This window comes from Streptomyces sp. PsTaAH-124 (assembly GCF_000373685.1).
GTDB classification, from domain to species: domain Bacteria; phylum Actinomycetota; class Actinomycetes; order Streptomycetales; family Streptomycetaceae; genus Streptomyces; species Streptomyces andamanensis.
Genome location: NZ_KB892183.1, coordinates 1 through 57,671, shown reverse-complemented (window position 1 = coordinate 57,671; position 57,671 = coordinate 1). Strand labels below are relative to the sequence as shown.

At 72.9% G+C, this 57,671-nt stretch carries 45 protein-coding genes (1 of these 45 running past the window's edge); 23 read left to right on the top strand and 22 right to left on the bottom strand.

The annotated features are described in order from the left end of the window. The 4 genes from B086_RS0126140 to B086_RS0126125 form a co-directional block, all read right to left on the bottom strand. A protein-coding gene (locus B086_RS0126140) for a chloride channel protein (protein ID WP_018569395.1) crosses the window boundary here: on the bottom strand, positions 1-434 show its 5' end (the start). It extends 904 nt beyond the left edge of the window; the window shows 434 of its 1,338 coding nt (coding positions 1-434); the start codon lies at positions 432-434; its stop codon lies off the left edge, out of view. Between the two features lie 149 nt (positions 435-583). After that, positions 584-1,498: an aminoglycoside phosphotransferase family protein gene (locus B086_RS0126135; RefSeq protein WP_018569394.1), complete on the bottom strand. Its 915-nt coding sequence runs from the start codon at positions 1,496-1,498 to the stop codon at positions 584-586. 133 nt (positions 1,499-1,631) lie between these two features. Next, positions 1,632-2,108 carry a DUF4439 domain-containing protein gene (locus tag B086_RS0126130; protein WP_018569393.1) on the bottom strand — a complete coding sequence of 159 codons (477 nt, stop codon included), beginning with the start codon at positions 2,106-2,108 and terminating at the stop codon, positions 1,632-1,634. After that, a complete protein-coding gene (locus B086_RS0126125) occupies positions 2,105-2,752 on the bottom strand; it encodes a hypothetical protein (protein ID WP_018569392.1) in 648 nt (215 codons plus the stop codon). Before B086_RS0126125 ends, B086_RS0126130 begins: the two co-directional genes overlap by 4 nt. A gap of 239 nt (positions 2,753-2,991) precedes the next feature. On the opposite strand from B086_RS0126125, the gene rimP reads away from it, so the two are divergent. From rimP to B086_RS0126085, 9 genes are all read left to right on the top strand, one after another. Then, on the top strand, positions 2,992-3,546 hold the full coding sequence (gene rimP, locus B086_RS0126120; RefSeq protein ID WP_018569391.1) for a ribosome maturation factor RimP: 555 nt from the start codon (positions 2,992-2,994) through the stop codon (positions 3,544-3,546). A gap of 2 nt (positions 3,547-3,548) precedes the next feature. Next, on the top strand, positions 3,549-4,535 hold the full coding sequence (nusA, locus tag B086_RS0126115; RefSeq protein WP_018569390.1) for a transcription termination factor NusA: 987 nt from the start codon (positions 3,549-3,551) through the stop codon (positions 4,533-4,535). Positions 4,536-4,667: 132 nt separating this feature from the next. After that, on the top strand, positions 4,668-4,964 hold the full coding sequence (locus B086_RS43190) for a YlxR family protein (protein WP_078531201.1): 297 nt from the start codon (positions 4,668-4,670) through the stop codon (positions 4,962-4,964). A gap of 150 nt (positions 4,965-5,114) precedes the next feature. Continuing rightward, positions 5,115-8,207: a translation initiation factor IF-2 gene (infB, locus tag B086_RS43185; protein WP_078531200.1), complete on the top strand. Its 3,093-nt coding sequence runs from the start codon at positions 5,115-5,117 to the stop codon at positions 8,205-8,207. Between the two features lie 247 nt (positions 8,208-8,454). After that, the gene (locus B086_RS0126105; protein WP_018569388.1) at positions 8,455-8,751 is read left to right on the top strand and encodes a DUF503 domain-containing protein; all 297 of its coding nucleotides are present in this window, start codon (positions 8,455-8,457) and stop codon (positions 8,749-8,751) included. A gap of 117 nt (positions 8,752-8,868) precedes the next feature. Next, positions 8,869-9,330: a 30S ribosome-binding factor RbfA gene (rbfA, locus tag B086_RS0126100; protein ID WP_018569387.1), complete on the top strand. Its 462-nt coding sequence runs from the start codon at positions 8,869-8,871 to the stop codon at positions 9,328-9,330. Next, complete coding sequence (gene truB / locus B086_RS0126095) at positions 9,327-10,232, top strand: tRNA pseudouridine(55) synthase TruB (protein WP_018569386.1); 906 nt, start codon at positions 9,327-9,329, stop codon at positions 10,230-10,232. Before rbfA ends, truB begins: the two co-directional genes overlap by 4 nt. A 310-nt stretch (positions 10,233-10,542) precedes the next feature. Continuing rightward, positions 10,543-14,535, top strand: coding sequence for a trypsin-like peptidase domain-containing protein (locus B086_RS0126090; RefSeq protein ID WP_018569385.1), 3,993 nt, complete (start codon positions 10,543-10,545; stop codon positions 14,533-14,535). Positions 14,536-14,716: 181 nt separating this feature from the next. Further along, a complete protein-coding gene (locus B086_RS0126085; RefSeq protein WP_026252778.1) occupies positions 14,717-15,673 on the top strand; it encodes a bifunctional riboflavin kinase/FAD synthetase in 957 nt (318 codons plus the stop codon). 71 nt (positions 15,674-15,744) lie between these two features. On the opposite strand, the gene B086_RS0126080 is transcribed toward B086_RS0126085, so the two are convergent. The 8 genes from B086_RS0126080 to eccE form a co-directional block, all read right to left on the bottom strand. After that, positions 15,745-16,782 (bottom strand): ABC transporter ATP-binding protein, encoded by a 1,038-nt coding sequence (locus B086_RS0126080; RefSeq protein ID WP_018569383.1) that lies wholly within the window; start codon positions 16,780-16,782, stop codon positions 15,745-15,747. Further along, positions 16,779-17,798, bottom strand: a complete 1,020-nt coding sequence (locus tag B086_RS0126075; protein WP_018569382.1) for an ABC transporter ATP-binding protein — start codon at positions 17,796-17,798, stop codon at positions 16,779-16,781. Before B086_RS0126075 ends, B086_RS0126080 begins: the two co-directional genes overlap by 4 nt. Next, on the bottom strand, positions 17,795-18,781 hold the full coding sequence (locus B086_RS0126070; RefSeq protein WP_018569381.1) for an ABC transporter permease: 987 nt from the start codon (positions 18,779-18,781) through the stop codon (positions 17,795-17,797). The genes B086_RS0126075 and B086_RS0126070 overlap by 4 nt, the downstream gene beginning before the upstream one ends. Continuing rightward, positions 18,778-19,866, bottom strand: a complete 1,089-nt coding sequence (locus B086_RS0126065; protein WP_026252777.1) for an ABC transporter permease — start codon at positions 19,864-19,866, stop codon at positions 18,778-18,780. Before B086_RS0126065 ends, B086_RS0126070 begins: the two co-directional genes overlap by 4 nt. Before the next feature lie 165 nt (positions 19,867-20,031). Next, positions 20,032-21,966 carry an ABC transporter substrate-binding protein gene (locus B086_RS0126060; protein WP_018569379.1) on the bottom strand — a complete coding sequence of 645 codons (1,935 nt, stop codon included), beginning with the start codon at positions 21,964-21,966 and terminating at the stop codon, positions 20,032-20,034. A gap of 400 nt (positions 21,967-22,366) precedes the next feature. Continuing rightward, positions 22,367-25,744 (bottom strand): SCO5717 family growth-regulating ATPase, encoded by a 3,378-nt coding sequence (locus B086_RS0126055; protein ID WP_026252776.1) that lies wholly within the window; start codon positions 25,742-25,744, stop codon positions 22,367-22,369. A 300-nt stretch (positions 25,745-26,044) separates the two neighbouring features. Next, positions 26,045-26,794, bottom strand: a complete 750-nt coding sequence (locus B086_RS0126050; protein ID WP_018569377.1) for a hypothetical protein — start codon at positions 26,792-26,794, stop codon at positions 26,045-26,047. A 176-nt stretch (positions 26,795-26,970) separates the two neighbouring features. Then, a complete protein-coding gene (gene eccE / locus B086_RS0126045) occupies positions 26,971-28,311 on the bottom strand; it encodes a type VII secretion protein EccE (protein WP_018569376.1) in 1,341 nt (446 codons plus the stop codon). Between the two features lie 204 nt (positions 28,312-28,515). On the opposite strand from eccE, the gene eccB reads away from it, so the two are divergent. The 4 genes from eccB (at position 28,516) to B086_RS0126025 (ending at position 32,252) form a co-directional block, all read left to right on the top strand. After that, complete coding sequence (eccB, locus tag B086_RS0126040) at positions 28,516-30,039, top strand: type VII secretion protein EccB (RefSeq protein ID WP_018569375.1); 1,524 nt, start codon at positions 28,516-28,518, stop codon at positions 30,037-30,039. A 71-nt stretch (positions 30,040-30,110) separates the two neighbouring features. Next, positions 30,111-31,343 (top strand): type VII secretion-associated serine protease mycosin, encoded by a 1,233-nt coding sequence (mycP, locus tag B086_RS0126035; protein ID WP_018569374.1) that lies wholly within the window; start codon positions 30,111-30,113, stop codon positions 31,341-31,343. Between the two features lie 227 nt (positions 31,344-31,570). Then, positions 31,571-31,903 (top strand): WXG100 family type VII secretion target, encoded by a 333-nt coding sequence (locus B086_RS0126030; RefSeq protein ID WP_018569373.1) that lies wholly within the window; start codon positions 31,571-31,573, stop codon positions 31,901-31,903. A gap of 34 nt (positions 31,904-31,937) precedes the next feature. Continuing rightward, positions 31,938-32,252, top strand: coding sequence for a WXG100 family type VII secretion target (locus B086_RS0126025; RefSeq protein WP_018569372.1), 315 nt, complete (start codon positions 31,938-31,940; stop codon positions 32,250-32,252). Positions 32,253-32,344: 92 nt separating this feature from the next. Here B086_RS0126025 and B086_RS43180 read toward each other — a convergent pair whose 3' ends face one another. The 7 genes from B086_RS43180 to B086_RS0125995 all read right to left on the bottom strand — a co-directional run bounded on the left by B086_RS43180 (position 32,345) and on the right by B086_RS0125995 (position 42,733). After that, positions 32,345-32,914, bottom strand: a complete 570-nt coding sequence (locus B086_RS43180; protein ID WP_078509706.1) for a hypothetical protein — start codon at positions 32,912-32,914, stop codon at positions 32,345-32,347. Further along, positions 32,911-34,692, bottom strand: coding sequence for an alpha/beta hydrolase (locus B086_RS0126020; RefSeq protein ID WP_018569371.1), 1,782 nt, complete (start codon positions 34,690-34,692; stop codon positions 32,911-32,913). The genes B086_RS43180 and B086_RS0126020 overlap by 4 nt, the downstream gene beginning before the upstream one ends. Next, a complete protein-coding gene (locus B086_RS40810; protein ID WP_158679203.1) occupies positions 34,689-35,060 on the bottom strand; it encodes a hypothetical protein in 372 nt (123 codons plus the stop codon). The genes B086_RS0126020 and B086_RS40810 overlap by 4 nt, the downstream gene beginning before the upstream one ends. Positions 35,061-35,196: 136 nt before the next feature. Then, on the bottom strand, positions 35,197-36,570 hold the full coding sequence (gene mycP / locus B086_RS0126010; protein WP_018569369.1) for a type VII secretion-associated serine protease mycosin: 1,374 nt from the start codon (positions 36,568-36,570) through the stop codon (positions 35,197-35,199). Between the two features lie 30 nt (positions 36,571-36,600). Next, complete coding sequence (locus B086_RS0126005) at positions 36,601-38,169, bottom strand: hypothetical protein (protein ID WP_018569368.1); 1,569 nt, start codon at positions 38,167-38,169, stop codon at positions 36,601-36,603. Further along, positions 38,169-38,600 carry a hypothetical protein gene (locus B086_RS0126000; protein ID WP_018569367.1) on the bottom strand — a complete coding sequence of 144 codons (432 nt, stop codon included), beginning with the start codon at positions 38,598-38,600 and terminating at the stop codon, positions 38,169-38,171. Before B086_RS0126000 ends, B086_RS0126005 begins: the two co-directional genes overlap by 1 nt. A 173-nt stretch (positions 38,601-38,773) precedes the next feature. Continuing rightward, positions 38,774-42,733, bottom strand: coding sequence for a type VII secretion protein EccC (locus B086_RS0125995; protein WP_026252773.1), 3,960 nt, complete (start codon positions 42,731-42,733; stop codon positions 38,774-38,776). A 162-nt stretch (positions 42,734-42,895) separates the two neighbouring features. Here B086_RS0125995 and eccD point away from each other — a divergent pair, with 162 nt between their 5' ends. Both eccD and B086_RS0125985 read left to right on the top strand, forming a co-directional pair. After that, complete coding sequence (gene eccD, locus B086_RS0125990) at positions 42,896-44,374, top strand: type VII secretion integral membrane protein EccD (RefSeq protein WP_026252772.1); 1,479 nt, start codon at positions 42,896-42,898, stop codon at positions 44,372-44,374. A 163-nt stretch (positions 44,375-44,537) separates the two neighbouring features. Then, the gene (locus B086_RS0125985) at positions 44,538-46,040 is read left to right on the top strand and encodes a PQQ-binding-like beta-propeller repeat protein (protein WP_018569364.1); all 1,503 of its coding nucleotides are present in this window, start codon (positions 44,538-44,540) and stop codon (positions 46,038-46,040) included. An 83-nt stretch (positions 46,041-46,123) separates the two neighbouring features. Here the strand turns inward: B086_RS0125985 and B086_RS0125980 are convergent, their stop codons facing one another. Then, entirely contained in the window at positions 46,124-46,417 is a 294-nt protein-coding gene (locus tag B086_RS0125980; protein WP_018569363.1) for a DUF397 domain-containing protein, read from the bottom strand. A 284-nt stretch (positions 46,418-46,701) separates the two neighbouring features. Here B086_RS0125980 and rpsO point away from each other — a divergent pair, with 284 nt between their 5' ends. From rpsO to B086_RS0125955, 5 genes are all read left to right on the top strand, one after another. Next, positions 46,702-46,989 (top strand): 30S ribosomal protein S15, encoded by a 288-nt coding sequence (gene rpsO, locus B086_RS0125975; protein WP_018569362.1) that lies wholly within the window; start codon positions 46,702-46,704, stop codon positions 46,987-46,989. Positions 46,990-47,364: 375 nt separating this feature from the next. Then, positions 47,365-49,584 carry a polyribonucleotide nucleotidyltransferase gene (locus tag B086_RS0125970; protein ID WP_018569361.1) on the top strand — a complete coding sequence of 740 codons (2,220 nt, stop codon included), beginning with the start codon at positions 47,365-47,367 and terminating at the stop codon, positions 49,582-49,584. After that, a complete protein-coding gene (locus B086_RS0125965) occupies positions 49,581-50,960 on the top strand; it encodes a M16 family metallopeptidase (RefSeq protein WP_018569360.1) in 1,380 nt (459 codons plus the stop codon). Before B086_RS0125970 ends, B086_RS0125965 begins: the two co-directional genes overlap by 4 nt. Before the next feature lie 61 nt (positions 50,961-51,021). Next, the gene (gene dapB / locus B086_RS0125960) at positions 51,022-51,774 is read left to right on the top strand and encodes a 4-hydroxy-tetrahydrodipicolinate reductase (RefSeq protein ID WP_018569359.1); all 753 of its coding nucleotides are present in this window, start codon (positions 51,022-51,024) and stop codon (positions 51,772-51,774) included. An 11-nt stretch (positions 51,775-51,785) separates the two neighbouring features. Further along, positions 51,786-52,241, top strand: coding sequence for a hypothetical protein (locus B086_RS0125955; RefSeq protein ID WP_018569358.1), 456 nt, complete (start codon positions 51,786-51,788; stop codon positions 52,239-52,241). A 37-nt stretch (positions 52,242-52,278) separates the two neighbouring features. Here the strand turns inward: B086_RS0125955 and B086_RS0125950 are convergent, their stop codons facing one another. Both B086_RS0125950 and B086_RS0125945 read right to left on the bottom strand, forming a co-directional pair. Next, the gene (locus B086_RS0125950; protein ID WP_018569357.1) at positions 52,279-52,833 is read right to left on the bottom strand and encodes a hypothetical protein; all 555 of its coding nucleotides are present in this window, start codon (positions 52,831-52,833) and stop codon (positions 52,279-52,281) included. Between the two features lie 147 nt (positions 52,834-52,980). Then, entirely contained in the window at positions 52,981-53,214 is a 234-nt protein-coding gene (locus tag B086_RS0125945) for a hypothetical protein (protein WP_018569356.1), read from the bottom strand. Between the two features lie 202 nt (positions 53,215-53,416). Here B086_RS0125945 and thyX point away from each other — a divergent pair, with 202 nt between their 5' ends. The 3 genes from thyX (at position 53,417) to B086_RS0125930 (ending at position 57,177) form a co-directional block, all read left to right on the top strand. Next, a complete protein-coding gene (gene thyX, locus B086_RS0125940) occupies positions 53,417-54,157 on the top strand; it encodes an FAD-dependent thymidylate synthase (protein ID WP_018569355.1) in 741 nt (246 codons plus the stop codon). Between the two features lie 235 nt (positions 54,158-54,392). After that, complete coding sequence (gene dapA / locus B086_RS0125935; RefSeq protein WP_018569354.1) at positions 54,393-55,292, top strand: 4-hydroxy-tetrahydrodipicolinate synthase; 900 nt, start codon at positions 54,393-54,395, stop codon at positions 55,290-55,292. Between the two features lie 199 nt (positions 55,293-55,491). Further along, on the top strand, positions 55,492-57,177 hold the full coding sequence (locus B086_RS0125930; protein WP_018569353.1) for a ribonuclease J: 1,686 nt from the start codon (positions 55,492-55,494) through the stop codon (positions 57,175-57,177). Positions 57,178-57,671: the final 494 nt, after the last annotated feature.

The window sequence follows — 57,671 nt, the reverse complement described above, 5'->3', positions numbered from 1 at the left end:
ATGCCGACGGTCACCACGGACAGGACCGCGGTGCCCAGACTCCGCCGCAGCGGCAGCCGCCCTTCGTCCCGCCACAGCGCCGTACTCACCTCCGAGCCGCCGGGGCCCGTCCACCACCGCAGGAGCCACCAGCCGAGCCCGGCCACCGCCCCCGCGGCGGCCAGCGCCACCACCCGACGGAGCGCGCCGGCCTCCTCGACCGCGGTCAGGAAACTCCCCGAACGGTAGGAGTACGTGAGATGGGCCGCCGCATGCAGCACCACCATCAGCGCGGCACCCGCGAAGCCCGCGAGCACACCCGTGGCCACCACCAGGACCCAGAACCGCGCGGACAGCGCGGGAACGTCCGAGGGCGCGACAAGGTTCGGCTGCCCCGCCGCCCCTGCGCCGCCGGACCTGCTCTGTCCTGGGCCGTCGTCCCGTCCGCCGTCCATCGCCCGCCCTTCCCGGGAGGCCGGCCGCCGCCGGACCCTCGCCGGGCATCGTCTCCCGTCCCGGCCGGCCGAAGGGGCTGCCTGGCACGTGTGTCGCGCCGCCCGCGCGAACCGGCCGCCGGTACTCGGGCCGCGACCCGTGCCGGGGATCAGAGCCAGCCGGCGAATTCCAGCAGGAGTTCGGCGTCCCGGGGGCGGCCGACGCGGCGGGCGCGGACGCCGGACTCCACGGCGCGGAACAAGGTCCAGCCGGTGAGCCGTTCGCGGTCCACCTCCAGGGACTCCGCCAGCCGTTTGATCCGGCGCCGGGTGATGGCCGGTCCGGACGGGGAGGCGATCAGGTCCTCCACCCGGTCGCGGACGAGGCGCGCGAGGTCGAAGGCGGGCTCGCCGACCACCGGGTCGGGCCCCACGGCCAGCCACGGCACCCGGTCCCCGGCGAGCACCTTGCTCTGCCGGAACGTGCCGTGCAGCAGCCGCGGTCCGGGCGGCGCGGCCAGCAGCTCCGTACGGGCCGCGAGCGCGCTCTCGACCAGCGGCGCCACGTCCGGGTCGCGCTCCGCGCTCGCCCGCATCGCGTCCGCCTGCCGCCCGGTCCGCTCGGCGACCGTCTCGAAGGGATGCTCCCGCGGCGGCTCCACCCACAGCCGCCGCAGTGTGCCCGCCGCCTCCAGCAGCGCCCGCGCCTCCGGCAGCGACCGCACCGACACCTCCGGGTGCAGCCGCTCCAGCAGCAGCACACCGGCCTCCTCGTCCGCCCCGGCCGACTCCGGCTCCAGCAGCCGTACCGCGCCCCGGCCGTCCCAGTGCGCGAGCGCGGCCCGCTCGGCGCCGGGCCGGGCCCGGGGCGGGGCCAGCTTCAGCACGGCGGGCGTCCCGTCCGCCAGCCGCACCAGCACGACCAGGCTGCTGCGCCCGCCGGGCACCTGCACCCGCTCGACGGTCGACCCGCGTAGAGCGGCGGCCCGCTCGGCCAGCACGGGCAGCCGCTCCAGCCAGTCGTCACCGTCCGGCGACGTCTCGCCGAGCGCCCGGACCAGACGCCGAGGCGGTTCGAAAGCCATGCGCGAGTGTTCCCTTCCTGGAGACCTGGACGCCCGGGTGCCGGGGCCGGACGGGGTCGCCCCGCTCATGCAACCGCGTGCACCTCGTGCACCGCGTACCCCGGGCGGACGCCGCCGTCCGCCGCTCGCCGCGCTACGGCGTCGCTGCCGGTGCCGGTGTCGCCGACGTACCGTCGGCACCGGCGCGTTCGGCGAGACCAGGGAAGGCTACGCTGCCCCCGCGCCAGCCCACCGCCCGGACCGCCGCCTCGCGCAGCGCCCCGGCGGCCTCCCGCCGCCGCTGCCCGGTAACGGCCCGCACGGCATCGGCGTAGATCCCGGCCACCCGGTCCTCCAGCTCGGCCGCGAACCGCAGCGCGGTGGCCGCGTCGGGCACCGGGAACGGCAGCGCGTAGGCGGCCGCCGCGGCCACCGGCTGCCCGCCCAGGCCGCGGACCTCGCGCACCAGCGCGTCCCGGCGCGCCCGATGGGCGTCGTACGCGGCCCGCGCCGCCGCCCGCCGCTCCTTGCCGACCCGGCCGCCGACCACGCCGTACCCGTACACGGCGGCGTGCTCCGCGGCCAGCGCCGCCTGGAGCGCCCGCAGTTCCTGCTCGGTCGCCTCGCTCACTTGCCCCCCTCGGTCAGCAGATACGCGTGCGCGGCCCCGGCCGCCGCCACCGAGGCCAGCAGCCGGGCCAGCTCGCCGGGCACCTGGAGCAGCGCGTCCGTCCGGCGGTCGGCGAGCGAGCGCTCCGCCGCGGCGAGCGAGGCGAGCGCGTCCCCGGGCCGGGCCGGAACCCCCGCCGACGCGGAGGCCGCCGCACCGCCGGAACCGGAAGGCCCCGCCGTACCCGCCGCGCCGCCCCCGCCCACCGCCGCCCGGACCGCGTCCGTCGCGGCCGGTGAGGCGGGCGGTGTCGCGCCGTCGCCGGAACCCGCCGTCGCCGTCGCGGAGGGGGAGGGAACCGCCGCGGACGCTCCCGCGCCGCCGAACGCGGCGGCGTGGCGTGCCACTTCGGCCCGCAGCGGCGCCAGTCGCCCGGCCAGCGCCGGATGCGCGGCGAGCACGGCGTCGTAGCGCCGCGCCAGGTTCTCGCTGTCCCGGGCCGCGCCCGCGCGCACCCGGTCGGCGAGCGACGGACCGCCGCCGCTGTCACCGGAGGAGTCGCCTCCGGCGGAGCAGCCCGCGAGCAGGGCGGCCCCCGCCGCCGAGGCGAGCAGGCTCCTTCTGCGCGGGCCCGAGGGGGCCTGCGAGGGTGAGGGGAACGGCACGGCAGACGTCCTCGGGTGCGTACGTACGAAGCGGGAAGGGCGGACAGCGGGAAGGGCGGACAGGCGGACAGACCGCAGACAGGCCATGCCCGTGATCACCGTACCCGCGCGCGTCCCGGGCGCGGCTCAGCGCCACCACCCTCGCCCAGGTGGACGGCAACACCCCTTGGGACCGGATACCCTTTGACCAGACACGCGAACCGTCCCACAACAGCACACGCGGCCGAGGAGTCACCCGGATGAGCACCACCCAGAGCGAGAGGCTGCGGGAGCTGCTGGAACCGCTCGTCACCTCCCAGGGGCTGGACCTCGAAGAGATCGCCGTGGACTCCGTGGGACGCAAGCGGGTGCTGCGCGTCGTCGTCGACTCCGAGACCGGTGCCGATCTGGATGCGATCGCCGATGTGAGCCGCGCGCTCTCGGCGAAGCTCGACGAGAGCGACGCGATGGGCGAGGGGGAGTACACCCTCGAGGTCGGCACCCCCGGCGCGGAGCGCCTCCTCACCCAGCCCCGGCACTATGTGCGCGCCACGGGCCGGCTGGTGAAGTTCCAGCTGGCCGAGGGCGCCGAGCTGGTGGCCCGGATCGTCGCCGTCGACGACGAAGGACTCGACCTCGAAGTGCCCGGAGTCAAGGGCCGCAGGCCCACGGCCCGCCGGGTCGCCCTGGCGGACGTGGCCAGGGCCCGTGTGCAGGTCGAGTTCAACCGCAAGGACAGCACCGGCAGCAGCGACAGCACGGGCAGTACCGACAGCAGGACCGAGAAGGACATGAAGGAAGAGGAGGAGGCGTAGCCGTGGACATCGACATGAGCGCCCTGCGGGGCTTGGTGCGGGAGAAGGAGATCTCCTTCGACCTGCTGGTCGAGGCGATCGAGTCGGCCCTCCTCATCGCCTACCACCGCACCGAGGGAAGCCGCCGCCACGCGCGCGTGGAGCTCAACCGGGAGACCGGGCATGTGACCGTGTGGGCGAAGGAGGACCCGGAGGACCTCGAAGAGGGCCAGCGGGCCCGCGAGTTCGACGACACCCCGTCCGGCTTCGGCCGGATCGCCGCCACCACCGCGAAGCAGGTCATCCTCCAGCGGCTGCGCGACGCCGAGGACGACGCGACGCTCGGCGAGTACGCCGGACGCGAGGGCGACATCGTCACCGGCGTCGTCCAGCAGGGCCGCGACCCGAAGAACGTGCTCGTGGACATCGGCAAGCTGGAGGCCATCCTGCCGGTGCAGGAGCAGGTCCCCGGCGAGACGTACCCGCACGGCATGCGGCTGCGCTCGTACGTCGTCCGGGTGGCCAAGGGGGTGCGCGGCCCGTCCGTCACCCTCTCGCGCACGCATCCCAATCTGGTGAAGAAGCTCTTCGCCCTGGAGGTGCCGGAGATCGCGGACGGCTCGGTCGAGATCTCGGCGATCGCCCGCGAGGCCGGCCACCGTACGAAGATCGCGGTGCGGTCCACCCGTTCGGGCCTGAACGCCAAGGGTGCCTGCATCGGCCCCATGGGCGGCCGGGTGCGCAATGTGATGGGCGAGCTGAACGGCGAGAAGATCGACATCGTCGACTGGTCGGACGACCCGGCCGAGATGGTGGCGAACGCGCTCTCCCCGGCCCGGGTCTCCAAGGTGGAGGTCGTCGACCTGGCGGCCCGCTCCGCCCGGGTGACCGTGCCGGACTACCAGCTGTCCCTGGCGATCGGCAAAGAGGGGCAGAACGCCCGGCTGGCCGCCCGCCTCACCGGCTGGCGCATCGACATCCGCCCGGACACCGAGCAGGCCGGGGAATAGACCGGGCAGCAGATCACCGGGGAGCAGATCGCCGGGGAATGGATCCAGGCCGCACAGCGCTGGGATCACGACAACAACCGTTCGAATCCTCCCCCCGAGGGGTGAGGTGTGTGCGGGGAGGTAGACTGAGCGGTGTCTGGCCGGACGCAGGCCCGAGCATGCCCTGAACGCACCTGTGTGGGGTGCCGGGAGCGAGCGGCCAAGACGGATCTGCTGCGCATCGTGGCGATCGAGGACGAGTGCGTCCCCGATCCTCGCGGTACGCTGCCCGGCCGGGGTGCGTACGTACACCCCGCCCTGGTCTGTCTCGACCAGGCGGTACGCCGCCGGGCGTTCACGCGGGCGTTGCGTGCCCCGGGAGCGCTCGACACAAAGGCGTTGCGCCACCACGTCGAGCGGACGACAGTTGCCGAGCAGGCAACACGGTAGGAAGACGAGTCGCACGGAACCCACCGTGCGGCCTGGTACCTCGCGAGTCGAAAGCAGGTCGAGATTGCGATGAGCACTCGATGAGTACGCGATGAGTACGCCCATGAACTAGCGACGGTCCGGCCGCAACCCGGACCTCAAAGGAGCGAAGTGGCTAAGGTCCGGGTATACGAACTCGCCAAGGAGTTCGGTGTGGAGAGCAAGGTCGTCATGGCCAAGCTCCAGGAACTCGGTGAATTCGTCCGATCGGCATCCTCGACGATCGAGGCGCCCGTAGTACGCAAACTGACCGACGCCTTCCAGCAGGGCAGCGGCGGCGGCAGGTCCGCCAAGCCGGGTGCCCCGAAGAAGGCCGCCCCCAGGCCCGCAGCGCCCTCGCCGGCGCCGGCAGGGGGCACCTCCCAGGGCGCCAGGCCCGCGGGAGAGCGCCCGGCCGCCCCCAGGCCGCCGGCCGCGCCCAAGCCCGCCGCGGCGCAGACGCCCGCGGCCCCCTCGGCTCCCGCGCAGGCCCCCGGCCCGCGTCCGGTGCCGGGTCCCAAGCCCGCCCCGCGTCCGGCCCCGGCCGCGCCCGCCGCTCCGGAGTTCACCGCTCCGCCGTCGGCTCCGGCGCCGTCCCCGGCCGCCGCGCAGGGCCCGCGCCCCGGTGGCGCGCGTCCCGGTGCTCCCAAGCCCGGTGGCGGCCGTCCCGGCGGTGCCGGCCAGGGCCAGGGCCAGGCTCGTCCGGGCCAGGGCGCCCCGCGCCCCGGTGGCCAGGGCGCACGCCCCGGTGCCCGTCCGGCCGGTCCGCGTCCGGGCAACAACCCCTTCACCTCCGGTGGCTCCACCGGCATGGCGCGCCCGCAGGCGCCCCGGCCGCAGGGCCAGCGTCCCGGCGGCCCCGGTGCTCCCGGCGGCGGTCCTCGTCCGCAGGCGCCCGGCGCCCAGGGCGGCGGTCCGCGTCCGCAGTCCCCGGGCGGTCCGCGTCCGACCCCGGGCGCGATGCCGCGTCCGCAGGGCGGTCCCGGCGGTCCCCGTCCCGGCGGCCCCCGTCCCAACCCCGGCATGATGCCGCAGCGTCCCGCTGCCGGCCCGCGTCCCGGCGGTGGCCCCGGCGGCCGCGGTCCGGGCGGTGCGGGTCGTCCCGGCGGCGCCGGTCGTCCCGGTGGCGGCGGCTTCGCCGGCCGTCCCGGCGGTGGCGGCGGCGGTCGTCCCGGTGGCGGCGGCGGCTTCGCCGGCCGTCCCGGTGGCGGTGGCCCCGGTGGTGGCGGCGGCTTCGGCGGCGGCGGTGGCCGTCCCGGCTTCGGCGGCCGTCCCGGCGGCCCCGGCGGCCGTGGTGGCACACAGGGCGCCTTCGGCCGTCCCGGCGGTCCGGCGCGTCGCGGTCGCAAGTCGAAGCGGCAGCGGCGCCAGGAGTACGAGGCCATGCAGGCCCCGTCGGTCGGCGGCGTGATGCTGCCTCGCGGCAACGGCGAGTCCATTCGCCTGTCGCGCGGTGCGTCGCTCACCGACTTCGCCGAGAAGATCAACGCCAACCCGGCGTCGCTCGTCGCGGTCATGATGAACCTGGGCGAGATGGTCACGGCCACGCAGTCCGTCTCGGACGAGACGCTGCAACTCCTCGCCGGCGAGATGAACTACACGGTTCAGATCGTCAGCCCCGAGGAGGAGGACCGCGAGCTGCTCGAGTCCTTCGACCTGGAGTTCGGCGAGGACGAGGGAACCGAGGAGGACCTGGTCGTCCGTCCGCCGGTCGTGACCGTCATGGGTCACGTCGACCACGGAAAGACCCGGCTGCTCGACGCCATCCGCAAGACGAACGTCATCGCGGGCGAGGCCGGCGGCATCACCCAGCACATCGGTGCCTACCAGGTCGCGACCGAGGTCAACGGCGAGGACCGCGCGATCACCTTCATCGACACCCCGGGTCACGAGGCGTTCACCGCCATGCGTGCCCGTGGTGCGAAGTCGACCGACATCGCGATCCTGGTCGTCGCGGCCAACGACGGCGTCATGCCGCAGACGGTCGAGGCGCTCAACCACGCCAAGGCGGCCGACGTCCCGATCGTCGTCGCGGTCAACAAGATCGACGTCGAGGGCGCGGACCCGACCAAGGTGCGCGGTCAGCTGACCGAGTACGGTCTGGTGGCCGAGGAGTACGGCGGCGACACCATGTTCGTCGACATCTCCGCCAAGCAGGGTCTGCACATCGACTCCCTGCTGGAAGCGGTCATCCTGACCGCCGACGCCTCGCTCGACCTGCGGGCCAACCCCGACCAGGACGCGCAGGGCATCTCGATCGAGTCCCGTCTCGACCGCGGCCGCGGTGCCGTGGCGACGGTCCTCGTCCAGCGAGGCACCCTGCGGGTCGGCGACACGATGGTGGTGGGCGACGCCTACGGCCGCGTGCGCGCCATGCTCGACGACAACGGCAACAACGTCGCCGAGGCCGGTCCCTCGACGCCGGTCCAGGTCCTCGGCCTGACCAACGTCCCGGGTGCGGGCGACAACTTCATCGTGGTCGAGGAGGACCGTACGGCCCGCCAGATCGCGGAGAAGCGTGCCGCCCGCGAGCGCAACGCCGCGTTCGCCAAGCGCACGCGCCGCGTGTCCCTGGAGGACCTGGACAAGGTGCTCAAGGCCGGCGAGGTCCAGCAGCTGAACCTGATCATCAAGGGCGACGCGTCCGGATCGGTCGAGGCTCTGGAGTCCTCCCTGCTCCAGCTGGACGTCGGCGAAGAGGTCGACATCCGCGTCCTGCACCGCGGCGTCGGTGCGGTCACGGAGTCCGACATCGACCTGGCGATGGGCTCCGACGCCATCGTGATCGGCTTCAACGTGCGCGCGGTCGGCCGTGCGCAGCAGATGGCCGAGCGCGAAGGCGTGGACGTCCGGTACTACTCGGTCATCTACCAGGCGATCGAGGAGATCGAGGCGGCCCTCAAGGGCATGCTCAAGCCGGAGTACGAAGAGGTCCAGCTGGGCACGGCGGAGATCCGCGAGGTCTTCCGCTCCTCCAAGCTGGGCAACATCGCGGGTGTCCTCATCCGCTCCGGCGAGGTCAAGCGCAACACCAAGGCCCGGCTCCTGCGCGACGGCAAGGTCATCGCGGAGAACCTCAACATCGAGGGCCTGCGCCGCTTCAAGGACGACGTCACCGAGATCCGCGAAGGCTTCGAGGGCGGTATCAACCTCGGAAACTTCAACGACATCAAGATCGACGACGTCATCGCGACGTACGAGATGCGCGAGAAGCCGCGGGTGTAACACCCCACGGCATTCCCGCACCGGCCGACGGGACCTGGTTCCCGCCGGCCGGTGCGGCGCGCCAGGGGCGTACCGCCGTCATGGTGGTGCGCCCCTGCTCCGTGCGGTCCCCGGACCGCGGCCCGGCGCGGGGGCGGACGGGAAACCCCGTCGAGCCACCGGCCGGATCGCGGTACCGTTCTTGATGTCCCTGCCCGTATCGACGGCAGGACCATCGATCCCGTACCGGCGGGCAACCCGGACACACATGTACGTGGGGACTCTGTCCTTCGACCTCCTCCTCGGCGACGTCCACTCGCTGAAGGAGAAGCGCTCCGTCGTCCGCCCGATCGTCGCCGAGCTCCAGCGGAAGTTCGCGGTGAGCGCGGCCGAGGTGGACCACCTGAACCTCCACCGGCGGGCCGTCATCGGCCTCGCCGTGGTCTCGGGGGACGCGGCGCACCTGACCGACGTACTCGACCGGTGCGAGCGGCTGGTCGCCGGGCACCCCGAAGTGGAGCTGCTGTCCGCCAGACGGCGCTTCCACGGCGAGGACGACGACTAGAAGACCGGTCCGGTCCGGTCCGGACCTGATCGGCGGGCGGCGGCCCCGACCGCACCCACCGCACCACACCACGAAACGCAGCAGCAAGAAGCGACAAGAAGAACGGGAGACGGACCAGTGGCCGACAACGCGCGGGCGAAAAGGCTGGCGGACCTCATCCGAGAGGTGGTGGCCCAGAAGCTCCAGCGCGGGATCAAGGACCCGCGGCTCGGCTCGCACGTCACCATCACGGACACCAGGGTCACGGGCGACCTGCGGGAGGCGACGGTCTTCTACACGGTCTACGGGGACGACGAGGAGCGCAAGGCCGCGGCGGCCGGACTGGAGAGCGCCAAGGGCATCCTGCGCTCCGAGGTCGGCCGTGCCGCCGGGGTGAAGTTCACCCCGACCCTGGCCTTCGTCGCCGACGCCCTCCCGGACAACGCCCGGACCATCGAGGGCCTCCTCGACCGGGCCCGCCAGTCCGACGAGAAGGTGCGCGAGGCCTCCGCGGGCGCCGCCTACGCCGGTGAGGCGGACCCGTACCGCAAGCCCGGGTCCGAGGACGCGACCGACGAGACGGACGACAGCACCGAATGACCAGCAAGCCCACCCCGCCCGACGGCCTTGTCATCGTCGACAAGCCGTCGGGCTTCACGTCGCACGACGTCGTGGCCAAGATGCGCGGCATCGCCAGGACCCGCCGCGTCGGCCACGCCGGCACCCTCGACCCCATGGCGACCGGGGTCCTCGTCCTCGGGGTGGAGCGGGCCACCAAGCTCCTCGGCCACCTCGCGCTGACCGAGAAGGAGTACCTGGGTACGGTCCGGCTCGGCCAGAACACGGTCACCGACGACGCCGAGGGCGAGATCACCTCCTGCGCGGACGCCTCCCATGTCACCCGGGAGGCCGTCGACACCGCCGTCGCCAAGCTCACCGGCGACATCATGCAGGTGCCGTCGAAGGTCAGCGCCATCAAGATCAACGGCGTGCGGTCCTACAAGCGGGCCCGCGACGGCGAGGAGTTCGAGATCCCCGCCCGGCCGGTGACCGTGTCCTCCTTCACGGTGTACGACGTCCGCGAGGCCGTCGCCGAGGACGGCACCCCGGTGCTCGACCTGGTGGTCTCGGTGGTCTGCTCCTCGGGCACCTACATCCGCGCCCTCGCCCGCGACCTGGGCGCCGACCTCGGGGTCGGCGGCCATCTCACCGCGCTGCGGCGCACCCGCGTCGGGCCGTACAAGCTGGACAGCGCCCGGACGCTCGACCAGCTCCAGCAGGAGCTGACCGTGATGCCGGTCGCCGACGCGGCCACCGCCGCCTTCCGGCGCTGGGACATCGACGCCCGGCGCGCCCGGCTGCTCGGCAACGGCGTGCGCCTGGAGATGCCCGAGGAGTACACGGGCGGCGGGCCCGTCGCCGTCTTCGACCCCGAGGGGCGCTTCCTCGCGCTGGTCGAGGAGGAGCGCGGCAAGGCCAAGAGCCTGGCCGTCTTCGCCTGACCGGCCGCCCGCCTCCGCCCCCGTGGAGCGGTGGACACGGGGTGTCCCCCCGGCCGCCGCTCCACGGGGGCGCTCGCTTCCCCCGCTCCGGGCCGGTATCCGGGGACCCCCGGATATTCACCCGACCGTGCAGGCGCTCGGAGTGAACCGCGGGGGCGCAGGGGGCGCGTTCGCCTCACGATCTTTCCCGCTGATCGTTTCGCGCCTACCGTCGGGGACAGGGCGGAACCGGGACGAGATCGACATGTCGACGGGGACGCGACAGGCACTGGGCGCGGCTGCACCGCGGCACGGGCGGGGAGGTCGGACCATGGCGGCAGCACGGGAGCCGCGGCCGGAGGCCGTGTCCGGCGTGTCCGGCGGCGCGCCCGGCGGACGGCGCGGCGGCAGGCACGCCCTGCGGCCCGCGCCGCCGCGCGGGCCGGTGGCGGGGGCCGCTGCCGGGGTCGCTTCCGCCCTGACCGCCGCTCCGAAGCCCCCTCCCGGACCCTCGGCCGCCGCCGGGGCGCGCGACCGCGTCCTGGACGCCTCCCTGGTGTACGTCAGGGACCTGGCGGGACGCCCGCGCGGCACCGGCTTCGCCGCCGACCACCACGGCACCGTGATCACCAGCCACGAGACGGTGGCCGGTCTCAGCGCCCTCGTGCTGCACCCGCACGGCGCGGACGGCCGCTCCCGCGTCGTGGGGGCCGACGCGGTGACCGAGCTGCCCGGCCTGGACCTCGCGCTCGTGCGGACCGAGGGCCTGGACCTCGCGCCGCTGCCGGTGGCGGCGCCCGGCCGGGTGCGGGCCGGCGGCTATGTGCGGATCGCGGCCGGCGGCTGGCGCGAGGCCCGGGTCCTGGACACGGCCACCGCCACCTACCCCGCCGACGGCCGCTCCCACCACCTGGACGGCGTCCTGGAGCTCGCCATCGGCACCGCGGGCCGGGACGCCCTGCGGCCGGGCGGTGGAGCCGCCGGGGGACCGGTGCTCGACCCGGAGACCGGCGCCGTGGCCGCCGTGCTCGGCACGGCGCTCTGCTCCGGCCCCCGCGCCTCCGGCTTCGCGGTACCGCTGCCGCCGGGCGACGGCCCGGAAGGCCCGGACGGCCCCCTGGCCGACCTGCTCGCCCGCAACGCGGCCACCGTCCCCGCCTACGGCCCCGATCTGAACCTGGCGGGTGTCCTGGAACTGACGGCCACCTCCGTCGCCCAGGAGGCCCCGCGAGGCGCCCTCCCGGACCATCCGTACCATCCGCCCGCCCCGGCGACCGCCCCGTACGGGCCGCCGGTCGAGCGGCCCGCGGTGGCCCGCGAACTGGACGCGTTCGGGCGCGGACCGGGGGCCGCACCGGTGGCCGGGCCAGTGGCCGCACCGGTGGTGCTCGGCCTGGTGGGGCCGCCCGGCAGCGGCCGTACGACCGAACTCGCGGCGCTGGCCGGGCGCCGCGCCCGCGGGGACGCCCCCGCGCCCACCCTGTGGCTGCGCGGCGCCGACCTGCACGGCGCCGACACCTCGGTGGCGGACGCGGCCGGACGGGCGCTGGAGCGGGCGGCCCGCATCGTCTCGGCCGCGCGGGCACCGCTGCCGGCCGGTCTCGCCGGTCTCACCCCGGAGCGGCTCGCCCACCTCGCCCGCGCCCAGGGGCGGCCGCTGCTGCTCCTCCTGGACGGCCCCGAGGAGATGCCGTCCGCCCTGGCGGACCGGCTCGCCGAGTGGACCGAGGGCACCGCCCGCTGGCTGCGCGGCACGGGGGCGCGGCTGGTGATCGCCTGCCGGGACGCGTACTGGGAGGCGGCGGGGGCCGACACGGCGGCGGGCGGCCCCGCGGATCCCTCCGCGGCCTGCCTGCGGCTCGGGGACCTGCGTCCCGAGGAGGCGCGTACGGCCCGTGCCCGGTACCGGATCCCGGACGGCGCCCTGGCCGACGCCGACGCCCGCCACCCCCTCACGCTCCGGCTGCTGGCCGAGGTGCGCGCGGCGCTGCCCGGCACCGGCGGCCACCCCCGCCTCGACCGTGCCGACGTCCTCGCGGCCCACCTGGACCTGATGTGCCTGCGCGTCGCCGTCCGGCTGGCCGCCGAGAACGACCTGCGCGGCACCGCCGTCCGCCGCCTCGCGGCCCGGGTCTCCGGCCAGGTGCACGAGGCCGCCCGGCGCAGCCTCGGCCCCGGGCAGGGGGAGCTGGACCGGGCCGCGTTCGAGGAGGTGTTCCCGTGGGGCCCCGCCCCCGCGCGCCTGGGCGGCGGTACCGGCTGGGCGTCGGCCGTCCTCACCGAGGGCCTGATCGTCCCGGCCGGTGACGGCTACCGCTTCGCCCACGAGGAGCTGGCCGACTGGATCCAGGGCGGCCACCTCGACCTGGACGAGGCCCTGCGCGTCCTGGTGCACCGGCGGCACATCCCCGGCGAGCCGCGCCGCCCGCTGCCCGTGCCGCACCACCGCATCGGCCCGGTCGTCCAGGCGCTGCTCCTGCTCGCCCGCCAGCACGGCCCGCGCCGCCTCGCCGTCCGGCTGGAGGAGCTGATGTGCGCCCTGGACGGCGACCCGCACTCGTGGTGGGCGTCCCGGCTGCTCGCCGGTGTCCTGCGGCGCGTCACGGACGCCACGCCGTACGCCGGAGTGCTGCGGCTGCTCGCCGACCGGATCGGCGTCTGGCGGCAGTGCGGCCTCCCGGTGCCGAGCGGTTTCGGACCCGGCTTCTGGGCGGCGCTGCACCTGTCGGCCACCGACCGCTGCGACCTGCTCCGCCGCCTGCTCCTGGGCGACAGCCCGGCACAGGAGCCCGGCCCTGTCGCCGTCGCCGGTCCCGCGCGGGAGGTGCGTGCAGATCCCGCGCGGTGCCCGGACACCGGCGGCCGACCGGCGGACGCCACCACCGGCCCGGCGCGGACGCCCGCCACCGGCCACCCCGCGCAGGCGCCCGCCGCCCACCCGGCGGCACAGGCGTCCGCACCCGGCCCCGCGCCGGAGTCCGGCCCTGGGCAGGCGTCCGGTTCCCCGCAGGGGACCGGTACCGGCGCCGTTGCGGACGGCCCGCGTCCGCTCCGCTATCTGGACGCCGTCGCCCGGCTCCTCGTCGCCGAACCGGCCACGGTGCGGCCACATCTGACCCGCTGGTTCGACGACGAGCGGCCCCTGCCCGCCGCGCCGCACGCCACCGTGGCCACGGCCGCCCAGGCGCTCCTCTACGCCCATCGCGACCCGGACCCGGACGCTCTCATCGAGACGCTCGCCGACTGCCCGCACCCGCGCGCCGCCGAACTGCTGACCGCGCTCGCCGAGGAGGAACCGGCCCTCCTGTGCCGGGCCGTCGTCCGCTGGGCGCACGACGAACGCCCCGACCGGCGCGCCACGGCGGTGGCGCAGGCACTGCGCACCGTGCCCCACGTCCGCGCCGACTCCGACCGCGCGCTGCTGAGCGGCGCCGCCCGCGCCGTGCTCGTCCGTCCCGCCGACACCGCCCTGCACGGCGGCGCGCTGACCCTGCTCGTGGCCGACCCGGCGACCCGCGCCCGGCACCTCCCGCAGGCGCTGCGGCACTTCGCCGCCGGTGACGCCCACCTGCCGCCCGACGCGCTCACCTCCGCGCTGGCCACCCACCCCGAGGCGGTCCTCGCCGCCTTCGGCGAACGGCTGCGGCACGGCCCCGGCGCTGCCGAGGCGCTGCGCACCCTCGCCGACGCCACCACACCGGGGCTCGCCCGGCGCGTCGCCGCCGTCGTCCGGGACGCGGTGACACGGGCACCGGACACCGCCGCCGCCGTGGCGGCGTACGTCGACCGGCGCCTCGACCAGGGGCCGGGCGCCCGCGCGATACTGTTCCCGCTGCTCACCGCCCTCCTGGAGAACAGCGGCCCCGACAGCCCCGACTGCCCGGACAGCCCTGCGGGCGGCCCCGCCGCGCTGCGCTCGGCGCTGGGCGCGGTCCTCGCCACGCCCGGCTCCCCGGCGTCCCGCGTGCCGCGCCGGGAACTGCTCGATCTGCTGCTGACCCGCGAGACGGACCCGGGCGTGCTGGACACGGTGCTGCGCGCCGCCGCGCCCGGCGCCGAGGAGGATCTGCGGCTCCTCGTCCACCGGGTCGGGCTGCTGCTCGTCCGCACCCCGCAGGGCGCGGCCGTCTTCGACCGGGCCCTCGCGGAGCTGGGCCGCGAGGTCCCCGGCTTCGCCGCGCGGCTGGCCGGCTGGCTCACCGGCGCACCGTACGACTGGGCCGCCCTGGTGGGCCCAGGCGCCCGCAGGACCCGTGAGAAGCAGCCGGCCGGGGCAGCGGCCCCCGTCCCGCCGCCGACGGCCGTCCCGCCGGTCCCCGTCTGACGCCCGCCGCGCACGCCCGCCGCTCACGTGCACCCGGTCACAGGGCCCATGCCGATGCGGGCGGCGCGGGCCGGGCATGGCACCCTTAGACCTGCGGACAAGGCGGCAGGTCGACCCGGGTGACGGCAATCCGGGCGGCATCCGGCCAACAAGGACACGGGTTCGACGAGGAGCGGTCACAGTGCAGCGCTGGCGTGGCTTGGAGGACATCCCCCAGGACTGGGGGCGCAGCGTCGTCACCATCGGGTCCTACGACGGGGTCCACCGCGGCCATCAGCTCATCATCGAGCACGCCGTGAACCGCGCCCGCGAGCTGGGCGTGCCCTCCGTCGTCGTCACCTTCGACCCGCACCCCAGCGAGGTGGTGCGCCCCGGCAGCCACCCGCCGCTGCTCGCCCCCCACCACCGCCGCGCCGAGCTGATGGCGGAGCTGGGCGTGGACGCGGTGCTCGTCCTGCCGTTCACCACGGTGTTCTCGCAGCTGTCCGCGGCCGACTTCGTCGTCAAGGTGCTGGTCGACAGGCTGCACGCCAAGGCGGTCGTCGAGGGCCCCAACTTCCGCTTCGGCCACCGCGCCGCGGGCACCGTGGACTTCCTCGCCGAGCAGGGCAAGCTCCACGACTTCGAGGTCGAGGTCGTCGATCTGTACGTCACCGGCGCGGCGGGCGGCGGCGAGCCGTTCTCCTCCACCCTGACCCGGCGTCTGGTCGCCGAGGGGGACGTCGGCGGCGCCCGCGAGATCCTGGGCCGTCCGCACCGCGTGGAGGGCGTGGTCGTACGCGGCGCCCAGCGCGGCCGGGAGCTGGGCTTCCCCACGGCCAACGTGGAGACGCTCCCGCACACCGCGATCCCCGCCGACGGCGTCTACGCCGGTTATCTGCACGCCCAGGGCGAGGTGATGCCGGCCGCGGTCTCCGTCGGCACCAACCCGCAGTTCGACGGCACCGAGCGCACCGTCGAGGCGTACGCGATCGACCGCGTCGGCCTCGACCTGTACGGCCTGCACGTCGCCGTGGACTTCCTCGCCTTCGTGCGCGGCCAGGCCAAGTTCGACTCCCTGGACGCCCTCCTGGAGACGATGGCCGAGGACGTCAAGAAGTGCCGCGAGATCATCGCGGCGGACGACCGGCAGGTCTGAGCCGTCCCGCGCACGGGCGGCAGGCGCCCGCGGGCCGGGCCCCTCACCCGGGTGCCCGCGGGCCGGGGCCCTCACCCGGGAGGTTCGGCCGCCCCGGTCCCGGCCTCCGCCGCCGTCTCCTCCTGTGGCCGGGTCCGGGCCCAGTGGCAGGCGACCTGGTTCGTGCCGCCGCCGTGCAGGATCTCCAGGTCCTGGCCGCGGCAGGCGTCGGCGACCCCCGCGCGTTCGGCCTCGCCGCCCGCCAGGATCTGGCAGCGGGCGTGGAACCGGCAGCCCGCGGGGATCCGCGAGGGGTCGGGCGGCTCGCCGGTGAGGACGACCGGGGCGCCCGGCGCCTCCGGCAGGACGGACAGCAGCGCCTGGGTGTACGGATGCCGGGGCGCCGTCAGCACCTGCTCCACCGCGCCCGTCTCCACGATCCGGCCGAGGTACATCACCGCGACCCGGTCGGCGATGTTCCAGGCCAGCCCCAGATCGTGCGTCACCACCAGTGCGGAGAGCCCGAGTTCGGTGCGCAGCCGCAGCAGCAGCGCGAGGATCTCGCCGCGCACGGACGCGTCGAGGGAGGCCACCGGTTCGTCGGCGACGAGCAGTTCCGGCTCTAGGACCAGCGCACCCGCGATGACGACCCGCTGGCGCTGCCCGCCGGACAGCTCGTGCGGATAGCGCAGGAAGAAGCGCTCGGGAGGGCGCAGCCCGGCGCGGGCCAGGGCCCCGGCGACCGCGGCCCGCTCGTCGCCCGGGTGCCCGTGGATGCGCAGGCCCTCGGCGACGGCGTCGTACACCGTGTGCCGCGGGTTGAGCGAGCCGCTCGGGTCCTGGAGAACCAGCTGCGCCCGCTTGCGGTACGCCTTCAGGGCGCGTGAGGAGTACGCCAGCGGCGCCCCGTCGAAGGTGACCCGGCCCGCGGTCGGCGGGACCAGCCCGAGCAGGGACCGGGCCAGCGTCGTCTTGCCGCAGCCGGACTCGCCGACCAGCGCCACGATCTCGCCCCGCCGGATGTCGAGGTCCACCCCGTCCACGGCCCGCGCGGTCGGCGCGCCGTGCCGTCCGGGGAAGGCGACACGCAGCCCCTCGACACTCAGCAGCGGGGATGTGGTGGTCGTCATGCGGTGCTGCTCCTCAGTCCCTCGTCCTGCGCGGCCGCCGCGCTCCCGGCCGTCCCGGTGCCCGCCTCCGGCCCCACGTGCACACACGCCGCCCGCCGTCCCGCGCCCGCCTCCCGCAGCGTCTGGTCCTCGGCCGCGCAGCGGTCCAGGGCGACCGTGCAGCGCGGGCGGAACGCGCACCCGGGCGGCACGGCCGTCGGGTCGGGCGGGTCGCCGGGCAGCCCGCGCGGCGCGAATCGCGAGGCCGGGTCGCCGATCCTCGGGAACGCCCCCGACAGCGCCTTGCCGTAGGGGTGCCGGGCGTCCTCGTAGACCTGGCGGGCCGGGCCCTCCTCGACGACCCGGCCCGCGTACATCACGGCGAGCCGGTCGCAGGTGTCGGCCAGTACGGCGAGATCGTGACTGATCATGATCAGGCCCACGTCCTGCTCGCTGACCAGCTCCTCGATCAGGCGCAGGATCTGGGCCTGGATCATCACGTCCAGCGCGGTGGTGGGCTCGTCGGCGATGATCAGCCGCGGGTCGCAGGCGAGCGCCATCGCGATCATGACGCGCTGGCGCTGGCCGCCGGACAGCTCGTGCGGATAGGCGGACGCCCGCGCCGCCGGAAGCCCCACCTGTTCCAGCAGCTCACCGGCCCGCTTGCGGGCACCGGCCGCGGTCGCCCCGCGGTGCAGCAGGATCGGTTCGGCGATCTGGTCGCCGACGCGGTGCACGGCGTTCAGGGAGTGCATCGCGCCCTGGAAGACGATCGACGCCCCCGCCCAGCGCACCGCTCGCACCCGGCCCCACTTCATGGCGAGGACGTCCTCGCCGTCCAGCAGGATCCGCCCGCCGGTGCGGGCCCCGGCCGGCAGCAGCCGCAGCAGGGCCAGCGCCAGCGTGGACTTGCCGCAGCCCGACTCGCCCGCGATGCCGAGCTTCTCGCCCGCGCCCAGGGTCAGGTCGACCCCGCGCACGGCGGCGGCTCCGCCCGGGTACGTCACTTCCAGGTCCTGTACGTCGAGCAGGGTCAACGGGACACCCCCAGCCTGGGGTTGAGTACGGCCTCCACCGCGCGCCCGCACAGCGTGAACGCCAGCGCCACGACCGCGATCGCGATGCCCGGCGGCACCAGGTACCACCAGTCGCCGGAGCTGACGGCCCCCGCCTCCCGGGCGTCCTGGAGCAGTCCGCCCCAGGAGACGACCGTCGGGTCCCCGAGGCCGAGGAAGGCCAGGGTCGCCTCGGCGAGGATCGCGGAGGAGATGATCAGGGTGGTCTGCGCGAGCACCAGCGGCATGACGTTCGGCAGCACGTGCCGGGACATGATGTGCCAGTGGCCGCCGCCGAGCGCCTTCGCGCGTTCGATGTACGGCCGCGACTCCACCGCCAGTGTCTGCGCCCGCACGAGGCGGGCGGTGGTCGGCCAGGTGGTCACGCCGATCGCGAGCACGATCGTGCCGAGCGAGCGGGACAGCACCGTGGCGAGCGCGATGGCGAGGACCAGCGTCGGCATCACCAGGAACCAGTCGGTGACCCGCATCGCCACGGTGGCGTACCAGCCGCGGAAGTGCCCGGCGGTGACCCCGATGAGCGCCCCGATCGCCACGGAGAGCACGGCGGCCAGCAGTCCGACGAGCAGCGAGACCCGCGATCCCCAGATCACCAGGCCCAGCAGGTTCCGCCCGAACTGGTCGGTGCCCAGCGGGAAGTGGCCGCTGGGGCTCTCCAGCGGCCGGCCCGGCGCGTCGGTCACGCTCTCCACGTCCGAGCCGACGGTCAGCGGCGCGGTCAGCGCGACCAGCGCGAACAGCACCAGCGCGGCGAGCCCGACCACACCCGCGCGATGCCTGCGGTACTCCTTCCAGAAGCGCGCCGCGGAGGCCCGGCGGCGCCGCCACGCCAGCGCGCGCGGCCCCGGCGCGGCCGGCTTCCCGCCGGTCGCGGCGTCCGGGGGAGTGCGGTCGTCCCCGGAAGCCTCCGGGGAGTCGGCGGCTTCGGTGGTCTCGGCGGTCATCGGCCCACCCTCGGATCGAGCAGCGGATACAGCAGGTCGGCGAGGGTGTTCATGACGATCACCGCCGCGGCGAAGACGAAGAACAGCCCCTGCACCAGCGGCAGGTCGGGCACGCTCAGCGCCTGGTAGAACAGCCCGCCGAGCCCCGGCCAGGAGAAGACCGTCTCGACCAGGATGACACCGGCCACGGTCCGCCCCAGATTGACGAAGATCAGCGTCACGGTCGGCAGCAGTGCGTTCGGCACGGCGTGGCGGCGGCGTACGAGGTCGTCCCGCAGGCCCTTGGCCCGCGCCGTCGTCAGATAGTCGCCGCCCATCTCGTCCAGCAGCGCCGACCGGGTGACCAGCAGCGTCTGCCCGTACTCGACGGCGACCAGCGTCACCACCGGCAGGACGAGGTGGTGGGCGACGTCGACGGCGTAGGCGAAGCCCTCCTTGCCGCCCGACTCCATGCCGCCGGTCGGGAACAGGCCCGGCACCGGGCCCACGCCGACCGACAGGACGATGATGAGCAGCAGGCCCAGCCAGAAGGACGGGATGGAGTAGAGGGTCAGCGCGAGCCCGGTGTTGAGCCGGTCGCCCAGCCTGCCGTGCCGCCACGCCGAGCGGGTGCCGAGGAAGACGCCCAGCGCGGTGTAGAGCACGAACGCCGTGCCGGTGAGCAGCAGGGTGTTCGGCAGCGCCTCGGTGATCTTGTCCACGACGGGCGCCCGGAACTGGTACGACGTCCCGAGGTCCCCGGTCAGCGCCTTGCCGCAGTAGTGCGTGAACTGCTGCCACAGCGGCAGGTCGAGCCCGAACTCGCGCCGGTAGACGGCGATCTGCTCGGCCGAGACCGGGCGGCCCCCGGTCATGAACTTCACCGGGTCGCCCGGGATCAGCCGGAAGAGGAAGAAGCTGGTGACGAGGACGGCGAGCAGGGACACGGCGGCCCCGGCCAGCTTGCCCGCCACATACCGCGGATAGCCGCCGCCGGTGAGCCGCCGCCCCGGCCCGGACGTCCGTCCCCCGTCCGCCGGCGCGGGCCCCGCCCGGCCGGGGACGGCGGCGCCCCCGGCCGGTGAGGATGTCGCTTCAGTGGTCATGAGCACCTGCACCTGTACACGTGGTCGCGGTCGTCGTCCTGTTCACGGCTGCACGCCCTGTTCCCCGGCCGCTCGCCCTGTTCCCGGCCTGCTCGCGCCGGTCCCGGCCGGTACAACGGTCGGTGCGCGGTCGGTTCGTGGTCGATACAACGGTCGGTTCCCGGTCTATTCGCGGTCCTCCGCCGTCGCCCGGCGGCGCACCGCGAAGAGCACCGCCAGACCGGCGATGACGACGACACCCACGACGATGCCGATCACGACCCCGGTCGACGACGAGCCGTCCGAGGAGCCGTCGGAGTCCGCCGGGATGGCCGACCACCAGCTCCAGTAGCCGTCCTGCCCGTAGATGTTGCCCGCCGCCGACGGCATGGTGGTGATCGACTTGATCTGGTCCGTACGGTAGGCCTCGACGGCGTTCGGATAGGCCATGACGTTCATGTATCCCAGGTCGTACAGCCGCGACTCCATCTGCCGGACCAGGTCCGCCCGTTTGGCGGGGTCGTACTCGGCGAGCTGGCGCGCGTACAGCTCGTCGTAGGTCTTGTCGCAGATGAAGTCGTCGGTGGCGCCGGTGTCCTTCGGGGTCTGCGGGCGGGCCGCGCAGGTGTGGATGGACATCACGAAGTCCGGGTCGGGGTTGACGGACCAGCCGTCGAAGGCGAGGTCGAACTTCCCGGCCAGCCACGGGTCGGTCACGTTGTCCAGGCAGTTCAGGGTGACCCCGATGCCGAGCTTGCCCCACCACTCCTGGAGGTACTTGCCGACCGCCTTGTCGTTGGGGTCGGTGGCGTGGCACAGCACGCGGTAGTTCAGCGGCCTGCCGTCCTTGCCGACGCGCTTGCCGTCCGCGTTCTTCTTGTAGCCCGCCTGGTCGAGGAGCTGCCCGGCCTTCGCCGGGTCGTACGCCAGTTCCTGCGCGGCGGTCGGCTTGTAGAAGTACTGCGAGAAGCGCGGCGGGATGTACCCCTGGCCCTCGACCGCGTGGCCCTGGAAGACCTTGTCGACGATGGCCTTGCGGTCCACCGCCATGAACAGCGCGTGCCGCACCCGCTCGTCCAGCAGGGACGGATCGCCGTCACCGATCTTCGTGCCGTCCTTCGCCCGCGCGCCCGGGTTGGTGGCGAGGGCGTAGAAGCGGCGGCCGGGGGCGTCGTTGACGTGGATGTCCTTGTCGCCCTTGAGCGAGGCGGCCTGAGCGGGCGTCAGCGAGGGCGAACCGGCGACGAACGACACCTCGCCCTTGCGCAGCGCGGCGACGGCGGCGTCCTGGTCCTTGTAGTACCGGAACACCAGCTCGTCGAACTTGGGTGCGCTCCGCCAGAAGTCCTTGTTGGCCTTCAGCCGCACATAGCTGTCCGGCTTGTAGTCCGTGAGCACGAACGGCCCGTTGCCGACGATCGGGAAGGTCTTGTCGTTGTTGAACTTCGAGAGGTCGCCGACCTTCTCCCAGACGTGCTTGGGCACGATCGGCACATCGAGCGCGGTCATCGTGGCCTGCGGCTTCTTCAGCCGGATCACCAGCTGGGTGGGGCTGGGCGCGGTGACCTTCGCGAAGTTGGTGACGAAGCTGCCGTTGGCGGTGGCGGCGCCGTCGTCGGTCATCATCTTGTTGAACGTCCACGCCGCGTCCTCGGCGGTGGCCTGCTGCCCGTCCGACCACTTGGAGTCGGTACGGATCGTGTACGTCCAGGTCAGCTTGTCCGGCGAGGACTGCCACTTGGTGGCGAGGCCGGGGATGACGTGGTTGTCCTTGGGGTCGTAGTTCGTCAGGTACTCGTACATCAGCCGGTGGATGCTCGTACTGAGCAGCCGGACGGCGAGGAACGGGCTGAGCGAGTCGACGCTCTGCGCCACGGCGACGGTGAGGACCTTCTTGCCGGCCTGCTTGTCGTCCGCGCCGCCCGCGGCCCGCGCCGCCCGCCCGGCGTCCCCGGCCCGCGCGGATGCCGTGGTACCGCTCTGCTGTGCGGCCGAGGCGGCGGCGGGCGCGGCGAGCCCGGACGCGAGGAGGAGCGCGGCGGCGCCCGCGGTGGCCAGCAGCCGTGTTCTCGTCGGGCGGGCGCCGTGACGTCCGCTGCCGTGCTGATCGTGTGTGCTCATGGCTCGGTGACCTCGCGTCGTCGCACGCGCGGGACGCGGCGCGCGCCCCGCGCGAGGCGGGCTTGAACAGATGTGAACAGGCTGGAACGAGCTGTGCGGGCGCTGGAGCGCGCTTGATCGGGCTTGATCGAGATTGATCGGATGAGGCCGGCGGAATGAAAAGTGTGTCTATCAGCGGCAGTCTGCGCGCGTCAACGGTATGTCAAACCCCATGTGGCCTGCGGAAACAACAAGTCGACCGCACGTTCACCCACATTGGTGGAGACCATTGACGCCTTGCTGGTGACAGGGTGGCGGCCGATTCCCGCCGGTTCTGCCTGCGAACGTGCGAAGACCCGCTCCGCCGGTGGGCGGAGCGGGTCTTCAGGAGGTTCGGGCGGTCACACCGCTACGGGTCCGCCTACTGCTGCGGCGCGGGGGGCGGCGGATTCTGGCCACCTCCGGGGTGCCCCGGCTGGGGTTCTCCGGGCTGGGGCTGCTGGGGCTGCTGGGGCGGGTAGGGGTGCCCGGGGTGCTGGGGCGGCTGCGCCTGCGGGAGGGACTGCGGTGCGGAGAAGGGGCCGGGCTGAGCGTGCTGGCCGTACTGCTGTCCGGGGTGCTGGGGCGGCTGCGGCTGCGGCTGCGGCTGTGGGGGGTACGGGGCCGGGGGGGTGCCCGGGTGTCCGGGCTGTGCGGGGTAGGGCTGGCCCGGTTGACCGGCGTACGGCTGGCCCGGGAAGGGCGGCTGGCCGTACGCGGGCTGACCAGGTGTCTGCTGTCCGGGCATGGGCTGTCCGGGGTACGGCTGGTTCGGCATGGGCTGGCCCGGCATCGGCGGGGCCGCCACGGGGGGCGGGTTGCCGTCCGAGGTCCAGAGCCCGTGCGCCTGCTGGTGCCGGACGAAGTCCTCGGCGACCATGGCCGCGAGGTTGAAGTACGCCTCCCGCACCTTCGGCCGCATCATGTCGAGGTCGACCTCGGCACCGGCCGCCAGATGCTCGTCGAACGGCACCACGACGACCCCGCGGCAGCGCGTCTCGAAGTGGGAGACGATGTCCTCCACCTTGATCATCTTCCCGGTCTCGCGGACACCCGAGATCACGGTGAGCGAGCGCGCCACCAGATCCGCGTACCCGTGCGCCGACAGCCAGTCCAGCGTCGTACTGGCGCTGCTGGCACCGTCGACGGACGGGGTGGAGATGATGATGAGCTGGTCGGCGAGGTCCAGCACGCCGCGCATGGCGCTGTAGAGCAGACCTGTGCCGGAGTCCGTCAGGATGACCGGATACTGGTTGCCCAGCACGTCGATCGCGCGCCGGTAGTCCTCGTCGTTGAACGTCGTGGACACCGCCGGGTCGACGTCGTTGGCGATGATCTCCAGACCGGAGGGCGCCTGCGAGGTGAACCGCCGGATGTCCATGTACGAGTTGAGGTACGGGATCGCCTGGACCAGGTCGCGGATGGTGGCCCCGGTCTCCCGCCGCACCCGGCGGCCGAGGGTGCCCGCGTCCGGGTTGGCGTCGATGGCGAGGATCTTGTCCTGGCGTTCCGTCGCGAGCGTGGAGCCGAGCGCGGTGGTGGTCGTCGTCTTGCCGACGCCGCCCTTGAGGCTGATGACCGCGATCCGGTAGCAGGAGAGCACCGGCGTACGGATCAGCTCCAGCTTCCGCTGCCGCTCGGCCTCCTCCTTCTTCGCGCCGAGCCGGAACCTGCCGCCGGCCGCCGTCGGCCGCCCGCTGCGCGCCTTCTGCCGCTTGTTGTTGAGCAGCCGGTCGGACGACAGCTCCACGGCCGCCGTGTAACCGAGCGGCGCGACACCGGGGTTGGTGGGCTGCCGCTGGTCGTGCTGTATGGGCTGCGGCCAGGCGGCGCCGGTGCGCGGGTCGACCGGGGGCTGCGGCTGCTGGAGCGCGAATCCGTCCGGCTGGGCACCACCCGGCTGCTGCGCACTGTCGGGCTGGGGCTGGGCCGGTGCCTGAGGCCGGCTCGGCTGGGGCTGGGGCTGTGCGGGCTGCTGGGGGAAGCCGTAGCCGCCGGGCTGGGCCGGTGCGGCGGGCGGCAGGGGTGCGCCCGGCTGGGCGGGCGGGAAGCCGTAGCCGTTCGGCTGGGGGTGGGCCTGGGCCTGGGGCTGGGACGGCGGCACGGGGCCGCCGGGAGCGCCCGCGGCCTCGGCGGCGGGCGAGTGCGGGAAGCCGTAGCCGGCCGGGGCGGGAGGCGCGGGTGGCGGCGGAGCCTGGCCGGGGACCTGCGGCTGCGGGACGTTCGGCGGGAAGCCGTATCCCTGCTGCGGCGCGGCGGTCGGCGCGGACTGTCCGGGCTGCTGCGGCTGTGCCGGGAACGGCGGTTGGGGCTGGGGCTGCGGCTGGGGCTGCGCGGGCCACTGGGCCGCCGGTGCGGGTGCGGCCGGCTGGTACGACGGCGGCAGCGGCGGTACGGGTCCCTGCGGCACGGGCGGAGGCGGCCAGGCTCCCGGCGCACTCGGCGCACCCGGAGCGGTGGGCCCGGCGGGCGGCGCCGCGGGCGGCGCCGCGTCCTGGGGCGCCGGGGCGGGAGCGGCGGGGGGCGCGGCTGCGGGTGCGGCGGGGGGCACCGCGGCGGGTGCGACATCGGCTTCGGGCCGGTCGTCGGGCGCGGGGGAGGCGGAGCCCTCCGGGATGCGCGGTGCGTCGGGTGCGTTGGGCACGTCGGGTGTGCCGGGCGCGTCGGGTGTGTCGGCGCGCGGGTCGCTCGCTTCGCTGTCCTCCGCCTGGTCGGTGTCATCGGCGTCGTCGGCGTCGTCGGCGCCGACGTTGTCGTCGGTGCCGACGTTGTCGGACAGGCCCGTCTCACCGGCGGCGTCGGGTTCCGCCGACGCGGCGTCCTCCGGGTCGGCCGTCCCGGAGGCCCCGCCAGGGACGTCCTCCGGAGTTCCGGGGGAGGCGTCCGCGGAGACAGGCGCGGGCTCGCCCTCAGGAGCGTGACCGTCCTCGGCCGAACCCTCCTCCGGCGAGGTGCCCTGCTCCTCGATGTCCCGCTTCACGGAGATGGCGGAGAACCGCATGGTGGCACCGCTTTCGAGGTCACCACCGCCGGAACCCGCCCCCGCTTCCCGCGGATCCTGCTGCGCGGGCTCATGGCGCGGCGCGAACCCGCCGTCCGCCGGCAGCCCGGGTACGACCACCGGCGGCGGAGCCGTGAACGGCGCCGGGAAAGGCGTCTCGGCTGCGTACGGAGACGGCGAGGGCGACGGAGGCGGAGGCGGAGAAACGGACGGAGACGGAGGCGGGAGCGGCGGAGGAGGAGCGAAGGGCGCACCGGGCTGGGGCCCGGCCGGAGCGAAGGGCGCACCGGACGCGGCAGGAGCGCCGGGCGCACCGGGAGCACCGAATGCGCCCGGCGCACCCCCACCCGGCGTACCCGTACCGGGCGCGGGTGGCGGCGGCGGAGGCGGGAACGACACACCACCAGAACTCCCGGCCACCCCGGGGGCCCCGGTCGCCCCGGCGGCCCCACCGGTCTCGCGAGGATCACCGGCCGCCCCGCCGAAGGCACCGGTCCCGGGGCCGGGGCCCGCGGAGCCGCCCGCGCCGCCACCGGCACCTCCCTCGGAGGCCCCCTGCGGCTGCTGCGGCTGCTGCGCCTCCTGCGGCGGTGGAGCCTGCTGTTCCCCCGGGGTCCCGTACGCGTTCTGCGTGTACCAGGCGGGCGGCGCGTAGTCGATGGTGAACTCGCCGGTCGTCTCGATGGACGACTCCGCGTCGGGCTGGTCATCGCCGGGTGTGGCCCAGCCCCCGCGGATCCCGTCCCGATCGCTGCTCACAGTTCCTCCTGGTGTGGTCGGGCACGCTCATGCTGCCGGGGCGACCATGTCGTGTGGTTCCGAGTCGTCCGTAGTGGTTCGAGGCAGTCCGATCGCGCCGGCTCCCCCTGGGCCGTCGACGCCTGCTCCACGGGTTGTGGCATCGCGTCCGGTACCAGCCTAATCACCGTGAGCCGGGTCCCGTCAGGCCCGGCCGCCCCCGGGCACGCGCGCACCAGGTCACACCACGCTCGCGGGAGACCGGAGTCGGCCCCGACCGCACGGCGCACCCGTCGAACAAAACGGCCACAGAAGGACAGTTCAGTCCATCCTGCGGGGCGTACCCAACAATCCGGTCTCGGCATCGGTGGGCTGGGTCATCACGTACTGCCGGTCGCGGTCGCCGCACCAGAGGGTGACGCCGTCGGGCAGGGCGGGCAGCGACTCCCGCTCCGCCCGGGACAGCCCCATGACGCGCCCCAGCTCCGCCGCCTCGTCCGGCGAGACTCGCTGGACCCCCGCGAGCCGCGCCTGCCGCAGCAGCCGCGGGGCCACCGGACTGAGATAGGGCAGCAGCGTCAGCACCGACTGCCACGGACCCGAGCCCACCCGCCCGCGCGGCGGCCGCATCCCGCAGTCCCGCACCACGAGCACCGGAGTGCCCGCCGACGCGCCCTGGGGCGGGACTCGCCCCACCTCGTACACGGACAGCCCGTTCTGCCCGCCGCCCATGGCGTGCACCATCTGCATCCAGGACTGCGGCCGGCCGGTCTCCACGGCGACCCGCGCCCCGGTGGCCGCGGTGCGCAGCGCGAGCACCTGCGCCGTCCACAGGCCGCCGATGAGCACGACGTCGTAGGGCGTGGGCCGGTTGATGCCGAGCACCGCCGGGTGCCCCTCGGTGTCCACACCGGCGACCACGCCGTCGTCCCCGATGGGCAGGGCGAGAGCGTCGAGCTGCCCGGCGGACAGGACGTGCCGCCCGTGCCGGGGCCCGATCAGGCCGAGGCCGTGCCGCAGCCGCTCACCGGCCCGGCGGACGGCGGACGGCACGGCGCCGTCCGCGACCACCGCGGCGTCAGGACCCGGCGCAGCCGTGGTGCCGCGCGGAGCCGCCGGGCCGGGCAGAGCGGACGCGCCGTGCGGAGCAGCTGTGCCGTGCGGAACCGTCGCGCTGTGCGGAACCGTCGTGCCGGGCGGGACAGCCGTGCCCGGCGGGACGGTCATGGGTGCCGAAGGGGGGAACGTCACCGCGCACCTCCCAGCGGCAGCGTGGCCAGCATGCCCGGCAACTGCTCCCGGTCCAGTCTGCTCAGACCCGCGCCCGCCTGCCGCGCGGCGGTCTCCAACGCCTGCCGGGCCGCCACCAGTTCGTCGTCGCTGCGTCCGGTCACCCGCAGATGCCCGCACAGTGCCACGTCGCCCCGCTCGCCGGGCGCGAGGGTCAGGCTGAAGGTGGTGGCGAGGGCGGGTATCGCGGTGATCCCGGCGAGCAACTGCGGCAGCGACGCGCCGCCGTCACCGCCGAGCGGGGGCCAGCGCCGGATCCAGTACGTCGTATGTCTGCGGTTGTCGCACCGCCAGCTGCGGGCGGACTCCTGCGTCCGCCGCTCACGTGCCCCGGTCCGGCCCGCCTCGGCCGTCACCAGCGGATTGGCGCAGGCCGAGGTGGCGAGCGCGGCGATCAGCTCCTCCTCGTCGAGGACGGTCGCCCGGAAACCCGCCCCGGTCAGCCGGCTCGCCAGATGGTCCGCGGCGCGCACGACGCACTTGCGCGCTCCGGCCAGACCCCCGCCGCGCGCGGCGACGGCCTCGGGGCACAGCTCCGGGTCCAGCTTCAGCGCGATCCAGGTGATGCGCACAGCGGGCGCTCCCGTCAGCGCTTGGAGCGGCTGGTAGTTGGCCACCGCCACGGACTGCTGCGGCAGATGGAGCGCGGGCGCGGGCTGGGTGTGCTGCACGATCTGCGCCGACTCCAGCCGGATGCCGTCCACTTCGAGGGCGTCGCGCACCAGCGCCAGTGGCAGCGGCCGCCGGGTCCGCTCGGCGCGCAGCACCGTCGCGTCGGCCTCCACCTGGAGCAGCGCCGTCACGAACGTGCCGTCCCCGACGATGCCGACCAGGCGCCGGTCCCGCGCCCCGTGCGCGTACGTCCGCAGGTTCGGCTCGCACTCCACGGCCGGGACCAGCGCCGGTTCCGTGCCCGCGGGGACCGGTGTGCCCGCGGCGCGCCGCTGCCGTACCTTCAACGCGCGTGCGGTGGCCGCCCATTCGGGCAGCGAGCGGCCTCTTCGGCGCGCCACGGCCGACACCACCAGCAGCGCCGCGACCAGCACGGCGGCGGCCAGCGCCATCGGTCCGACCGCCCAGCCGACCACCAGGACCGCCGCGGCCAGCTCCAGCAGCACCAGCCGTCGCAGCCGGAACGCGCCGCCCGGCCCCTGCCGGACGCGCGGCTGCGCCGCGCCCGCGTCCCGCGCCGCGGGAGGCGCCCCGGGCCCGGCGCCGGCGGCCCCGGCACCGGACGTCCCGGCGCCGTCGGCCCCTGCTCGGCCCAGCGGTCGCGACCGCGTACCGGATGCCCTCACCGCTTCTCCCCGTCGTGCTCACAACTCGCCGCTCGCGACGGTGCACTTGGGCCGCCGCGAGGCCCCGGTACCCTACCCGCTCCTCCCGTTCGCTCAGACACCATGCATAGTAGGGGGCCGGTCTGACATCGCCGGGCGGGACGGGTGGCCGCGGACGCGGGACGGGTGCCCGCGGGTGGGGACAACGGGGAGACACAGGCAGAGATGGCATCACGGCGGGACGAACTCAACGCCTACACCTTCGCGAAGAGGCGCACCCTCGCGGCCTTCCTCCAGCCGTCGCCGTCCGGGTCCGAGGAAGGCGCGCCCAAGCCGCTGCGCGCCGTCGTGCCGGGCCTGGTCGCGGGCGCGCTGGCCATGGCGGTCTTCGGCGCCTGGGGCATGTTCCAGCCCACCGCACCGGCCGGCTGGGACAAGCCAGGCACCCGCGTCATCGTCGGCAAGCAGTCCACGACCCGGTACGTCGTCCTCAGGACCGGCGGCACCACCCGGCTCCACCCGGTGCTGAACCTCGCCTCCGCGCGCCTGCTCATGAACGACGCCGACTACCAGGTCATCCAGGTCGGCGACAAGATCCTGGACTCCGGCGAGCCGCCGCGCGGCCCGATCCTCGGCATCCCCTACGCGCCCGACCGGCTGCCCGCGGCCGACGACGCCGGCCGGGCCAAGCGCTGGGCCGTGTGCGAACAGCCCGGCGGCAAGGGCGAGACGACCCAGCAGGCGGCGTTCGTCCTGGCCCCGCGCGACGAGAAGAGGACGGACGACTCCCACCGCCTCACCGCCGGGGATGTGCTCTACGTCAGGACCCGCACCGGCGAGCGCTACCTCGTCGACGCCCAGGGCACCTCGTACGCGATCACCGGGAGCGAGTCCGACGCACTGACGACGGCGCTCGTCGGCTCCCGCAAGCCGCAGCTCGTCACCAAGGAGTGGCTGGCCACGCTCCACCCGGGCGACCCCCTCGGCTTCCCCCGGCTGCCCGACGGCGTCGGCTCGCCCGCCCATGTGCCCGGCCAGCTGTCGGACCGGGAGAACAAGGTCGGCACCGTCCTCAGGACGGAGACCGGCGAGGGCACCCGGTACTACGTCGTACTGCCCGGAAAGGCGCAGCCCGTCAGCGAGTTCACCGCCTGGCTCCTCGTCTCCTCCCCGCAGACGGCCCCGCTGGACATGAACGGCGCGGCGCGCACGGTCGGCCTCCAGGACTTCACCGCCGATCCCGAGCCCTTCGCCGGACAGGCCGCCCACTGGCCCCTGCGGCGCGCCCGCCAGGTCAACGACGTCTCCACCGCGTCGGGCCGCGACACCGTGTGCAGCGTGCTGCGCGGCGTCGGCGGCGACAACACGACATCGCTCAGCACCTGGGCGGGCGCCGACTACCCGGCCGAGATCACCGCCGACGGCACCGGCACCTACGTCACCCCGGGCACCGGCCTGCTGTACACCCAGCTCCAGGGCACCGAGACCGGCGCCGGAGCGCTCTTCCTGGTCACCGACACCGGCCTGCGGTACGCCGTCCAGGCCAACGGCGACAGCGACAGCCGCAAGTCGGGCATCGGCGCCGACGGCGGCAGGACCCGGGACGGCACACCCGAGCCCAGCGAGGCCCAGGTCAAGCTCGGCTACCAGAACGTACGGCCCGCCAAGGTGCCGGCCGTCTGGTCGGAGTTCCTGGCGAAGGGTCCCCGCCTGGACACCAACAGCGCCCGCCGCCCCCAGGGTTCGTGACCCGACCCGACCCGACCCGCGCTTGCGCGAAGAGCCCGTAGATCCAGAAGAACGAGGAGTGTGCCGAGCACGTGCTGCCGACGAAGGCGATCCCGCTGACCGCGGCCGTCCTGCTGACCGGCTCCGGCGCCGCGGCCTCCATGGCGCCCGTGCCCCCCTTGGTCCCCGCGCCCCCCGCGTCCGCCCTCCGCCTGGACGGCAGCGGCGCGTGCACCTTCCCCGCCGAGCAGGTCGCGGGCACCCCCTGGTCGCTCCAGCGGGTGCTGCTCGACGAGCTGTGGCAGGGCACCGACAAGGGCAAGGGGGTGCGGGTGGCGGTCATCGACACCGGTGTGGACACCAAGAACCCCCAGCTCGCCCCCGCCGTCGACAAGAAGGCGGGGCGCGACTTCCTGACGAAGGGCAAGGGCGGCGACCCCACGGACGACCAGGTCGGCCACGGCACGAAGGTGGCCGGCATCATCGCGGCCCGCCCCCGCAAGGGCACCGGCTTCGTCGGCCTGGCCCCCAACGCCACCGTCATCCCCGTCCGCCAGAACGACGCCGAGAACAGCGGCGACTCGGACACCATGGCCGCGGCGATCACCTACGCCGTCGACCGCGGCGCCCAGGTCATCAACATCTCCCAGGACACCACCAAGCCCCTGTCCGCCACCTCCGCCCTCGCCCGCGCCGTGCGCGAGGCCATCGGCCACGGTGTCGTCGTGGTCGCCTCCGCGGGCAACGACGGCCTGGACGGCACCGCCAGGAACACCTACCCCGCCGCCTTCGACGGCGTCCTCGCGGTGGCCTCCTCCGACCGCAACAACGAACGGGCCCCGTTCTCGCAGTCCGGCTCCTTCGTGGGCGTCGCGGCCCCCGGGGTCGACATCGTCTCCACCGTGCCCGGCGGCGGCCAGTGCACCGACAACGGCACCAGTTTCTCCGCCCCCTTCGTCGCGGGAGTGGCCGTTCTCCTCAAGGAGAAGCACCCCCACTGGACGAGCGCCCAGATCGTCACCCAGATCGAGCAGACCGCCGAACGCTCCGTCAACGGCCATGACGACTTCGTCGGCTGGGGCATCGTCGACCCCGTCCGCGCCGTCCAGGAGTCGGACCTCGCCCACCCGCCCTCGGCCCCCACCCCCGACCCGGGCCCCGCCAGGGCCCCCCTCCCCGACGTACCCCCCTTCTCCCTCGCCGAGACCCCGCACGAACGCGACCGCCGCTACGCCACCTACACCCTCGGCACAGCGGCGATCCTGGTCGCCGCCATCACCGGCACCGCGATCGTCCTCCGCGACCTGCGCCGCCGCCGCAACTGACCTGGAAGCCCTTTGCAGTTGGAAGGGCAACCCCGAGTGACTAAGGTGGCGGGGCGTACCACCTGTGAGGCCACGGGCGGTACGGCACGGGGGCGGCGCGACGCTGCGGCCACGCGGCGCGTGGGTGCGCGGCAGGTCTTGCCCGCCAGGAAGGCCCGGACAGTCGTCCGGGCGGACCCGTGGCGGTGGCGGAGGCCATCGCCGTTTCTCAAGGAGGGCGAGAAGGCATGACCCTTGCACACAGTGCACACGAACTGACGAAGCTCGCGAACGACATCCGCGACTTCCACGGTCAGGTGAGCGAGCGGGTGACATCGCTCAACCAGGTGGTCGACATGATCCAGGCCGGCTGGCAGGGCGCGGCGGGCAAGGAGTTCGACACCGTCCAGCAGGGTGTGAACAGGCACCTCAGGAAGCTCCAGGACGACCTCGTCGACCTGGAGGCGACGATGCGGGCGAGCGTCGGCGGGTTCACCGACCAGGAGCAGGAGCGCATCGCCGAGATCCGCAAGGTGGACAACTCCTACACGGTCACCAGCCGCATCACGGATCTCGCCTGAGTTTCGCGCCGCACCCACGAGGGAGACACGCACCATGAGCTTCAACGCCGACCGCACCGCCGTCAACTACGACACCGTCACTCAGGCCGCCAACGACGTCCGGGGCACCGCCAAGAGCCTCGCCGAGCAGCTGGAGGACCTGATGCGCCGGGTCAAGGCCGTGGCCGAGACCTGGGAGGGCGAGGCCAAGACGGCCTACGGCGAGATCCAGCGGGACAGCAGCGACCAGATGGCGCAGATGTGCCAGAAGCTGGCCCGCATCGCCCAGCTCCTCGACGACTCGGTCATCGGCTACCACGACACCGACAAGGGCAACGCGGCCCGCTTCCGGATGCTGATGGGCGGCTGACCGCCCCGAGCCCTCGCGGAGAGCAGAAGAGCGACGGGGGAGGCAGTGCGCGTGGCACTGCCTCCCCCGTCGCTTCCCGCCCCGGTGCTGCCTCAGCGGGGAGCCGACGCTCCGGGAACCGGAGTGCTCGCGGACCAGAAGTCGGAATGCTCGCTCGGTGCGGGGGGCTGTGAGCCGTCGTACACGGGTGCGCCTTCCCGTTGTTTCGGTGGTGCCACTGCCGACTTCTCCACGCACGGAGTCGTCACTTCGAATTGCGCCTGCCCTTGCTTGCTGAACAGTACGCGGACCTGAAAATCATCCGGGGCCATAAAATAGGTGGCAGGAGTGGTCTTGCTGTTGTTCGCACCGCGAGGGGTGAATCCTGCGCTCTTCCAATAGCGTTCCACGACGCCCAGGAAGCTGCCTCTCCGCTCTGCGGAGATAATCGTTGTGACGGACACCCTCCTCGACACCGAGCAGCTCAGGTCGGTGGAGATCCCGTGCACCCACGTGACTTCGGGAGTGATATGGCCCATCGTGTCGTACAGAATGCCGTCGGCTCGATCGGCTGCTTCCTGCATGTTCATGGATTCCGTCTTTCCTCCCTCTTTTCCGTCAAACATGCCGCATCCGGCAGTCAATGCCAAAAGGATCGCGATGACGCCGAGGCGCGCTTTCATCGACGTGCCTCCGGTGTGATACCGCCCGGGTTACCGGCGACAATGTTGGCGATACTGTCGGCAGACATCTGATCCTTTTCTGGATTGAAGTAGTTGGAATGCGCCTCTAGTGTCCACTGAGTGAAGGCATTCGGACCGTCCTCGGTGCGGAAGCGTGTCGCTCCGAACGCCTCACTGGCCGGGTCCTTGCCGAACCAGTTGTCGTCGTCCCCCAGATCGCCCAGCTCCGCGCCCGCCCCGGCACCGACCACGGCACCGCCCGGTCCGCCCAGGAGGAACCCGCCGGCGCCGCCGATGACTCCGCCGGCCACCGACCCCTTGGAAGGAGCCTTGCTGACGAGATCGTTCTCCGCCGCTCCGACGAAGACGTGCTGCTTGCCCACGCCGAGGTCCTCGGCGTGGTCCACACCCACGCCGGGACTTCCCAGCAGGATGTAGTCGTCCACATCCGGCATGCCGCCCGGCTGCTGGCTCGCCGTGCCCACGGTCAGCGAACCGTAGGAATGTCCTATGGCGGTGAGGTGCGGGTCGGCGTTCTCGTTGGTGGTGGCAAGAGCTCCCATGAAGCTCTGATAGGCGGGAGCGCCTCGCTGCGCGTCGCCCGTACCCGCGACATCCGCGCCCTGCGGTGCGTCGTAGCCGAGCCACACGATGGAGGCGCTGGACGGATCGATCTCTCGTGCGCCGACCGCCGTGTCCCTGGCGCGCTTCACCGTACCGTCCGCGAAGCCGCCGTCGAGTTTCGTCCCCAGGCCCGGAACGTAGGCCGACACGTTCTTCGAGGTGTCGGGATCTCCGAAGGACACGATCGCCCGGCCGTTGCCCTGGTCGCCGACGCCGAGGAGCAGCATGGGGGGCTGGCCGCCCGCTCCGAGCTGATCGTTGATCCCGCGCAGCCCGTCCAGCTTGGTCATGGACGCCTCGTCGCCCTGGGCCTCGAGCTTGCCCATGAGCTGCGGAAGGTACAGGCGGTTGGCTTCGTCGCGTGACACAGCCGGGATGCCGTCGAGGTTCCCGATGACATCCGGGTAGACGGCCAGGTACTCCGTCTGCTCCTCCTTGCTGAGGCCGTTCCACCAGTCCTTGCGCTCAGCCGGTGACCGATCGGTCGGAATGCCGTCCTTCAGCACGTCGTCGGCCGCGCCGTGCACGGCGGCCGTGTCGCCGCTGACATCGGCCCACGTCGACTCTGTGACATCCAGTCCCTCGGCCGCCTGGAGGCGCCGGATGGCCTTCGCGTACTGCTCGTCGATCTCAGTGGCCTGCGACAACGCGCTCGCGATGGTGTCCGCGATCTCCTGGGCCACGACGGCGTTCCGGTTCCCGGTCGTCATCGCGACGGCATTGCCCAGGGCCTGCCCGACGAAGTCGGTCTTGCCGGCTGCCGTACCGCCCTGCACCTGCGTGTCGCCCGAGCCCGTCTCCGGATAGCGCACGGACCCGTCGTCGTACACCTCGAACCCGGCCTGCTTCGCGTCCTGCAAGGCGTTCAGCAAGTTGCGCTGGAGCGGTGCCAGTTCCTCCGCCAGCCCGGTGAGAGCGGCGGCGATCAGGCCGCACTCGGTGTAGATGTACTGGTAATTGTTGCTGAGCCGGCCGAGTCCGGCGATGGCCCAGAAAGAGGCGTCGCCCACCTGTGTCATCGAGAGGCCGGGCGCTATCTCGTCGGTGACTCTGTCCCGGGAGGCGTAGGAGCGATTGCTGACGGCGGACCAACTGCGGGCCTCGTCGGTGAGCTCGGACAGCTTGAGGTTCCGAAGCTGATCGAGACTGATCACGGCTGCTCGCCCTTCTCGAACGGCTTGGCGGCCATGCGCTCGGCCGCGACGGCCGCCTTGATCCGTGCGCTGTTCTCCCCGTGATCCTTGGCGGCCTGCCGCATGGGCTGCTCCAGATTCTCGCACTCGTCACGAACGGCCTTGAGCCGGCGCTGCCAACTGCTCCTGACCACATCCATGGCGAGGACGGAAGCGAGCCCCGCGGTCCCTTCCGACCCCCGGCCCTGCTCCTCCGTGACCTGTGTCACCGAGGTGTTCGTGGTGGTCCTCAACTCGGCGAGGACCCTGGCTCCGTCGGTCCACGGGTGCTCCACGTAGACCAGTTCTCCATGTGCGCCTCCACCCGAACCGGCGGAAGCCAGCGACATCCGCGAGCTGTCGGCTGCGTCCGCCCCGGTCAAGGCCTGAGCGCGCGCAGTTGCCCACTGGTCTTCGAAAGACACGGGACGACCTCCTTGTTGGGTGACTGACTCTCGACAGGACCGGTGCTCGACGGCAGCCGGATCACGTCGACTGCCCGGGTCCACTGGGCGGTTGGTAAGGGGCCCGCGGAGGATGGTGATGCGGGTCCTGGCCCCTGTACGGGGGATACGGCGGCGCCGCGGGCCTTGCGGGCGGCGCCGCCGTGACGGCCGAGCGGCGTCGGGAGCGGCGCGTCAGGATTACGACGGCGACCCCGAGAAGAACCGCGGCCGCGATACCGAGGCCCAGCCACAGAACGGTGCCGTCCTCACCGGAGGTGTGCGAAGCCGTGGCGGACGGACTGGCCTGGTCCGGCTCCGCGGCCGCGGGGCGCGTCGGCTCCGCGGCGGTGGGGGACGCGGAGGCGGATGCGGCGAGGTCGGGGAGCGGGTACTCGTCCGCGGGCCCGGGGTCCCCGGGATCGGTCAGAGCGACACGCGGACGGACACCGCCGTAGCCGACGAAGTCGCTGCGCTTCTCACCGCCGGCGGGCTTGCTGGCGGTGTTCAGCATGACGCGGAGGACCTGGTTGTTGGTCCAGTCGGGATGCTTGGACCAGATGAGGGCGGCGGAGGCGGAGGCGATGGCGCTGGCGTCGCTCGTTCCTCGTGTCCTGCAGATCTGACTACCGCCGGTACAGGCGTGAACCATGTCCACGCCCGGAGCCACCAGGTCGACCTGCGGGCCCGACTGCGAGAACGGAGCCGTCTTGGCCTTCTCGTCCGCCGCACCCACCCCGACCACGCCGGGCGTGGCCGCCGGGTACTGCGTCACGTTGGACCTGTCGCCGTTGTTTCCCACGGCGGCGAACAGCAGCTTGCCCCGGGAGAGGGCGTATTTCACCGCTGACTTCAGCTCGGGTGTCTCCACATTCTGCGAACCGGGCGCGTCGGCGGTGCCCAGAGACATGTTGATGATCTGGGCATCGCTGTCGGCCGCGTAGCGGATGGCCGTGCTGAGTACGCGGGAGAACTCGGCCTTGTTGTCGAACCGGCCGTCGTCCTCGGCGGCGTAGCGCATACGAATCGGCAGGATCTTCGCTCCGGGAGCCAGACCGTAGGACCCGTCCAGGGACCCCCGGGCACCCGTGGCCGCGATGAGCGCGGCCATGTCGGTGCCGTGCCCGGCGATGTCCGTATGCTCGTCCCCCCGCTGGCCCGAATAGTCCATGCCGTCCAGGACCTGGCCTTTGAGGTCGGTGAGCGAGCCGTCGACGCCCGAGTCGATGAGGGCTACGGTGACGCCGCGTCCAGTACTGGTCCTCCACATGTCCTGCGCGTGCATGGAGTCCAGATGCCACTGGCGCGAGCGTACGGAGTCCGCGTGAGCCGGAGCAGCGGTGAGGCCGAGGAGCAGGGCACTGAGAGCCGCGGCCGCCGCCGACCGGCGCGGCCATTGCGAGGTGCTGTGACGCATATGCCTTCCTGGTGGGGGAGTGGCCTCGAGTCAGCCGACGACGGGGGGAAGGGGCGGACGGTCTCCGCGCTCCCAGGTCTCCTCGTCCTCGACGAGGTAATCGGGACGCCGGCCTTGCCGCCGGTCCTTGCGCGAGCCCGCCGACTCGGCCGGATTCGATGCCGCTCCGGTGCGGCCCGCCACGGAACCGGTCTTCGCTTCACCTCCCGACGAGGAGCGGACAAGACCCGATCCGCCCGGAGTGAAGGGACGTCCGGCGCCGCGGTTCTGCTGCACGGCCCGGTTGCCGATGACCCCACCGGTCTCCGATGCCAGCCGGCGACCGCCGGCAGCACCCCCCGGCGAACCGCCGGCACCGGGACCGCCGGTGGTGACTCCACGCGCCATGCCCGTCTGGCCCTGGACGTTGTTGTTGCCGATGACCGTGCCGCGGGCGACGCCGCTCTGAGAACGGCCGGGCCCGGAGGCCACAGGACGGCCGCCGACGATGCCTGTCTCCCGGGGCGGCGCGGGAACCCGGCCGGTCGCGATGCCCGAGGGACGGGCCGACTGGGGCGACCTGGACGGATGCACCACCTGCGAGGACGGGGTCGCGACACGAACACGCCCGCTGTCGCTGAACGGCGGTGGTGCGACTGCCGGTTGTGCGGTCGCCGGTACGTCGGAGCGGGGGACACCTGTCGGGGGCTGGGCCGGACCGGTGGTGTCCGGCGTCTGATGCCTCGGCAGCGTCTCCAGCCCGTCCAGGTCCAGGGATGCCGGCTGCGCCGGGACCACCTGTCGATCGTGCACGTGCGGGCCGGTCACATGCGTGGTGGTCTCTCCGTGGACGGTGTGGGACGCGGGGACCGCTCCTGCGGAGACACTCGTGCCACTCGTGCCGTACCGGTGTGCGCCTGTTGCCGGCGCACCGCCGATCGCGGGGCGGCTGCCTCCGGACAACCGGTCCTTGCCCTCGCTCGACCACCAGTCGTCCGGCCCCGTCCGTCCCGCCGGCGGCGTGAACGTGGGCGGCGGCACACTGTTCACCTGCTGGGCCGAGTACTCGTACGTCTGGGCCAGTTTCCGCAGCTGCTGGACGGCCTCGTGGCGTGCCGCGTCGATGCGGTGCTGGGCGGCCGTGGCGTCTGTGTGGGCGGTGCGGGCGGCCTGCTGGGCGTCGGGGTCGTTGTGGACGCCGGGCTGCTGGAGCGCCGTGATGGTCTTGTGGGCGTCGGCGAGGTCCGTCTTGGCGCGTGCCGTCTCCGAGGTGTCGGGCATGGCGGCCTTGGCCTCGGCGATGGCCTGGGACACCGTCTCCATCCAGCGTGAGGCGACCTCGGCGTACTCCCCGAGGTGCAGCGTCGCGCTCGCCGTCTGGCCGCCCCAGTCGCGGAACGAGTCGCCGCCCTCGCCCTGCCACTCCAGACCCTTGACGTGCTCCATGAGATCGGAGCCGATCCTGGAGATCGTCGAGGCCGCCTTGGCGAGCTTGGCGGCCAGGTGGGACGCCCCGGCCGTGTTCGCGGAGTGCAGCAGGGCGGCGAGCTGCTCGTGGGTCATGGACTCGAAGTCCGTACGGGCGAGCTGAGGCGCTCGGCTCTTCGGGTGTCCGCCCATCACCACTGCTCCTTGGTCTCGTCGGAACCGGATCCGGCCGGCTGGTCCGGCTGCTGGACGTACGGATCCCGCCCCACCACGTAATACCTCTCCGCCTCCGCATTGACCGCCCGCATCCGCGCCTTGATGTCCTCGTCGAGGTTCGCGTAGCCCACGCGTGAGGCGTGGACCGCGAGGCCCATGCCCTCGATCTGGGCGCTGAGGGCCTTCGAGAGGTTCTCCAGCTCGTCGTGGACGGCCGCGTAGGAGTCGTAGAGGAACTGCGCCTCCTTGAAGTCGGCGGAGCCCAGCTGGGCCCGGGTCAGGCGGTCCCGGCCGACCTTGCCGGGCGCGGCCTCGGACTTGTCCAGGTCCGTGAGCAGCTCGTCCACGCGCTGCTTGAACTTCTTCATGGCGTTGTGCTGGATGTCCAGCGCCAGCTGCGGGTTCACCCCCGCGAGGCTGTCGAACGACGTACCGGTGTCCGGTGCGTGACGCGTTCCGTCCGGCCTGCCGCCCCCGTGCGAACTCACCTCAGCCGCCTCCCCGTTGTTCTCCCCGTGCACTCCGCTCGGCCGAACGGAGTGTGTGACCCGGCCTGTTGCTCCAGGTCTTCGCGACGACCCTAGTGGCGTTGCGTGAGCAGGCCCACCTGCATGAGCGACGAGCCGCGCCTGCGGGACACGAACACGCCGCGGCCCGGCGGCATCGGACGTGCCCGGACGGTGCCGAGGAGGTCGCCCTCGCTCGGGTCGCCCGAAAGGACCAGGCCCTGGGCGCCCAGCTCCTTCACGCGCTGCATGAAGGGCTCGTACATGGCCCGCGAGGCCCCGGCCGCGCTGCGCGCGACGACGAACTTGACGCCCACGTCCCGCGCGAAGGGCAGATGCTCCACCAACTGGGCCAGCGGATTGCCGGAGTTGGTGGCCACCAGCTCGTAGTCGTCGACGATGACGAACAGCTGCGGGCCGCTCCACCAGCTGCGGTCGCGCAGCTCCTGCGGGGTGATGTCCGGCTTCGGCGCCCGCATCTCCATGAACTGGCGCACCGCGTCCATGTGGACCTGCATCGCCGACGCCATGGGCGCGTACTCCAGCAGATGCGACTCGGGCACCGCCTCCAGCATGGTGCGCCGGTAGTCGCCGACGACGATGCGGGCCTCGGCGGGTGTGTAGCGCTCGCTGATCTGCCGGGCGATCAGCCGCAGCAGGTTCGTCCTGCCGGACTCGCTCTCGCCGAAGACGAGGAAGAACGGATCGGTGTCGAGATCGACGAAGACCGGCTCCAGGTTCTCCTCGTCGATGCCGATCGCGATGCCGTGCTGCGGGAACTCGAAGCCCTTGGGCAACTGGTCGGCCGGGAACCTGCGGGGCAGCAGCCGGACCGCCGGGGCCGCGGGCCCCTGCCAGCCGTCCCGCACGGACCGGACGAGCCGCGCCGTCGCGTCCGCCAGGTCGTCCGGCGCGGACGACGAGTCGATCCGCGGCAGGGCCGCCATGAAGTGCAGCTTCTCGGGCACCTGGCCGCGGCCCGGCACACCCGTCGGCACGTTGGCGGCCACCTTGCGGTCGAACTCGGAGTCCATCGCGTCGCCGAGGCGCAGTTCGAGCCGGCCGAGGATCTGGTCCTTCAGGGCCGCCCGCACCTCCATGTAGCGCGACGCCGTCACCACCACGTGCACGCCGTGTCCCAGGCCCCGCCCCGCGATGTCGTGGACGACGGCCTCCAGACCCTCGTGGTCCGTCTTGAAGTTGCCCCAGCCGTCGACGACCAGGAAGACGTCGCCCCAGGGCTCGCCGGGCAGGTCGCCCGCCGCGCGCCGCCTGCGGTACGTGCCGATGGAGTCGATGCCGTGCGTCCGGAAGAACTGCTCGCGCCGGTTGAGGATCCCGGCCACCTCCGCGACCGTACGGCGCACCCGCTCCGGGTCCAGACGCGAGGCGACCCCGCCCACATGCGGCAGGTCGCCGAGCGCCACCAGGCCGCCGCCACCGAAGTCGAGGCAGTAGAACTGCACTTCGTGCGGCGTGTGGGTGAGCGCGAACGAGGTGACCAGGGTCCGCAGGACCGTCGACTTGCCCGACTGCGGACCGCCGACGACCATCATGTGCCCGGCCGCGCCGGAGAAGTCCCGGTACAGCACCTCGCGCTTCTGCTCGAACGGCTTGTCGATCAGACCGAGCGGGACACTGAGGGCGTCCGGCCGCGCGGACTCCGCCGCCTGGAAGCCGCGTTCGGCGGACACGGCGAGACCGGGCAGCAACTGGTCCAGTGCGGGCGCGCGGTCCAGTGGCGGCAGCCACACCTGGTGCGCGGGCACCCCCTGGCCCTCCAGCCGCTGCACGATCACGTCCAGGACCGTGTCGGCCAGCGCGTCGTCCTCGGGGCGGGCCGTCGGCGACGGACGCGCCGGGCCGGGCGCCGGGGCGGCCACGGGCACGGGCGGCGCGGTGAACAGCGCGGGGCGGCGCTCGGCCGGCCGGCTGTCGCGGGTGGCGTCCGGGCCGCCCGCGCGGTACGCGCCCGACACATAGGCGGCCTTGAAGCGCACCATCTCGTCCGTGCCGAACTTCAGGTACCCGGAGCCGGGGACGGACGGCAGGTGGTACGCGTCCGGCACCCCCAGCGCCGTACGGGACTCGGCGGCGGAGAACGTCCGCAGACCGATCCGGTACGAGAGATAGGTGTCCAGCCCGCGCAGCCGGCCCTCCTCCAGCCGCTGCGAGGCGAGCAGCAGATGCACTCCCAGCGAGCGGCCGATCCGGCCGATCTGGATGAACATGTCGATGAAGTCCGGCTTGGCCGTGAGCAGTTCGCTGAACTCGTCGATGACGAGCACGAGCGAGGCCAGCGGCTCCAGCGGGGCGCCCGCGGCGCGCGCCTTCTCGTAGTCGTGGATGTTGGCGTAGTTGCCGGCCGAGCGCAGCAGTTCCTGGCGGCGTTGCAGCTCGCCCCGTATCGCGTCGCCCATGCGGTCGACCAGGGTGAGGTCGTCCGCGAGGTTGGTGATCACGGCGGCGACGTGCGGCATCTGCGACATCCCGGCGAAGGTCGCGCCGCCCTTGAAGTCGGCGAGGACGAAGTTGAGCGTCTCCGAGGAGTGGGTGACCGCCAGGCCCAGCACCAGGGTGCGCAGCAGTTCCGACTTGCCGGAGCCGGTCGCGCCCACGCACAGGCCGTGCGGCCCCATGCCCTCCTGCGCGGCCTCCTTGAGGTCCAGCATCACCGGCCGGCCGTCCTCGCCGACACCGATCGGCACCCGCAGCCGCTCCGGGGTCGAACGCGGCCGCCAGGTACGGGCGACGTCCACCGAGGAGGCGTCGCCGAGACCCAGCAGCTCGGTGAAGTCCAGGTTGGCCAGCAGGGGTTCGTCGTCGTCCTGGCCGCCCATACGCAGCGGGGCGAGCTGCCGGGCCAGGGCCTCGGCGGCGGGCAGCGACAGCCCGTCCGGCACGCCCTCGTAGGCGACACCGCCGCCGGAGTCGAGCCACAGCCGCTCCGGGCGCACGACCACCGACAGATCGCCGCGCGGCTGGTCCAGCTCACCGGGGACGACCTCGACGACCGTCACCCCCTGCATCCCCTCCACGGCGGCGAACGCCGAGGCGGGCGGGACCATGCCGCCGTCCAGCACGACCAGCACGTGCGGCCGGTCCAGCAGCGGCCGGCCGTCCCGGGAGAAACGCGGACGCCCCTCCAGGGTGCCCGCCAGCAACTGCTCCAGTTCGCCCAGGTCGTCGCCGAACAGCCGACGCGTGCCCGCGCCGTCGAACTGGCCCGCCACCTGGCAGTGCGGCAGCCACTTCGTCCAGTCCCAGCGGGGAAGCGCGCCCGGTGACGTCACCACGGCGACCACCAGGTCGTCGGGGGAGTGCAGGGTGACCGCCTGGGCCACCAGCGCGCGGGCCGCCGCCTGCGCACGCTCCGCCTCGCCGGACACGGTCACGTGGTAGAAGGCGCGCAGCGACAGCGCCACGGGCAGCCCGTCCAACTGGCCGTGCACCGCGAGGAACCGCTGCATCGCGCCCGCGCACAGCGGCTCCAGTTCGTCCACCGGCGCGGTGTGCGGCGCCACCAGGGGAGTGGCCAGCCGCTGCGGGCCGAGACCGATGCGCACCTGCCCGAAGTCGTCGTCCCCGGAACGGCGTTCCCACACCCGGCTGCCCTCGGCGACCACCGACCACAACTGCTCCGGCGCCGGGTGCAGATACAGCTGAGCGTCCCGCTGGCGCAGCGCCGTCCGGCGCACCGCGCGCCGGGTCTGGGCCAGATAGCGGAGGTAGTCGCGGCGCACGTCGGCCATTTGCCCTTGCGTACCGCGACGGTGCCGGACGATCTGCGAGACCACCATCGCCGCGGTCGACACCAGCATCACCACACCCATGATCCGCATGAACGGATGGGCGTTGGGCGACGCGAAGTAGAACACCACCGACGAGCCCATGCCGAGCGTCGGCAGGACCTGCATCAGCATGCCCTCCTGCTGACCGCGCGGCAGCTCGGGAGGAGTCTCCAATTGCAGGTCATCCGAGGGCACTTCGGGCGGTAGCGTGCGTGGTGGGCGCTTGATGACGATCTGGCTCACCGGAGCATCAATCCCTCGATACGGACGAACGGCCGCTCACCGGCACCCCCGTGGCGACGGTCGCCCTTCGCTTTGCGCCGATCCTACTGGCCGGTGCCGACGGAGCGTGCCGGTAGGGTGACGCCCGCAGCGTGCGCATCCGCGAACAGGGGGTCAGTGAAGGTGAGTACGTCCGCGGCGACGGGATTCTGCCGAGTCACCGTCGTGGCACCCGACAGCCGGATCGACGTGGCCCTCCCGGAGGACATCGCCGTCGCCGACATCTACCCGGAGATCCTGCGCCTGACCGGCCAGACCCAGCCCGTGGGCGCCCCCACCGGATACCACCTGGTGCGCCGCGACGGCCGCGTCCTCGACGGCGCCCGCACCCTGGCGGACGAACGGGTCCTGGACGGGGAGGTGCTCGGGCTCAGGCCGTTCGCCGAGTCCCTGCCGCCCGCGGTCCACGACGACGTCTCGGACGCCGTCGCCTCCGCCGTCGTACGCGACCGGCACCTGTGGAGCGACGACCTGCTGCGGGCGGCCGGACTGGCCGCCGGCGCACTGCTGTTGCTGCTGTGCGGCTTCGTCCTCTGGTACGCCGACCCCGTGCGCCACGACATGCACGGGCTGCCCGGCGTCGTCGCCGGCGCCCTCGGCGTGCTGCTGACCGCCTCCGCCGGCGTACGCGCCCGCGTGTACGCCGACCGGGCCGCCGCGGCCTGCCTGGGCCTCGGCGCCCTGCCGCTGCTGCTGATCGCGGGCTCCGGCATCGTCGGCCCCGCCGCCGGACAGGGCCCCGGCAAGCTCCAGTTCCTGCTGGGCTGCGCCACCGTCCTGGTCGCCGCCGTCGCCCTGGTCGCCCTCACCCCCGGCGGGGACGCGCCCTTCGTCGCCGCCGCCTGCGCGGCACTGGCCGGCACCCTGGCCACCTTCGCCGCCGTCCTCGCCGACGCCTCGGCCACCGCGACCGCCGCCGGCTGCGCCCCCGTCGCCGTCGGCCTGGTCGCCTTCCTGCCGGGGCTCTCCAGCCGCTTCGCCCGGCTGCCGATCGGCTACGCCTCGCCGCGTTCGGCCGCGCAGGACGACTTCGGGCCCGACCCCGCGCCCGGCCCGGACGGTCCGGACACCGGCCCGCTCGACGCCGAGCGCATCGCGGCCCAGGCCCGGCGCGGCCACGAGATGCTGCTCGGGCTGGTCGGCGGCACCGCGGCGGTCGTGGTCGCCGCGGCCGCCGTCCTCGGCTTCTCCGACGACGTGTGGGCGCAGCTCCTGGCCCTGGCCACAGGGCTGGCCATGCTGCTGCGCGCACGGCTGTTCCGCTACACCTCCCAGGTGTCCTGCGTCCTGGTCGCGGGCCTGGCCGCCGTCGCCCTGCTGCTGCTCGGCCTCGCCCTGCACCCGCCCGCCGAGGCCCTGCGCGACTTCGCGCTGCACGGCGACCGCGGCGCCCTCGACCTGCGCACCCTCTGGCTCACCGCCGCCGTGGCCGCAGGAGCCGTCCTGGTCACCGCGATCGGCCTGATCGTCCCGCGCAGCGGACTCAGCCCCTTCTGGGGCCGCTCCATGGAGATCGCCGAGGGCTTCGTCCTGCTGATCCTGGTACCGCTGGCCCTCGCCGTGCTCGGTGTGTACACCGCCGTCCGCTCGATGACCGGCTGACCCGACCGCTCGACCGCTCGACCGCTCGACCGCACGACCGCACGGCGGTGCGGCACGCGCGCGTGTGTGTGCCGCACCCCAGACCCCTGCCCGGACCGCCTCGCGACGCCCGTCCGGCGTGCGACGGCCCCGGGTGACGACCCGTACGAAGGGATTTTCTCGCGTGAGCTTCGGCCCGCCCCCCTCTCCCTACACCCAGTCCGCGCTCGCCGCGGACCGCACCCGCAGACGCCGCCGCATACGCGTGCTGGGCGCGGTGGCCGTCGTGGTGGCCGCCGCCGTCGGCGTGGGCGGCTGGATCCTGTCGTCCGCGGGGGACGACAGGCCCGCGGCCGCCCCCCGCCCGTCGGCCGCCCCGCAGAGCCCCGACGACATCCGCGAACTGACGGAGAAGACCCCGGTCACCCCCGAGGGCAAGCTGCTGGTCGAGTACCGGGAAGGCGACCTCGCCAAGACCGTCAAGGGCGACCCGCGGTACGCGCCGGGCACCTGGGCCACCGAGAAGGTGCTCGCCAAGGGCGTGGGCAACCGGATCGAGGGCCTGACCACCGCCGCCACGGGCGACGAGAAGGCGTGGACCCTCAAGCTCGACGGCCCCCTGTGCGCCACCAGCAAGCACCTCACCGCCGACGGGCGCACGGCGGTCGTGGTGCAGCCCGTGCGGTCCGGCTCCTCCGAGAAGTCGGGCGTCTGCGACCAGGTGGTGTTCTTCGACGTGAACACCGGCAAGAAGCTCTGGCAGGCGACGATGCCCTCGGCGGACAGGGCCTTCGTCACCAACACCAACCTGACCATGACCAAGGGCGTGGTGGCCGTCGCCTGGGGCCAGGGCTCGGTCGCGTACGACATGAAGAGCGGCAAGCAGCTCTGGAACAGCACGACCGTCTCCGCCTGCGAGGACAGCGGCTTCGCCGGCGGCCGTGCGCTGCTCGTCCTGGAGAAGTGCGGCGGCGAGTCGTCCGAGCCGACCTACCGGGTCGAGAAGCTGGAGCCGCGCACCGGCAAGCCCCTGTGGACGTACAAGGTGGCCGGCGGGGTCGAGGACGTCTTCCTGCCCTCGTCCGACCCGGCGGTGCTCGCGGTCGCGGCCGGCGACACCTCGGTGACCGACCTGATCACCCTCGACGGCACCGGCAAGCGCCTGGCCACCCTCTCCATGACCGGCTACGACCCCAAGTGCGGCGAACGCGACTTCGGCGCGGGCTACTTCGGCAAGGTGGAGTACTGCGACGGCGTCGTCGTGGGGCGCGACCACCTGTACGTCGTCAGCAAGGAGACCACCGAGCTGCGCCAGGCGGCCAACTGGATCGTGGCCTTCGACGTCCGCACCGGCAAGGCGGGCCGCAAGCTCGACGCGCGCCCCTCGCAGCCGATGGCCCCGCTCCAGATGAGCGGGGACGACCTGCTGGTCTTCCGGCGCAGCTACTCCACGATCGAACCGTCCTCGGTGATCCGCTGGAACCCGGCCACCGGCAAGGAGACGCCGTTCCTGTACTTCGGCCTCCCCGACGAGGACGGCGGTCTCGCCGACATCGAGCGGTCGGACATCCTCGTGGGGCAGGGCCGGGTCTACTTCGCCCAGCGCGAGCTGACCGCCGACGAGAAGCACCCGACGTACCCGGTGACGGCCGTCGTCGGCATCGGCAGCGCGGGCGCCCGGGACTGACGGACACGGCACGGGCGGCACGCGCGCGTGCCGCCCGTCAGCCGTTCACCGTCCGTCACCCGCACGGGGTGTGCGGCGGCGCCTCACTGCGCGTCGAGGCCGCCGTTGCGCTCGGTCGGCTCCAGATCGAACTCGCCGTCCCGGGCTCCCAGCACGAACGCCCGCCACTCCGCCTCCGTGTAGCGCAGCACGGTGCCGTGGTCGAGGGAGGACCGCATGGCCACGGCGCCGTCGGGAAGATAGGCGATCTCCACGCGCTCCTCGTGCTCCTCCGTGCCCGGTGCGCAGTGCCACTCCACGTCCGAGATGTCGAGCGCGTACAGTTCGTCGCGCTCGCGTTCCTTGCGTGCCTTGATCTCCGCTGCCGTCTCCGCCATCTCGCGGCGACCCCTTCCGACGTAGCCCTACGGTGCCAGCGACTCACCCTAGTGGCCGCGGCGCTCGTCGCGGGCCGCTCCGGAAACCCGGGGCGGAACGGCCCAGGCCGCCTGGTACCCTGAGTGACGGCCGTTTGTGTACGCATCTCCGGCGCCGCCGCAGGCATTCCTGCACGGGCCCTGGAGACCGCGCCCAGCGGACCCCGCCTCCCGAGTAACGGAAGCTCCCCGGAGACACAGACCTGGGGCACTCGGTGGCCGCTCACAGACCATGAGGAGTACGCGTGTCGCTCGACGCCGTCACGAAGAAGCAGATCATCTCCGAGTTCGGTACCAAGGAGGGCGACACCGGCTCCCCCGAGGTCCAGGTCGCTCTGCTGTCCCGTCGGATCTCCGACCTGACCGAGCACCTCAAGACCCACAAGCACGACCACCACTCCCGTCGTGGTCTGCTGATCCTGGTCGGTCAGCGCCGCCGGCTGCTCCAGTACCTGGCGAAGAAGGACATCCAGCGCTTCCGTGCGCTGGTCGACCGCCTCGGCATCCGCCGCGGTGCGGCGGGCGCCAAGTAGGACGCCGTGAAGGGAGCGGTTCCCGGTGAGGATCGGGGACCGCTCCCTTTGCCGTACGTGCGGAAACGTGCGGAGTGTCACTCACGCTTTGTAGTGTGGTAGCACGACGCGGACGGTAGGACACGGACCGCGGCACGAGACGGTGCGTACCAGCACGAGACGGTACGTACCGGACGCACCAAGCAGTACGACATACGCAACGAGGAGGAGCGCATCCCGCCGCCGCCGGTCCTCGGTAGTGGCCCCCGGGCGTACGAGCCCCGGGAGCTTCGATCGAAGACCGGCCCGCACCAGACGGAGCGCTTCTCCGCCACCGTCCCCCCGCCACACGGGCGGGGCGGGACGAAAGACGACAAGTAAACGGAGAAAACGCTGGTGGAGAACGAGACCCACTACGCCGAAGCCGTCATCGACAACGGTTCCTTCGGCACCCGCACCATCCGCTTCGAGACGGGCCGCCTGGCCAAGCAGGCCGCCGGTTCCGCCGTGGCGTACCTGGACGACGACACCATGGTGCTGTCGGCCACCACCGCCTCGAAGAACCCCAAGGACCAGCTCGACTTCTTCCCCCTCACGGTGGACGTCGAGGAGCGGATGTACGCGGCCGGCAAGATCCCCGGCAGCTTCTTCCGCCGGGAGGGCCGCCCCTCCGAGGACGCGATCCTCACCTGCCGCCTGATCGACCGCCCGCTGCGCCCGTCCTTCCGCAAGGGCCTGCGCAACGAGATCCAGGTCGTCTGCACCGTCATGGCGCTCAACCCCGACCACCTGTACGACGTCGTGGCGATCAACGCCGCCTCCGCGTCCACGCAGCTGGCCGGTCTGCCCTTCTCCGGCCCGATCGGCGGCGTCCGCGTCGCGCTGATCAACGGCCAGTGGGTCGCGTTCCCGACCCACACCGAGCTGGAGGACGCCGTCTTCGACATGGTCGTCGCCGGCCGTGTCCTGGAGGACGGCGACGTCGCGATCATGATGGTCGAGGCCGAGGCCACCGAGAAGACCATCCAGCTGGTCAAGGGCGGCTCCGAGGCCCCCACCGAAGAGGTCGTCGCCGCCGGTCTGGACGCCGCGAAGCCCTTCATCAAGGTGCTGTGCAAGGCCCAGTCCGACCTCGCCGCCAAGGCCGCCAAGCCGACCGGCGAGTTCCCGATCTTCCTCGACTACCAGGACGACGTCCTGGAGGCGCTGACCGCCGCGGTCCGCCCCGAGCTGGCCCAGGCGCTCACCATCGCCGGCAAGCAGGAGCGCGAGGCCGAGCTGGACCGCGTCAAGGGCCTGGCCGCCGAGAAGCTGCTGCCCGAGTTCGAGGGCCGCGAGAAGGAGATCTCCGCCGCGTACCGCTCGCTGACCAAGACCCTGGTCCGCGAGCGCGTCATCAAGGAGAAGAAGCGCATCGACGGCCGCGGCGTCACGGACATCCGTACGCTGGCCGCCGAGGTCGAGGCCATCCCGCGCGTGCACGGCTCCGCGCTGTTCGAGCGTGGCGAGACCCAGATCCTGGGCGTCACCACCCTCAACATGCTCCGCATGGAGCAGCAGCTGGACACCCTCTCCCCGGTGACCCGCAAGCGCTACATGCACAACTACAACTTCCCGCCGTACTCCACCGGTGAGACCGGCCGCGTGGGCTCGCCCAAGCGCCGCGAGATCGGCCACGGCGCCCTCGCCGAGCGCGCGCTCGTGCCGGTGCTGCCCACCCGCGAGGAGTTCCCCTACGCGATCCGCCAGGTGTCCGAGGCCCTCGGCTCCAACGGCTCGACGTCCATGGGCTCGGTCTGCGCCTCCACCATGTCCCTGCTGAACGCCGGTGTGCCCCTCAAGGCCCCGGTCGCCGGCATCGCCATGGGCCTGATCTCCCAGGAGATCGAGGGCGAGACGCACTACGTCACCCTCACCGACATCCTCGGTGCGGAGGACGCCTTCGGCGACATGGACTTCAAGGTCGCCGGCACCAAGGAGTTCGTCACCGCCCTCCAGCTCGACACCAAGCTGGACGGCATCCCGGCCTCCGTCCTGGCCGCCGCCCTCAAGCAGGCCCGTGACGCCCGCCTCCACATCCTCGACGTGATGATGGAAGCGATCGACACGCCGGACGAGATGTCCCCCAACGCGCCGCGGATCATCACCGTGAAGATCCCGGTCGACAAGATCGGCGAGGTCATCGGCCCCAAGGGCAAGATGATCAACCAGATCCAGGAGGACACCGGCGCCGAGATCACCATCGAGGACGACGGCACCATCTACATCGGTGCCGCCGACGGCCCGGCCGCCGAGGCCGCCCGCACCACGATCAACAGCATCGCCAACCCGACGATGCCCGAGGTCGGCGAGCGCTACCTGGGCACGGTCGTGAAGACGACCACCTTCGGCGCCTTCGTCTCGCTGATGCCCGGCAAGGACGGACTGCTGCACATCTCGCAGATCCGCAAGCTGGCCGGCGGCAAGCGCGTGGAGAACGTCGAGGACGTCCTCGGCGTGGGCCAGAAGGTCCAGGTCGAGATCGCCGAGATCGACTCCCGCGGCAAGCTCTCCCTGATCCCTGTGATCGAGGGCGAAGAGGCCGGCGAAGAGCAGAAGGACGACGCCGCCAAGTGACGTCCCGTGGCTTCAAGGCGACGGCCCGCACCTCCTCGGAGGCGCGGGCCGTCGCCCGTACCCAAACCCTGATCAAGGGCACCGCCGGCATCGGCACCGTCCGCAGGACCACCCTCCCCGGCGGCCTGCGCGTCGTCACCGAGACCCTGCCCTCCGTGCGCTCGGCCACCTTCGGCATCTGGGCGCACGTCGGCTCCCGCGACGAGACCCCCTCGCTGAACGGCGCCACCCACTACCTGGAGCACCTGCTCTTCAAGGGCACCGGCAGCCGCTCCGCCCTGGACATCTCCGCCGCCCTCGACGCCGTCGGCGGCGAGATGAACGCGTTCACGGCGAAGGAGTACACGTGCTACTACGCACGCGTGCTCGACACCGACCTGCCGCTCGCCATCGACGTGGTCTGCGACATGCTCACCGGTTCGCTGATCCGCGAGGAGGACGTCGACGTCGAACGCGGCGCCATCCTCGAAGAGATCGCCATGACCGAGGACGACCCCGGCGACGGCGTGCACGACCTGTTCGCGCACACCATGTTCGGCGACAACCCGCTGGGCCGCCCGGTCCTCGGCACCGTCGACACGGTCAACGCCCTCACCGCCGACCGCATCCGCCGCTTCTACCGCAAGCACTACGACCCGACCCACCTCGTGGTCGCCTGCGCCGGCAACGTCGACCACGCCAAGGTCGTACGCCAGGTCCGCGCCGCCTTCGAGAAGGCCGGCTCCCTGGGGAACACCGGGGCCGAGCCGATCGCCCCGCGCGACGGCCGCCGCGCGCTGCGCACCGCGGGCCGCGTCGAACTCCAGAACAGGAAGACGGAGCAGGCCCACGTGGTGCTCGGCATGCCGGGCCTGGCCCGCACCGACGAGCGCCGCTGGGCCCTCGGCGTCCTCAACACCGCCCTCGGCGGCGGCATGTCCTCCCGCCTCTTCCAGGAGGTCCGGGAGAAGCGCGGCTTGGCCTACAGCGTGTACTCCTACACCTCGGGCTTCGCCGACTGCGGCCTCTTCGGCGTCTACGCCGGCTGCCGGCCCAGCCAGGTGCACGACGTGCTGCGCATCTGCCGCGACGAACTCGACCACGTCGCCGAGCACGGCCTGTCCGACGACGAGATCGACCGCGCCATCGGCCAGCTCCGGGGCTCCACCGTCCTCGGCCTGGAGGACACCGGCGCGCTGATGAACCGCATCGGCAAGAGCGAACTGTGCTGGGGCGAGCACCTCTCCGTCGACGACATGCTGGCCAGGATGGCCGCGGTCACCCCCGACGAGGTCCGCGAGGTCGCCCGCGACATCCTGGGACAGCGCCCGTCCCTGTCGGTCATCGGCCCGCTCAAGGACAAGCAGGCCGCCCGCCTGCACGACGCGGTCGCCTGACGCCCGGCCGCGCCACCCCCTTCGGTCACGCGTCACCCCCTTCGGTCAAAGGAAGCAAGAGATGAGCAAGCTGCGCGTGGCGGTCCTCGGTGCCGGGGGCCGGATCGGTTCCGAGGCCGTACGGGCCGTCGAGGCCGCCGAGGACATGGAGCTGGTCGCCGCCCTCGGCCGCGGTGACAAGCTGGAGACGCTCACCGAGAGCGGCGCCCAGGTGGCGGTCGAGCTGACCACCCCCGACTCGGTGATGGACAACCTCGACTTCTGCGTGGACCACGGCATCCACGCCGTCGTCGGCACCACCGGCTGGACCGACGACCGCCTCGCGCGGCTGCGGGAACGGCTCGGCCGGTCCCCGGAGACCGGTGTGCTCATCGCCCCGAACTTCTCCATCGGGGCCGTCCTCACCATGAAGTTCGCCCAGATCGCGGCGCCCTACTTCGAGTCCGTCGAGGTCATCGAGCTGCACCACCCGGGCAAGGTGGACGCCCCCAGCGGCACGGCCACGCGCACCGCCCAGCTCATCGCCGCGGCCCGCGCCGAGGCCGGCACCGCCCCGGCGCCGGACGCCACGGCCACCGCCCTGGACGGCGCCCGCGGCGCGGACGTCGACGGTGTCCCCGTGCACGCCGTGCGGCTGCGCGGGCTCCTCGCCCACCAGGAGGTCCTGCTGGGCGGCGAGGGCGAGACGCTCACGGTCCGCCACGACTCGCTCCACCACAGCAGCTTCATGCCGGGCATCCTGCTCGGCGTGCGCCGTGTGGTGACCACTCCGGGCCTGACCTTCGGCCTGGAGCACTTCCTCGACCTGAACTGAGCCCTGGAACCATGCGCGCGAAGATCACCTATCTCGTCACGGCCGCCGTCCTGGTCTTCTACTTCGTCCTGGTCGGCAGCCGCGGCGTCCTGCTCATCGAGTCCGGCACGCTCGTGACGGTCACCTTCGGGATCGCCGTACTGATCCTGCCGGTGATCGGTCTGTGGTTCCTGTGGAAGAACACCGAGTTCGTCCGCCGGGCCAACCAGCTCGCCGCCGAACTCGACGCCGAGGGCGGCCTGCCCGTCGACCAGCTCAGGCGCACGCCCAGCGGACGGATCGACCGTGACTCGGCCGACGAGGTCTTCGCGCTGCGCAAGGCCGAGACGGAGGCGGCCCCCGACGACTGGCGCACCTGGTTCCGCCTGGCCGTCGCCTACCACGACGCCCGTGACACCCCCCGGGCCCGCAAGGCGATGCAGCGCGCCATCGCCCTGCACCGGGGCAAGCCCGTCCAGGCGGCCTGAGGCCAGGGCGAGGACCGGCCCGGCGACGCGTACCGGCTCAGCGCTGCCGGTACTCGTCCGCCCACGCCTCCAGCGTGTCCGCCGCCCGGTCGAACGCCGTCGCCCGGCTCAGGAAGTCGGCGTTGTGCGTGGTCAGCAGCGGCGGTACGGACTCCTGCGGGCGCCCCCTGCGGACCAGCAGCAGGGCCTGGCCCTGCACCGTCCGCGGCAGCCCGAGCCAGCGCACCGGCTGCTGGGCGGTACGGACGCTGACGACCTGGGCCCACGGGATCGTACGGGTGACCAGGAAGCCGGTCCGGCGCAGCCCGCGCGCGCTCACCCACACGCCCATGCGCAGCAGCCGCAGCGCGGCGGCGATGACGAGGACCCCCACGAGCAGGCAGACCGTGCCGCCGGTCAGCGCGCCGGTCAGCGCGATGACCACCGCCGACAGCATGACGAACGAGGCGATCAGCAGCACCAGCGCAGCCACCCCCACCCGCCAGGGGCCGGGGCGGTAGGGCCGCCGCCAGCGCTCGCGGTCGTCGAACGGCAGCGCGACATCGTCCGCTGCGTCGAAGGCGCGTTCGGCCGTCAGGAAGGACAGGGGCACGGCGGGTCCTCACTCAATCCACGCTGGGGCTGTGCCCGGTGAGGCTATCCGGCCGTGTCGTCGCTCACCACCCGCGGGGGGCCAAGGGGGTGGCAGCGCACGGGAGGGGAAGGGGGAACGGGAAGGGGATCCGGGAGGCCGGCGGCCTCAGCGGCCGTCGGAGGCCTGCTGGGTCTGTGTGGGGGAGTCCGTGGTCTTCAGTGCGGGCATCCCGAGCACCAGGGAGCCCACGAGTCCCGCGACGATGGTCAGGCCCAGCAGCCAGCGGCCGGCCAGCTGAGCGACGGACGCCCGCCGCCGGGGCGGGGGAGCGACATTGCTGCGGAACCGGTCGGCCTCTGCGACGAAGGAGAACGGGACGGGCTCGCGCCGACGGAACATCGGAGGTACGGCTCCCTTCGGGGGTCGGTCGGCCCCGTGCGGACTCGAACGGGTGTGTCTCACTGATACAGACGCATGAGTGACCGGAAAGGTGCCCTTTTCCGGAAAATTCATGGGGCGCGTGGGCGAACCGTTACCCGCGAGACGGCCCCCGTAGAGTGGGCGCCGCCCGACAGCCGTGCAAGGAAGGACCCCCCGCGCCGTGACCGACACCCCCGCCGACGACCAGAAGCCCAGCTTCCGCAGCGATGTCACCGTCGAGCTGGTCAAGCACACCGCTTCGGACGCGGACGTGCTCTTCGCTGCCCGCGTCTCGACCCTCGGCGAGCAGTCCCTCGACGAACTGGGCAAGGACCCCGAGCGCTCCCGGGGCCTGATCAACTACCTGATGCGGGACCGGCACGGCAGCCCCTTCGAGCACAACTCGATGACCTTCTTCGTCAGCGCCCCGATCTTCGTCTTCCGCGAGTTCATGCGGCACCGGGTCGGGTGGTCCTACAACGAGGAGTCCGGCCGCTACCGGACGCTCCAGCCGGTGTTCTACGTGCCCGACGAGTCCCGCAAGCTGGTCCAGCAGGGCCGGCCCGGCAAGTACGAGTTCGTCGAGGGCACCCAGGCCCAGCAGGAGCTGGTCGGCCGGGTCATGGAGGACACCTACCGCGAGGCGTACGCGTCCTACCAGGAGATGCTGGCCGCCGGGGTCGCCCGCGAGGTCGCGCGGGCCGTCCTGCCGGTGGGGCTGTTCTCCTCCATGTACGCCACCTGCAACGCCCGCTCGCTGATGCACTTCCTGGGGCTGCGCACCCAGCACGAGCTGGCCAGGGTGCCGTCGTTCCCGCAGCGGGAGATCGAGATGGTCGGCGAGCGGATGGAGGCCGAGTGGGCGAAGCTCATGCCCCTCACGTACGCCGCGTTCAACGCCAACGGCCGGGTGGCCCCGTAGCCCGCACCGGCGGCGCGCGCCCCTGTCCTTCCCCGGGGCGCAGCCAGGCACAGATGTACGGATCGGCTGCGCGAAGTGTCCGTATTGCGGCATTTATGGAAGTTATCTAGCCTGATCGAACGGACCCGGCACTGCTTGAACCCCCGAGCAGGCAGTGCCGGGCTCCACTCTTGTCACGACTTGTCGCCCGCCCCGAGGGCAGACCCCGGCCTGAGCAGCGAGTAGCGTGTTACCCATGGCTCCGACCTCGACTCCGCAGACCCCCTTCGGGCGGGTCCTCACCGCCATGGTCACGCCCTTCACGGCGGACGGCGCACTCGACCTCGACGGCGCGCAGCGGCTCGCCGCCCACCTGGTGGACGCAGGCAACGACGGCCTGGTCGTCAACGGCACCACCGGCGAGTCCCCCACCACCAGCGATGCGGAGAAAACGGAGCTGGTACGCGCGGTCGTGGCCGCCGTCGGAGACCGCGCCCACGTCGTGGCCGGCGTCGGCACCAACGACACCCACCACAGCGTCGAGCTGGCCCGCGCCGCCGAGCAGGCGGGCGCGCACGGCCTGCTCACCGTCACGCCGTACTACAACAAGCCCCCGCAGGAGGGCCTGTACCGGCACTTCACGGCGATCGCCGACGCGACCGGCCTGCCCGTCATGCTCTACGACATCCCCGGCCGCAGCGGGGTCCCCATCAACACGGAGACCCTGGTCCGCCTCGCCGAGCACCCGAGGATCGTCGCCAACAAGGACGCCAAGGGCGACCTCGGTCGCGCGAGCTGGGCCATCGCCCGCTCCGGGCTCGCCTGGTACTCCGGCGACGACATGCTGAACCTGCCGCTGCTCTCCGTCGGCGCGGTCGGCTTCGTCTCGGTCGTCGGCCACCTCGTCACCCCCGAGCTGCGCACCCTCGTCGACGCGTACACCTCCGGCGACGTCCAGAAGGCCACCGAGATCCACCAGAAGCTGCTGCCGGTCTACACCGGCATGTTCCGCACCCAGGGCGTCATGACCACCAAGGCCGCGCTCGCCCTCCAGGGCCTGCCCGGCGGACCGCTGCGGCTGCCCATGGTCGAGCTGACGTCCGAAGAGACCGAACAGCTCAAGATCGATCTTGCCGCCGGCGGGGTACAGCTCTGACAACAGGACTTCGCGAGATCTCTCGCACCGCCCGGATCCACCCGGAAACCACATCCGGGAACCGGGCACCACAACTGAACACGCACGAGAAACCGCAGGCCACCGGTGCCTGCGCAGTCCACAACGACAACTGCTTCAGCACGAAGTCACGCGCGCCACGTGCCCACCGGTACGTGGCGCGTGTGGTGAGGAGGGTCTTTTGAGTCACCCGCATCCTGAACTCGCGCCGCCCCCGCCGCTCGCCGACGGTGGCCTTCGCGTCACCCCGCTCGGCGGTCTCGGTGAGATCGGCCGCAACATGACGGTCTTCGAGTACGGCGGACGCCTGCTGATCGTCGACTGCGGAGTGCTCTTCCCCGAGGAGGAGCAGCCCGGAATCGACCTGATCCTGCCGGACTTCACGTCCATCCGGGACCGCCTCGACGACATCGAGGGCATCGTCCTCACCCACGGCCACGAGGACCACATCGGCGGCGTCCCCTATCTCCTGCGGGAGAAGCCGGACATCCCCCTGATCGGCTCCAAGCTGACCCTCGCGCTCATCGAGGCCAAGCTCCAGGAACACCGCATCCGGCCGTACACACTGGAGGTCGCGGAGGGGAACCGGGAGCGCATCGGCCCCTTCGACTGCGAGTTCGTCGCGGTCAACCACTCCATCCCGGACGCGCTGGCCGTCGCCATCCGCACCCCGGCCGGCATGGTGGTCCACACCGGCGACTTCAAGATGGACCAGCTCCCGCTGGACAACCGCCTCACCGACCTGCACGCCTTCGCCCGGCTGAGCGAGGAGGGCATCGACCTCCTCCTCTCCGACTCGACGAACGCCGAGGTCCCCGGCTTCACGCCGCACGAGCGGGACATCTCCGGAGTGCTGCGCCAGGTCTTCGCCGGCGCCGGCAAGCGGATCATCGTGGCGAGCTTCGCCAGCCACGTCCACCGCATCCAGCAGATCCTGGACGCCGCCCACGAGTACGGCCGCCGGGTCGCCTTCGTCGGGCGCTCCATGGTCCGCAACATGGGCATCGCCCGGGACCTGGGCTATCTGAAGGTCCCGCCGGGCCTGGTCGTGGACGTCCGCACGCTGGACGACCTGCCCGACCACGAGGTGGTCCTCGTCTGCACCGGTTCCCAGGGCGAACCGATGGCGGCCCTGTCCCGCATGGCCAACCGGGACCACCAGATCCGTATCGTCGAGGGCGACACGGTGATCCTGGCGTCCTCCCTGATCCCCGGCAACGAGAACGCGGTCTACCGCGTCATCAACGGCCTGACCCGCTGGGGCGCCAACGTCGTCCACAAGGGCAACGCCAAGGTGCACGTCTCGGGGCACGCCTCGGCCGGTGAGCTGCTGTACTTCTACAACATCTGCCGCCCCCGGAACCTGATGCCGGTGCACGGCGAGTGGCGCCATCTGCGCGCCAACGCCGAACTGGGCGCGCTCACCGGTGTGCCGCACGACCGGATCGTCATCGCCGAGGACGGCGTGACCGTCGACCTCGTCGAGGGCAAGGCCAAGATCTCCGGCAAGGTCCAGGCCGGCTATGTGTATGTCGACGGCCTCTCGGTCGGCGACGTGGGCGAGCCCGCGCTGAAGGACCGCAAGATCCTCGGTGACGAGGGCATCATCTCGGTCTTCGTGGTGGTCGACTCCACCACCGGCAAGGTCACCGCGGGCCCGCACGTCCAGGCCCGCGGCTCGGGCATCGACGACTCCGCCTTCGGCGCGGTCATGCCCAAGATCACGCAGGCCCTGGAGAAGACCGCCCAGGAGGGCATCGCCGACTCCCACCAGATGCAGCAGCTCATCCGCCGCACGCTGGGCAAGTGGGTCTCCGACACCTACCGGCGCAGGCCGATGATCCTCCCGGTGGTCGTGGAGGTCTGAGCCCGAACAGGCAGCGGGGCGCCTCGATTTGCATCGGGGCGCCCCGCTCCAGTACGTTTACGGCTCCGCCCAGCCGGGAACCAGGACGCCTCAGGCGCTCCGCACATGGTTGCCGGAGGGGGCGGGAAATCCGACTCAGAATCTCTGATAAAGTCGGAACCGCCGGAAAGGGAAACGCGGAAGCGGGAACCTGGAAAGCGCCGAGGAAATCGGATCGGAAAAAGATCTGATAGAGTCGGAAACGCAAGACCGAAGGGAAGCGCCCGGAGGAAAGCCCGAGAGGGTGAGTACAAAGGAAGCGTCCGTTCCTTGAGAACTCAACAGCGTGCCAAAAGTCAACGCCAGATATGTTGATACCCCGTCTCCGGCCGTCATGGTCGGGACGAGGTTCCTTTGAAGAAAACACAGCGAGGACGCTGTGAACCGGGGGAACATTCCTTCCCCTTGGTTCCGCTCTCGTGCGTGTCAACCGGCTGAATTAATTTTCTGGCCGA

Excerpts from the sequence above, each read along its gene's own strand:
- B086_RS43180 (WP_078509706.1), bottom strand. The coding sequence starts at position 32,914 with ATGAAAGCGCGCCTCGGCGTCATCGCGATCCTTTTGGCATTGACTGCC.
- mycP (WP_018569369.1), bottom strand. The coding sequence starts at position 36,570 with ATGCGTCACAGCACCTCGCAATGGCCGCGCCGGTCGGCGGCGGCCGCG.
- B086_RS0126005 (WP_018569368.1), bottom strand. The coding sequence starts at position 38,169 with ATGGGCGGACACCCGAAGAGCCGAGCGCCTCAGCTCGCCCGTACGGAC.
- B086_RS0125980 (WP_018569363.1), bottom strand. The coding sequence starts at position 46,417 with ATGGCGGAGACGGCAGCGGAGATCAAGGCACGCAAGGAACGCGAGCGC.
- B086_RS0126080 (WP_018569383.1), bottom strand. The coding sequence starts at position 16,782 with ATGACGACCACCACATCCCCGCTGCTGAGTGTCGAGGGGCTGCGTGTC.
- dapA (WP_018569354.1), top strand. The coding sequence starts at position 54,393 with ATGGCTCCGACCTCGACTCCGCAGACCCCCTTCGGGCGGGTCCTCACC.
- B086_RS0126030 (WP_018569373.1), top strand. The coding sequence starts at position 31,571 with ATGACCCTTGCACACAGTGCACACGAACTGACGAAGCTCGCGAACGAC.
- B086_RS0125955 (WP_018569358.1), top strand. The coding sequence starts at position 51,786 with ATGCGCGCGAAGATCACCTATCTCGTCACGGCCGCCGTCCTGGTCTTC.
- B086_RS0126135 (WP_018569394.1), bottom strand. The coding sequence starts at position 1,498 with ATGGCTTTCGAACCGCCTCGGCGTCTGGTCCGGGCGCTCGGCGAGACG.
- B086_RS40810 (WP_158679203.1), bottom strand. The coding sequence starts at position 35,060 with ATGTCGCTGGCTTCCGCCGGTTCGGGTGGAGGCGCACATGGAGAACTG.
- B086_RS0126105 (WP_018569388.1), top strand. The coding sequence starts at position 8,455 with ATGTACGTGGGGACTCTGTCCTTCGACCTCCTCCTCGGCGACGTCCAC.
- B086_RS0126060 (WP_018569379.1), bottom strand. The coding sequence starts at position 21,966 with ATGAGCACACACGATCAGCACGGCAGCGGACGTCACGGCGCCCGCCCG.
- B086_RS0126090 (WP_018569385.1), top strand. The coding sequence starts at position 10,543 with ATGGCGGCAGCACGGGAGCCGCGGCCGGAGGCCGTGTCCGGCGTGTCC.
- truB (WP_018569386.1), top strand. The coding sequence starts at position 9,327 with ATGACCAGCAAGCCCACCCCGCCCGACGGCCTTGTCATCGTCGACAAG.
- B086_RS0125945 (WP_018569356.1), bottom strand. The coding sequence starts at position 53,214 with ATGTTCCGTCGGCGCGAGCCCGTCCCGTTCTCCTTCGTCGCAGAGGCC.
- B086_RS0126070 (WP_018569381.1), bottom strand. The coding sequence starts at position 18,781 with ATGACCGCCGAGACCACCGAAGCCGCCGACTCCCCGGAGGCTTCCGGG.
- B086_RS0126025 (WP_018569372.1), top strand. The coding sequence starts at position 31,938 with ATGAGCTTCAACGCCGACCGCACCGCCGTCAACTACGACACCGTCACT.
- B086_RS0126065 (WP_026252777.1), bottom strand. The coding sequence starts at position 19,866 with ATGACCACTGAAGCGACATCCTCACCGGCCGGGGGCGCCGCCGTCCCC.
- eccB (WP_018569375.1), top strand. The coding sequence starts at position 28,516 with ATGGCATCACGGCGGGACGAACTCAACGCCTACACCTTCGCGAAGAGG.
- dapB (WP_018569359.1), top strand. The coding sequence starts at position 51,022 with ATGAGCAAGCTGCGCGTGGCGGTCCTCGGTGCCGGGGGCCGGATCGGT.
- rimP (WP_018569391.1), top strand. The coding sequence starts at position 2,992 with ATGAGCACCACCCAGAGCGAGAGGCTGCGGGAGCTGCTGGAACCGCTC.